This window comes from Kitasatospora humi (genome assembly GCF_020907985.1).
GTDB classification, from domain to species: domain Bacteria; phylum Actinomycetota; class Actinomycetes; order Streptomycetales; family Streptomycetaceae; genus Kitasatospora; species Kitasatospora humi.
In genome coordinates, this window is the sequence record NZ_JAJJPA010000031.1 from 1 (window position 1) to 57,671 (window position 57,671).

Here is a 57,671-nt window from a genome sequence, read left to right on the forward strand (position 1 = left end):
GGCGCGGCGGGGGTCTGGCCGCGCCGACCGGCTGGGAGGAGCCGGCCGCCCCCGACGGCGAACCGCTGCTGGTTGACCTGCCGGAGCCTGCCGGAGTGGTGGCCGCGGTGGGGCTCTTCGACTGGGACCTGGCCGCCGACGCTTTCGGTGCCGACGAGGCGGCCCGGGCCATCCTGCGCCTGCCGCCGGACCGGGAGCCGGCCTGGGCCGCTCTGGCAACCCGGGTGCATCCGGGCGACCTGGCCGCCCTGCGCACCGCCGCGCGGCAGCTCCGGGCGGCACCCGGGCACCAACGTGGGCCGCTGACGCTGCGGCTGCGGCTGACGCCGTGCGAGCCGGACGGACGGGCTGCCGAGGTGCGGCTGTGGGGCCGGCTGGTGGCGGCCGCGCCGGACCACCTGGTCGGCGCGGTGCTCCCGGCGGCCGACTCGGCGGCGGCGGGCGCGGTGGAGCGGGTGCCGCAGGGGGTGTTCGCACTTGATCCGGACGGATGGCTCACCTACCTCAACCGGGCCGCCGAACTGCTGCTCGGCGCCGGGCGGAGCGAGCTGCTGGGCCGTCTGCCGTGGGAGGCGCTGTCGTGGCTGGCCGATCCCGGCTATCCGGACCGCTACCGCGCGGCGATGCTCTCCCAGAGCTCGGTCTCGTTCCTGGCCTGCCGCCCGCCGGAGCACTGGCTGGCCTTCTCGCTCTACCCGGACGCGCACGGGGTGACCGGCACCGTGGTGCCGGCCGGCGCACCGGTCCGCGGTGCCGATCAGGGGCGGCCGGTGGCGGTGCCGGGTCCGCCGCCGGCGGCGCCGAGCGAGCCCGGGGCGATCTACCACCTGATGCAGCTGGCCGGCCTGCTCACCCAGGCGGTCACGGTGCGCGAGGTCTGCGCCACCGTGGCCGAGCAGATCCTGCCGGCCTTCGGCGGGCAGCAGTTGGCGCTCTACGTGGTCCGCGACAACCGGCTGCACCTGGCGCTGCAGACCGGCTATCCGGAGGGCATCCTCGACCGCTTCGAGGGCAGCGAGCTGCGGGCCCGGCTGCCCGGGGTGGACGCCCTGACCAGCGGTTCGCCGATCTTCTTCGAGACGGCCGGGGAGCTGGCCGAGGCCTATCCGGGGGTCCCGCTGGGCGACCGCTCGGCCTCGGCGTTCCTGCCGCTGATCGCCTCCGGACGCCCGGTCGGCAGCTGCGTCCTGGGCTTCCAGGAGGCCCGCCGGTTCACCGTCGAGGAGCGCGGGGTGCTGACCGCGCTGGGCGGACTGATCGCCCAGGCGCTGGAGCGGGCCCGGCTCTACGACACCGAGTTCGCGCTGGCCCGCGGCCTGCAGCACGCGCTGCTGCCGCACCGGCTGCCGCAGCCCGCCGGCTTGGCGCTGGCCACCCGCTATCTGCCCGGCACCAGCGGGATGGATATCGGCGGCGACTGGTACGACGTGCTGACGACCGGCCGGAGCCTCACCCTGGTGATCGGCGACGTCGAGGGGCACAGCGTGGCGGCGGCCGCGACGATGGGCCAGCTGCGCAGTGTGGTTCGGGCCTTCACCAGCAGTTCGGACCGGCCGCAGGACGTGCTGGCGCGCACCAACCAACTGCTGGTGGAGCTGGATCCCGGACTGCTGGCGAGCTGTCTGCTGGTGCGGCTGGCCCCGGGCGCCGAGCAGGCCCTGCTGGTGCGGGCCGGCCACGTGCCGCCGCTGCTGCGCCACCCGGACGGGCGAACCGAGGTGCTGGAGCTGCCGGGCGGGCCGCTGCTCGGGGTGGCCACGCCGGCCGACTACCCGGCCGTCCCGGTGTCGCTGCCGGTCGGCTCGGTGCTCGCCCTGTACACCGACGGCCTGGTGGAGGAGCCCGGCATCGGCGTCGACCCGGGCATCGCCCGGCTCCGGGACACCCTGGCCGAGGCGGACCCGACCGACCTCGAACTGCTGGCCGACCGGCTGCTCTCCGCCGCCCACCGCTCCCCGAACCGGCCGGACGACGTGGCGCTGCTGCTGGCCCGCCGGGAGCCGGACGCCCCGGCCTGACCGGTCGTCAGGCCTGCGGCAGCACCCGGTCCAACCAGTTCGGCAGCCACCAGTTGACCTTGCCGAGCAGCTCCATGATCGCCGGTACCAGCACCATCCGGACCAGGGTGGCGTCCAGGAAGACCGCGACCGCCAGGCCGAGCCCGAACTCCTTGACCGCGATGTCGGGGGTGGCGAGCACCGAGAGGAAGACCGTCACCATGATCGCCGCCGCCGCGGTGATCACCCGCGCGGTCCGGCTGAGACCGCGGGCCACCGCTTCCCGGGTGTCGTGGCCGGCGTCGTACTCCTCGCGGATCCGGGAGACCAGGAAGACCTCGTAGTCGGTGGAGAGGCCGAACAGGATCGGGAAGATGAACAGCGGCACCCAGGCGGTCACCGGTGCCGTGGTCGGGAAGCCGAGGAACCGGTTGAGCCACCCCCACTGCACGATCATCACCAGCACGCCGAACGCGGCGCCCACCGACAGCAGCGTCATCACGGCAGCCTTGATCGCGATCGCCACCGAGCGGACCAGCACCAGCAGCAGGATCAGCGCCAGCCCGATCACCGTCGCGATCAGCCACGGCAGCCGGGCGGCGACCTCGGAGGCGAAGTCGGTGTCCCCGGCGGTCGGCCCGCCGACGTGCACGACCAGGCCGGTGCCGGCGACGGAGGCCGGGATCACCGTGCCGCGCAGCCGGTCCAGCAGCTCGGGCGTCGCCGCGTCCTGGTGGGCGGTGCTGGGATAGGCCACGAACAGTTCCGCCGCACCGTCCGCGCTGCGCTCCGGCGGCTCGACCGCCGCCACCCCGGGGGTGCCCGCCACCGCCCTGACCAGCGGCCCGACGGCGGCCGCCGCCCCCGGGGAGGGCACCTCGGCGACCACCACGAACGGTGCGTTGAAGCCCGGCCCGAAGCCCTCGCTCAGGATCCGGTAGGCGAGGTAGCCACCGGTGCCGTGCGGCTCGGTGCTGTTGTCCTCGAAGCTCAGCCGCATCGACAGGGCGGGAATGGTGAGCAGGATCATGATCGACGCGCCGGCGACCAGACCGGTGACCGGCCGTCGCTGGATCACCCGGGCCCAGCGCTCGGCCATCGGGCTGCGGGATCCGGTCCGGCCCAGGTAGGGCAGCTTGAACCGGTCGATGCCGCGCCCGGCGAAGCCCAGCAGCGCCGGCAGCAGGGTGACGGCAGTGATCATGGTCATCAGCACCGTCACCGAGGCGGCCACCGCGGTGGCGTTCAACAGCCGCTGCTGGACCACGATGAGACCGAGCATGGCGATCACCACGGTGGCGCCCGCGAACAGCACCGAGCGGCCGGCCCGGGCGGTCGCGACCACCACCACCCGCTCCGGCTCGTGGCCGTCGGCCAGCCCCTCCCGGTACCGGGTGACGATGAAGAGGGCGTAGTCGATGCCGACCCCCAGGCCGAGCAGGGTGGCCACCAGCGGGCTGAACGACGGTGCCGGAATGGGATGCCCCAGCAGGAAGATGAGCGCCAGTCCGCTGCCGATGCCGAACAGCGCGGCCAGCATGGTCAGCCCCATCGCCAGCAGCGAGCCGAAGGCGATCAGGATCACCAGCATCGCGGCCAGGCCGCCGATCGCGTCCGAGGAGCCGCCGTACGGGGTCTCCGCGGTGACCACGTCGGCGCCGCCGAGCGCGAAGGTGACGCCCGACCCGCTCGCCGCCTTCGTCTGCGAGATCAGGTGCTTGACCTCGGCGGTGTTCATCGGGTTCTGGTCCGACTGGGCGGTGGCGAAGCCCACCGTGCCGTCCTGCGAGATCTGCCCGGGGCCGGCGTACGGCGAACGGACGGCGGTGATGTGCGGCGCCTGCTCCAGGGTGGTGACCATGGCGTCCACCCGCCGGCGCACCCCGGGGTCGGCCAGCCCGGCCGGGGCTGCCCGGATCGCCAGGACCAGCGAGCTGCCCTGGCGCTCCGGGAAGTGCTGTTTGATCAGGTTCTGCGCGTACGCGGATTCGGAGCGCCCGCCGGTGAAGTCGTTGTCGGGTGGGGCCTTGAAGCGGAAGCCGGCCAGCAGCAGCACCAGCAGCCCGATCACCCAGGCGGTCAGCACCAGCCGGCGCCGCCGGTAGCAGAACCGGCCGAGCCGGGCCAGTCTCCCGCCCGGCCGGGTCGGCTCGCTCGGGTCCATCAGTCGAAGGTCGCGGCCGTCGCCGGGCCGCCCAGCGCATTGCGCTTGGCCGGCGTCTTCAGGGTGGTCATCCGCTGCCAGCCGCCCAGCAGCTCGTAAAGGTAGACGACCTGGATGCCCGCGGCCAGCACCGCCACCTTGGCCTTCGGCCACCGCAGGATCGCCCCCATGTGCGCCATCACGGCCAGGCTGACGTCGCGGTAGGTGCGGATCTCCGCCTTGGCGGTCTCCCGCAGGGTGTCCAGGATCCGCCGCCCGTGGCCGGCCGCAGCCAGCCGCAGCAGCTCCTCGTGGCAGTAGGCGAGGTGGTTGTCCTCGTCGGCGGAGATCATGCGCACCGCGCGGCCGACCTCCGGGTGGTCGCCGAAGATCTTGCAGAGCAGCCGCATCTGCTCTGACGCCCGCTGCTCGGTGACCCGGCTGTGCGCCAGATAGGTGATCACGTCCGCCTCGGTCAGCTGCTCGTCGCGGCGCAGCCTGGCGTGCGCCAGCCCGATGCCCTGGCGCTCCAGGATCATCGTGTAGTCGGTGTCGTCCGGCACCGGGACGGGGGTGAGGCCCCGTTTGTGCATCAGGGCGTTGAAGATCCGCCCGTGCTTGTCCTCGTCGGCGCCGTGCCGGGCGATCTTGGGGGCGAGGTGCTGGTCCGCCACCAGGGCGGCGATCCGGCCGTTCTCCCATCCGCCCTGGTCCTCCCCCTTGGCGGCGATGGAGCAGAACAGTCCGAACGCCTCGTCATTGGCGTGGATCTCCTGGAACAGAGTGCGAGCTGAGAGCATGTCAGCCAGTCAACGCGCGACCCGAGGGAGCGGCAACAGCTCGCCGCCGTTCGGGCGATGCCACCGTCAGGGCTGGTAGGGCAGCTGCGGAACCTCGAAGCAGTTGGTGTCCATGTCCGGCACCTGGGTGACCCAGCCGGGCCCGCCCGCCGCCGTGGTGTCCTGCCAGCGGGCCACGTCCAGGCAGGCGCGGGTCGGGCCGCTGGGGCGCGGGCGGCGCACGAAGTCGGTGGGGATCAGCAGCCCGTGCGCGTCATACGGCTGGGAGCGGTCCATGAAGCGCGTCACACAGGCCCGGGTCAGCGCGCCGCCGCACGAGGCCATCGCGTCGGTCAGCCACTGGGCGGCCGCCCATCCCTCCAACTCCCACGCGGAGAGCAGGGGTTGGCGCTCAGGGTAGAAGCGCTGCATGGCACTGCGGAAGGCCTGGACGGCCGGGTACTGAGTGTCCTCGTAGTTGCGGCTGGACGAGGTCGCCCACAGCACCGCGCGGCAGCCGGGCGCCGACTGGTAGTCGCGCTCCACCGTCTGGGTCCAGTTCTGCACATTGGTCACCTTGGCGGTCAGCTTCACGCCCGCCGTGTCCAGGGCCTGGCAGAGGGCGGTGTTGCCCCGGGTGTCCATGGCGTCGAAGAGCAGCTGGGTGTGGTCGGCCGCCAGCGCCGTGGCCACCGTCTGGAAGGCGGGCAGTGCCACGTCCACGGTCTGGGCCAGCACGTGGTAGCCCTCGGCGGCGAGCCCCTCCTCGATCTGGTGGGCGTAGGAGAGCGACTCCGCCTGGTTGTAGGCGACCACGGCGGCGCGGTCGGCGTTGAGGCGCTGCTTGAAGAACCGGTAGACCTCTGTGGTCTCGTAGAGGGTGCCGTCCCAGCCGACGCTGCGGCCGTCCCGGGGCGCGTTGTTGCCGTAGATCTCGTACAGGTGCGGCCAGCGGTCGTACGCCGTCCCGATCGGCTGCCCGCCGACGTCCGGCACCCCCTTGCCGCTCACGTAGGACGCGCCCGCGTAGTCCAGCGAGCTGCCCGCCGTGAGCGCGAAGACCTGGTCGTGATCGATCAGTTGGTGCACGCAGTCCTCGTTGCCGATCCCGCTGCCGCCGTCGTCGCAGGTGACCACCTGCACCGTGCGCCCGTGCAGCCCACCGGCGGCGTTCAGCGCCTGGAAGAACGCCAGCGCTCCGTACCGCGGCCCGGAGAGCACCTCGGTGCCCAGCGGGCTGGTGAGGGAGGTGATGATCCCGACCTTGACCTGGCCGGCCGTCACCCCGGTGTCGCTGGCCGTGTTGCCGCCGCCGGCCGCGGCCCCGGTGGGGGCGGCGAAGTCCCTGGCGGGCAGCCGGGTGCCGCAGCCGACCAGCAGGAGCAGGGCGGCTGCGGCGAGGGATGCGCGACGGGTCAGCTGCACCCGGGTGCCGCGGTCGCGCCGCTCTGCATGACCAGGCCGCAGAGCGTCGACCGGGAGACCTTCCAGGTGCCGTTCTCCAGCACCGCCTGGCCGGAGGCGTTCGGCACCACGGTCTGGCCCTGGAGCGAGAGGTTGTAGGTGACGTTCGCGGTGGTCGCCGAGGTGAACTGCACATTGGTCACCTGGGCGCTGACCTGGCCCACCCGGGGATCGGTGGCGAAGCTCTGCAGCAGCGGCATCAACTGGTCGCCGTTCTGCAGCAGGGCGGCCTTGGAGCTGAGCGGGGTGGCGGGCGAGAAGAAGCTCTGCCAGTTCTGGGTGACCTGCTGGGTGGCCGCCGCGGCGTCGGCGGGCGCGGTCCCGGTGGGGCTCCCGGAGGGGCTCGGCGAACCCGTGGGACTCGGAGAACCCGTGGGACTGGGTGAGGCCGTGGGGCTGGGCGATGCCGTGGGGCTCGCGGTCGAGGTGCTCTTGGTGCTGCTGGAACAGGAGCTCACCAGCAGCACGGCGCCGAGCACCGCGGCGGTCGCTGAGATCACGAAGTCCTTGCGCATGGGTCTCTCCGCCTGGTGGTGCCGGTTCTCGGTCGTGGTGACAGCGCGTCAACGCTGGACACGGGTAACACTGACCATGAAGGCGGATCGGCGAACCACGCGCAACAGGAGGCAGCGGATGGACGACCCCGGCCCGGGCCCCTCCTCCCCGAGCCGAGCCAGGCCCGGCCGGTCGCCTGCCGAGCGCCTGTTCACCGGGCCGGGCCCCGGCTGGCTGCTCGCCGTGTTCGGCGGTGCCCTGTGCGTCCTCGGCTGGTACGCGGTCTCCGGCGAGTCCGTGACGGCCCGCCAGCTGCCCTATCTGGCGTCGGCCACCGCGCCCGGTGTCGCGCTGCTCACCGGCGGTCTCGTATGGCTGGCCGTCCGCCTCGCCCCCGGGGGCGAGGCCGACCAGCCCGCGGCCGCCGTCGAGTGGCGGGCGCCCGAGGCGGCCGGAGAGCCCAGTGTGCTCGGCGGCGGCCTGGTCGCGGTGCCGGGCGGCACCCTCTGCCACCGGCCCGGCTGCCCCCTGGTGGCCGGCAAGGAGCAGGCCTCGCCGGTCGACGCCGCCGCGGTGCGGCGCCGCGGCCTCGCCCCGTGCCCGGTGTGCGAGCCCGACATCCTCCCCTCCGCCGGAACTTCCCCCTGATGGCCGCACCCGGACTGGCGATCGACTTCGCGCTCGCGGGCGTGGCCGTCGGGAGCGCGGCGGCGCTCAGCGGGGTCGGGCTGGTGGTCTGCTACCGGCTGACCGGAGTGCTCAATCTGGCGCAGGGCGGGATCGCCGTGTTCACCGCGTACCTGCTGCGCGAGCTCGCCGTGGTGCGCGGCTGGCCGCTCTGGTTGGCGGCGGCCGTCTGCCTGCTGCTGGTCGCGCCCGGGCTCGGGGTGCTGCTGCAGTTCGGCGTCTTCGGGCCGCTCCGGCGGCGGGCGGCCGGGGTCGGCGAGCTGGTGGTGGCGTCCGTGGGGGTGCTGGTGCTGCTGATCGGGCTGGTGGCGGCCATGTGGGGCACGGCGCCGCTGGCCGACGTGCCGTCGCTGGTACCGGTGCGCACCTTCACGCTCCCGGGTGGGCGGCTGCTGCGCCTGGACACGGTGGCCCAGCTGGGTGCGGTGCTGGTGGTGGCCTGCGCGGTGTGGGCGGTGGGCCGGTTCACCCGGTTCGGGGTGCGCAGCCGGGCGGTCGCGGACGACCCGGCGCTGGCCGAGCTGGCGGGGGTGAACGCCGAGGCGGTCGGCGCGGTCGGCTGGGCGTTCGGGGCGCTGACGGCCGGTCTGGTCGGGGTGCTGCTGGCTCCGTTGGTGCTGCTCGACCCCTACGGTCTGCCCCTGTTGGTACTGGAGACCCTGGCGGTGGCGGTGGCCGCCCGGTTCCACAGCCTGCCGGTGGCGGTGGCCGCCGGGCTGGCGCTGGGCATCGTGCAGGCGGAGCTGGCCTGGCTGCACCCGTCCGGCACGCTGATGCCGGTGGTGGACGCCGGCCAGTCCAACCTGTTCGCGGTGGCCCTGCTGGTGGCCGCCCTGGTGCCGTGGGGGGAGGCGGAGCAGGGGCTGGTCGGCGGCGGGGCGCTGCTGGCCGGGCCGGCGGCTCCGCGCCACCGGGACGGGTGGGCGCCGCTGCTGTGCGCGGTGGTGCTGCTCACCCCGCTGGCGCTGCGCGGTGGCGGGGTGCGGGCGCTGCTGACCGTGCCGGGGATCGCGCTGGTGCTGCTCTCGGTGGTGCTGGTCACCGGCAGCGGTGGACTGGTCTCGCTGGCCCAGGGCGCGTTCGCCGGGCTGGGCGCGCTGGGAACCGCGCAGCTCGTCTCCGGGCAGGTGCCGGGCGGTGCCGCACTGGTGGTGGCCGTGCTCGGGCTGGCCGCCGCCGGGGTGCTGGTCGGCTGGCCGGTGGTGCACCGCCGGGGCCTGGTGCTGGCCATGGTGACCTTCGCGCTGGCTGTCGGGCTGAGCCGCTTCGTCTTCCAACAGCCGTACGCCACCGCGGGATTGACAGGTGCCCGGCCCTCGTTCCTGCACAGCGACCGGGCGCTGTACGCGGCCGAGCTGGCGGTGCTGGCGGCGGGCGCGCTGCTGGTGGCGGCCGTGCGCCGGGGGCGGCTGGGCCGGGCCCTGCTGGCCACCCGCGACCACGAGGCGGGCGCCTGGGCGGCAGGGGTGGCGGTGCCGCGGCTCAAGCTGCTGGTCTTCGTGCTCGGCGCCGCGCTGGCCGGGGCCGGCGGGGTGCTGCTGGCGATGGCGGGCGGCGCGTTCGACCCGGCGACGTTCGACCCGGTACAGGGTCTGGTCTGGTTCGCGACGGTGGTGGTGACCGGGGTGGACAGCGCCGCCGGCGCGGTGCTGGCCCCGTTCGTGCTGGTCGCGCTGGACTCCGCCACGGTGCCCGGCATGTCGGCCGTGGTGGTCGGGGCGCTGGCCACCGCAACCGGGCACCTGCCCGGCGGGCTCACCGGATGGGCGCGCAGCCGACTGGGGGCCTGGTCGTGACCGCCTTGCGTGCCCGGTCCCTGACCCGCCGGCTCGGCGGGGTCGCCGTGGTGAACGGTGTCGACCTGGACCTGACGCCGGGACAGGTCACCGCGCTGGTCGGGCCCAACGGTGCGGGCAAGAGCGTGCTGCTGGACTGCCTCAGCGGGGTGGCCCGGCCCGATGGCGGCCGGATCCTGCTCGGTGCGCGGGAGGTCACCCGGGCGCCCTGCCACTGGCGGGCCAGGCTCGGGCTGGCCCGGACCTTCCAGCAGGTGGCCGTCTTCCAAGGGCTGACCGTGGCGCAGAACGTACTCGTCGGGGCGGAGCAGCACGGTGCCTCGGGGCCCCTCGGGCGGGCCCGGGTGGCGGGTGTGCTGCGGCTGCTCGGGCTGGCCGAGTTGGCCGCGCACCCGGTCGCCGGGCTGCCGCTCGGGGTGCTGCGGCTGGTGGAGCTGGGGCGGGCGCTGGCCGGCGGACCCCGGGTGCTGCTGGTGGACGAGGTTTCGGTTGGCCTGGATGCCACCCAGGTCGCTTGGGTGGCGCAGGTGTTGGCGATGGCGGCGGGCGAGGGCACCGCGGTGCTGCTGGTCGAGCACGACCTGGCCCTGGTGGCCCGGCTCGCGGACCGCGCATATGTGCTGGACACCGGCCGGGTGGTCGCGGCGGGCACGATCGCCGAGGTGCTGGCCGACGAACGGGTGCGGAGGCTCTGGTGACCACGCCGCTGCGGCTCGCGCTCCGCGGTGTCACCGTGCGCCGGGGGCCGGTGGTGCGCCTCGCCGGAGTGGACATCCGCTGCCCGGCCGACCGGCTCGGCTTCCTGATCGGTCGCAACGGCTCCGGCCGCACCGCGGTGCTGGAGGCATTGGCCGGGCTGGTGCCGCACCACGACGGCACGGTGCTGCTCGACGGACGCGACATCGGCTCGCTGGCCCCGCACCGGCGGGCCGCCCTCGGCGTGGTGCTGGTGCCGGCCCGCCGCGCGGTCTTCCCGACCCTCACGGTGGCCGAGACCCTGGCACTGGCCGGTCGTCCACCGCAGCCGATCCTCGACGTCTTCCCGGAGTTGGCCCCACTGCTGCCGCGCCGGGCCACCGCACTTTCCGGCGGCCAGCAGCAACTGCTGGCCCTGGCCCGGGCGTTGCTCACCGAACCCGTCGTGCTGCTGCTGGACGAGCCGGACCGCGGCCTGGCCCCCTCCGTCACTGCCCGACTACATGAGCAACTCGCCGGGCGCACTGCCTTGTTGACTGCCCGAACGCTGCCCTCCTGGGCACCGTCGAGCGCGCTGGTCCATGTGCTGGAGCGCGGCCGAGTCGTCTGGCACGGCGAGGCGGGCGAACTGCGGGCGGCCTCGCGGTTCTGAGTGCGCCGAGCGTCCCTGACGCCTGATCAGGTGCCTGCTCAGGGAGAACCCTGATCTTGAAGGTGGGGTCCGATCAGGGCGGATCCCCGATGGCCGGGGCACCGCCGGTCGGCAGACTCTTCGACGAGCCGGAACGCAACCGGCCCCGAACCGCCGACCCGGAGAGAACTCGCCGTGAAGAGCCCTGCCACCCGTACTCGTTGGACCACCGCAGCAGCAGCCGCCGCCCTCACCGCCGCGCTCGCCGTCGGCACGATCACGCCGGCGATCGCCGCGACCACCGCCGGCGCACCAGCGGCCGCCGGTGCCGTCGCCGCCGGGTCCAGCACCACCGTGCCACCGCTGGACCCGGCGGCGATCCGGCAGGCCCTGGCGGACCGCCCGGCGGCGGACGTCTCCGGCGGATTCGTCCAGGTCACCGGCAGCGCCGGGAAGTTCACCGGCACCTCGGGCCAGGGGATCAACCCGGACGGCCGGTTCCGGATCGGCTCGATCTCCAAGGTGTTCACCGCGACCGTGGTACTGCAGTTGGCCGCCGAGGGCAGGGTCGACCTGAACGGCACCGTGCAGCAGTACCTGCCCGGCGTGCTGCCGGCCGGCTTCCCGCCGATCGAGGTGGGTCAACTGCTCAACCACACCAGCGGGTTGCCCGGCGGCTCGGTCGGCTGGGGCAACGGGGGCACCGACTGGTTCGCCGACCACCGGTTCGACAGCTGGACGCCGCAGCAGATCGTCGCCGGGATGGCCGGCGAGCAGATGAGCTTCCAGCCCGGCACCGCGCAGCAGTACAACGGCATGAACACCTTCGTGGCCGGGATGGTCATCGAGAAGGTCACCGGCCACAGCTACGCCCAGGAGGTGCGCCGGCGCATCATCCAGCCGCTCGGCCTGCGCGACACCTCCGTCCCCAAGGCCGACGACCCGCGCCTGCCGGACGCCGCGGCCCACCCGTACCTGACCGTCCAGGACCCGAACGGCGGCTCGCACCAGGTGGACGTGACCGAACAGAGCCCGTGGCCGTGGGCGGAGGGCGGCCTGATCTCCAGCGCCCCCGACCTGTCCCACTTCTTCGACGCGCTCTTCCGCGGGCGCCTGCTCCCGCCCGCCCAGCAGCAGCTGCTCTTCACCGTTCCGGACGTTCCCGACCACCAGAGCAGCCACTGCAACACCGGCCCCACCGCCGGCCGCGCCTGCATGAGCATGGGCCTGGAGCGCGCCGAGCTGAACGGCCTGGTGGTCTGGGGCAAGACCGGCTCCCGCCCCGGTTGGACCAGCGGCGTCTTCGCCACCCGCGACCTCTCCCGCACCGTGGTCTACTCGGTCAACCCGACGGGCCTCGACGGTGCCGAGACGCCGTACTGGTACGGGATCGCGACGGCTGCGTTCGGCATCGGCCAGCAGAAGCCCTGACGTTCGCGCACTGACCCGGGTGGTTGGCGCGGTCGAGTTCACCCCCGCCAGACCCGCGCCAGTGGGTGGTGCGGGCCACGGGGGCGCCCCCTCGAACGCGTCGATCACAGGCAGGGACTGCCCTGGCCGGCGCTGCGGCCGGAAACGATCGCAGGGTCGACGGTGGTCGATCGTCCGGCGAGGGAGCGATGATGAGGCTGTGACCGCTAGTTCTCGCGCCCAGTCCTTCGAGGTAGCCGCGGCTCAGTACGCGCTGAGTCGGCCTTCCTATCCAGCCGAGCTCTTCGACTCCATCGAGGAGTTGGCAGGCCGTCGTTTGGCGGGTGCCCGGGTCGCCGACATCGGCGCGGGTACCGGAATCGCCAGCGTGCTACTGCGGGAGCGGGGTGCGGATGTGATCGCTGTGGAGCCGGGTGAGGCCATGGCCGGCGAGTTCCGCCTGGCGCTCCCGGGCCTGCCGATCGTGAGGGGTGACGGTAATGCGCTGCCCTTGGCGTCAGCTTCCTGTGACCTCATCACGTATGCGCAGTCCTGGCAGTGGACCGATCCCGGCCGGTCTGTCCCGGAGGCGTTGCGTGTCCTGGGTGCGGGTGGTGCGTTGGCGATCTGGTGGAACACCACGGCCTTCGACGTGCCGTGGATCCGCGAGCAGCACGGGCGCATCGCGCGCCACTGCGGGGTGAAGCCGAGGTCTGCGGTGCGCCCTTCGGACAGCGACGCCATCCGGTTGGCGGGGCTGACGGGGCTGCGGGTTCTGCGCCGGAAGCTGCGCTGGAGCCGCACCGTCTCGCTGGACGTGCATCTCGCCAACATCGGCAGCCGTTCGGCCTTCCTCGTCCTTGAGGAGGCCGCCCGTCGTGCGTTCTTCGTCGATGAGCGTGAGCGGCTGAGCAGGCTCTTTCCGGGCGAGGAGGTGGAAGAGAGCTACGTGGTAGATCTCCTGGTGGCGCTCCGCCCCTGACGTTGTGCGGCTACGGTGCGGGGCGGTGCGGTCATGCTGCCGACGCGAGTGGTCGGCCGCCCCCGCGAAAGCCTTCCTCGCTGCGGATGCGGCCCCGCTCCCGGCGCCGGGCAGCCAGGACATCGGGATGGGTGATCCGGGCGGTCGGGTGTTGCCCCGACCGACCGGTTCGGGCACCGTGCCGACCCGCTGAACGTTGCTGGTCGGAGCCTTAGCGCTGCGGCGTCGCCAACTGCCGCAGGTGGTCGGTGATGGCGGCGTTGAGCGGGGCGGTCAGGGCGGCGCGGGTGTGATCGGCGAGGGTGGTCAGGACGGCACCCCTGGGGTGGCGGGTGAGGGAGACGGCGAGTGGGTGGGAGGGGCCGAGGGGCGGCAGGAGGGCGGCGGCGGCGAGGCGGGCGGTGCCGAGGGTGGCGCACGGGCCGGATGCGGACGGGAGGCTGGTGCAGAGGAGGGAGGAGTAGCGGGGGGACTCGACGTAGCGGCCGGCCGCGGCGCCGAAGGCGGTGTGGCGGCGGGCCCGGGATGCGACCAATTGGGCCTGCAGGGAGGCGCGCTGACGTAGGTCGGTGCGGCGGATCCGGTGGTCCAGGGCGGCCAGGCGCAATCGCGGGTCGGGGTGGGCGGGGAGCGGTAGGCGCACGGTGGCGTAGTGGTTGCCGAGCAGGGTGCTCTGGTCGGCGGTGCGGACGTCGACCGGGACCATGGCGCAGGCGGCTGAGCCGGACAGGCCCAGCTCCCGGAGGGCGCCCGCGACAGCGGCGAGGAGCACGGCGGTGTTCGAACTCCTCGGACCGTCGAGCGCGTTGCGTGCGGCGGCCAGCAACTCGCCGGGCAACCGGGTGAAGGTGAGGTCGCGGCCCGCACCGAGCTGACCGTGGAACGGGAGGGGCCGGGACTTGGGCAGCAGGTCGTCCAGGGCCCAGGCCAGCTTGCGGGCGAGTGAGGCCGGCGGGAGCAGGGAGGGCGGGGAGACCGGCGACCGCGGTCGGCGTTCAGGGGCTGGGTCCAGCAGTGCGGTCAGCATGATGCTGAGCGATTGCCCGTCCAGCAGCGCGTGGTGGGCCCGCAGCAGCACGGCGAACCCGTCGGCGTCCGGGAGCAGGTGCAGTTGCCATGGTGGCTGCCCGGCGGGCAGCGGCTCGCTGAGCAGGGGGCCCAGCTCGCCGGAGGCGGTGACGTGCCGATCGCCTTCGAATGCCGGATCCTCATGCCAGTGCGGCCAGTTGCCGGCTTCGATGAACGGTACCGCGCGCAACCGCCGGAACCCGCCGAGCCGTTGGAGCACCCGTGTCCGCAACTGCGCCAGGGCAGGCGGCGGACCGTCGAACCAGGCCGCGTAACCGACCGTCGTGCAGGCCGCGCCGCTGCTCTGCTGCCGGTGGAACCACGCGTCCAGTGGCGGCATCGGCTCCGCCTCGGCCGCACGGGTGCCGTCGGCCGGCTCAACCCAGGCGGGCGATGGCGTCCGCGACACTGCCGGCTCCGTCCTCCCGTTGCAGTGCTCGCGCGAGGCTCGCCGCCCTGTGCCGCGGTCCTCCGCGCCGGGTCGCCGCCAGCAGTGCTTCGGCCAACCGGATCTCGGTCAACTCGCGGTAGGAGATGACCTGTTCACTGACGCCAAGCTCCACCAGCCGTGCCGCCCACCAGGGTTGGTCGGTCATCACCGGCACTGGCACGGCCGGCACCCCGGCGCGCAGGCCGGCGGCCGTGGTGCCCGCGCCGGCGTGGTGGACCACGGCGGCGGTGCGCGGCATCAACCAGCCGTGCGGGACGGCGTCGACGGTGATGATGTCGTCGTCGATCACGTCCAGGCCGACCCAGCCGGACTGGACGATGCCCCGCAAGCCGGCCCGACGCAGGGCGCCGGCGGCCAGCCTGCTCAGTTGCTCCGGGTCGCCCGGCATCATGCTGCCGAAGCCGACCAGCACGGGTGGCGGGCCGGCCGCCAGGAAGTCGGCCAGCAGGGTGGGTGGTTGCCACCGGGGGCACTCGTGCGGCCACCAGTAGCCCGCCACCCGCAGTCCGGACCGCCAGTCCGTGGGCCGTGGCAGCACCGTGGGACTGTAGCCGTGCCAGATCGGCCAGTTGTCGCGTTCCCGGAGCGCCCGCATCCGGCGGCTGCCGACCGGCGGGAGCCCGAGCCGGCGGTGGACCGCGCGGACGGCGGCGTCGTAGAGGGAGTCGAACGCCGCGTTCGCGATCCGCGCCCGCGGCACATTGGCGCGGCCGGGTGCTCGCCAGGCCATCGAGCAGGGCGCGAACCACCGGCTGGGCACGTCCGGTTGCAGGAACGCGCCGAGCGTGGGGATCCGGTGGTGGCGGGCCGCCACCGAGCCGATCGGAGCCGCGAGGGTCGACAGCAGGATCAGGTCCGCCTTGGGGTCGACGGCGGCGAGGATCCCGTCGACGAGGTCGAGCGCGGCCTGTGCGCCCGCGCCCCGGAGCTCACGCAGCGCCCGCAAGCCGCTGCCCCGCCGGCTGTGCGCGCCGAGCAGTGCCTCGAACGGATCCGCTCCGATCGGCCGGATGCGCAGCCCGCAGCAGGACACCAGGCTCTCGAACCGGGCGTGGGTGGCCAGTTCGACGTCATGGCCGTCGGCCAGCAGTCGGTGGGCCAGGCCGGTGTAGGGGGCCACCGAGCCGGTGGTGCCCACCGTGACGATCTGGATCCTCATCCGGTCAGACCAGCACCAGCGGGCAGACGCGCTCGACGGTCCGGCAGTAGTCGACCTCGCCCAGCGCCTCGCCGAGCAGGAACCGCCGGAACAGATCGGCGAGTTCAACCGGCCGTTCGACCGGGAGCATGTGGTCGGCTTCCGCCACCACGGCGAAGAAGCTGTCGGGGCAGACCTGCGCGAGGGCGCGGCAGCGCTCGGGTGTGGTGAAGTTGTCGTGTTCGCCGGCCACCGCGAGCAGGGGCGTCGGCGGCGGCTGCCGCAGGTCGAGCTCCTGGTGCCGGAGGAGGCGCCGGCTGTTGGCGATGAACTGCTCCTTCTCGTGGGGCGTCAGGTTCAGCAGCCGACGTCGCAGGAAGCGCCGGACACGGGCGCCGGCGGCCACCGAGGTGAGCGTCTCGGGGTTGGTCAGCAGGTCGAGCGCCATCTCGGCGAACTCGTCCATCTCCCCTGCCGCCAGATGGTCCAGGCTGCGGCGGATCGGAGCGCAGGCCTGCTCCGGAATCCGCATCATGGTGCCGACCAGCGCCATCTTGGCCACCCGCTCGGGTTGCCGCTGCGCGAGCCGGAAGACGACCGCGCTGCCGTAGGAGCCGCCGAGCAGGTTCACCTCGGGCACTTCGAGGTCGTCGAGGAGTTGACCGAGGGAGTCCGAGAGGAAGTCGGTGCCGTACCACTCGGGGAGGACGGGGCTGGTCCCCCATCCGGGCAGGTCGACGGCGAGCACATCGGCGAAGGTCAGGAGCTCGCGCTCCAGTCGGCCCCAGCCCTCCTTGGTCTGGAGCGCGCCACCCACCAGCACCAAGGGTGCGGTCCGCGCCGAGGCAGCGCGGACGTACCGCGACTCATAGGAATGCCCGTGCCATTGGTGCCGCGTCACCACGACCTCGTGCCGCCCGTCGGCCTGCCCGGCAGCGGCGGGTGCTGTCACTGACCTCATGAACCTTCCCGACTTCAGGATTGACCTCATCATGGCAGCTTCGGAAGGTCATGCTCCGCTGAAAATCGGCGTGTTGCACCGGCATGGAAATAATTTCCACGAACACCACCGGGCCGACCAGAGATATTCAAACGGCCGATAGTCCGATGGACCGATGAGCTTTTGTCGGACAATACGAGAATCGGGCGAAGTGCTGAGGAATCCTGGCTCGGGGACGGGCCGGGTCCTGGCTGGGACGACTGCTACAGGATCTGCCAGCGGAGCCCGTAGTCGCCGCGCCGCAGCCCGTCAACCCGCCGGCTCACCTCCTCCTGGGTGAACGAGCCGGTCACCGCCCGTTTGGCATTGGTGGTGATCATCCGCAGCTCGCGCAGGTCCCGCAGGACCGGGTAGCCGTCCCAACGGGTGACGTTGAAGCCGTAGGCCCTGGCGAACGCCTCGTGGTGGGCGCGCCCGTAGCCGAAGCGGCGGCAGTGGATCTCGATGGTCACCAGGTCCAGCTCGGGCGGCCCGTAGCAGATGGTGTCCCAGTCGCACAGGACGGCCCGACCGCCGTCGTGGAGGGCGTTGCGGTGCTGCGGGTCGCCCTGCAGCAGCCCGGGCGGGAGCACGAACTCCAGGTCGGTGAGCTGCTTCTCGAGGTGCGTGAGCCGGCGGGCGAGGAACTCCACGTCCCCGGCGGGCAGCACGGTGATCACGTCGAGGGAACGCCGGATGGCGGCGACCGTGTCGAGCTCGGGGATCCGGAAGGGCGGGTGCGGGAGACGGTGGAGCGTGCGCAGCGGGGCCGCGAGTTGTTCCGCGCGGACGGGGTGGGCGGGCTGCGGCAGGTGCCTCCAGAAGGTCGTCGGCTGGCCGTCGATCACGACCGGTTGACGCACCGGATGGAGCGGCACGGTCGGAAAGTCCAATCCGGCCAGCCACTCGACCAGTTGGACGGTCCGTCCGGCCTGGGTCGGGCAGGCCCCGCGTCGTGCGATCTTGACCACCACCGGGGCGGTGCGCAGTCGGAAGACCGCGTTGGTGTGACCGCGTAGCAGAGTTGCGCCCGTTGGGTCGAGGTCGGCACGGCGACAGGCGGCGTCGAGGATGCGATGGACGTCGAGCTCGGCGAAACCGCCCACCAGGGGCGGTGCGCTCAACGAGGCGAGTGCGCTCATGGGGGTAAGGCTGGCCGATGAGCCACTCCACTGTCACCTCGTACCGGCCGGCAACATCAGGATCTCGCCCAACTCCCGCACCACCCGAACAGATCGGAACTGTAGTGGAACCATCTCGATCACGTCGTTGGCCCGCGACCCGAGGATGTCCGTCCGGTGTGCGGCGGGGACCTGGAGGTACGTGTGGCCGGCGAGTTCGCAAGCCTCGGCCAGACTCCGCTCCTGCGCCAGGCAGATCGCCTCCTCCAGGCGCAGCAGCGCCGGGTCGATGCCGGCCTGGCCCGGGTAGAGGCGCAGCGCCTGCTGCTGGGCGGCGCGCGCCTGGGCCGCCGCGCCGAGGTAGGTGTAGGTGCCGCTCAGGTAGAGGTAGAGGCGGCGCTCGGGGAAGGCCCAGGCGTCGTCCACCGGCCCGTTCCGGCAGCGCTCGAAGAGGTCCTGCGCCTGGCGGATCGCCGCCCGCGCCTCGTCCGCGCTGCCCCGGCGGGCCAGGGCCCGGGCCTCGGCGGCCGCCGCCAGCACGCCGGTCGCGGTCGGCCGGTTGCGATTGAGCAGCCGGGCCTGCCTGGCCAGGTCGACGGCGCTGTCCAGCGGACCGTAGTAGTAGGGCAGCATGGCCGCCTGGGCGCGCACGCGGGCGCGCAACTCCCAGTTGCCGGAGTCATCGGCCGCGGTGCGCGCCGTGCCGTACCACCGTTGCGCCTGTTGCACCCGTCCGAGTTTCATCAAGGCGTCCGCGACCAGGGTGGCGACCAGCGCCGTCATCTCCGACAGGCGCACCTGCACGCCCGCCGGCTGCCGCTCCTCGGCGAGCGCCCTGATCTCCTCCAGATCACTCAGCAGTTGGGCGAGCATCTCGGTGGGCGGTGTGAACACATAGGCCTGGCGCAGGCCGAGCAGGCGTTCGTCCAGCACCTCCAGCTGGGTCGCGCTGACCGTGGTGAGCGCCAGGGTGCGCTCGACCGAGCGCCGGACGGCGTCCACCACCACCTCGATCGCATCACCCGTCGGTGGCGGCACGGCCGTGACGAGCGGCGGAGCGGGTGGCGGGCAGCGGTCGAGTGCCGCCGGTGCGACCGCGGCACCCTCGGACCGGTAGTCACCGATCAGGCCCAGTCCGACCGGATCCGTGGCGTAGAGTCGGCAGAGCAGGTCGACCGTGCGGGCGCGGGGTTGGCGCGAGGACGTCTCCCAGGCCCGCAGCTGCTCCTCGTTGGTGCCGGGCGCGGAGCGGCCGGCCGCCCGGCAGAGCACGCGCAGCTCGCTGATCGCCTCGGTCAGCGTCCACCCCCGGCCCAGCCGGTGCGCGCGCAGTCGGCTGGTGCCGCAGCACGCGGCGATCGCTTCGACGATCCGTTCGACGCCCCACTCCTCGGCAACCGCACGACGGCGGATCTCCCGGGAGCAGGACAGGCTGTGTACCAACCCGCCTTCACCACCTTGTGTGACCGAATGACTCTCCAGAGTAGTGAAGTGCCCTGAGGGATCATGCCAAATCCCGGGAAAATCGCGGATTTTGACGTCTTACCAGGAGAACACCCAACTTCGCGGCGAAACCCCCAATATCTTGCGGTTGCCGAGCGGGCCGCGCTCCGGCCAACCTTGCCGAATCCGCAGCGGACCCTGCCCGGGTCAACTGGTACGCCCCTGGGAGGACCGCGATGCCCATGGTGAAGTTCACGACCGCCGCTACCAGCTCGGAAGTCCGCGCGATCCGCGCGAGATTGGCCACCGCTCTGCGCGCGGTCGGCGTGCCGCTCTCCGACGACGAGGACTTCACGCTGCGCCTGCTGGTCTCCGAGGTGGCGACCAACGGCGTGCTGCACGGCGCCGGTGGCGGGAATCCGGCCCAGCGGCTCACCGTCGAGGCCGACGTGCACCACGACACCCGGCGCCTGCGGGTCTCGGTCAGCGACCCCGGCCTCGGCCGCCCGGTGCTCGGGCCGTTCGACACCGACGACGAGCACGGCCGCGGCATGCAGCTGGTCGCGGAACTCGCCGCGGCCCACGGGTGCGAGCCCGACCCGCAGGGGGGTGGCAAACGCGTCTGGTTCGAGCTGCCGTTGCAGGGGCTCGACCACGCCGCCGCCCGCCAGGGCGCACAGACGACCCCGCACCGGTGGTCCGCGACGGAGACCCTGGCGCCGCTGGCCCTGCACTCCTGACGTCCCTGACGTCCCTGGCGCCCCGGTACCCCGGCACCCCATTCGCGAAAGAATCCTCCGGTCGGCTGTCACATCCGGTCGCCGCGGTCCGTCGAGGCAGTGAAGGCAACGACAACCGCGACGAGCGAAGGAACCCACCGTGACGATCGAGACCGCCACCACCGAGACCACCGTCCGCACCGAGACCACCGGCCGCACCGGGACCGCCTCGCGCCTGCCCAACCCGGCCAAGCTCGTTCCCGAACTGGGCGTGGCGGGCGGCGCGTTGTCCAAGGCCGTCGGCAACGGTTCGGTGCCGCAGAGCACCGTCGACCTGATCCAGCTGCGGGCCGGCCAGATCGTCGGCAACACCTACCTGACCGCGCTGCACACCAAGAGCCTGCGCGCGGCCGGGGAGTCGCAGGAGCGCATCGACGCGGTGGCTACCTGGCAGGACGCCCCTTGTTTCACCGACGGCGAGGCCGTGGCGCTGGCCCTGGTGGATGCCGTGCTCCAGCCCGCCACTCACGGCGAGCGGGTCCCCGACGCGCTCTTCGCCCGCGCCGCCGAGCACTACGACGAGAAGGCCCTGGTCACCCTCGCCCTCGCGATCGGCCAGGTCAACTTCTTCATCCCGCTCGCCCTGATCGGCAAGCCCCTCCCGGGCGTCAAGCCCTCGCAGCAGTGGACCTGAGCAGCCCGCCCGGCGGTTGCCCGTTGAGCGACCGCGAGCTCAACGGGCGACCGGTCAGCCGGCGGTGGCGCGCGTCAGCCGCAGTGTGACCAGCTCGAACGGGCGCAGGGTCAGCTCGATCCCGTCGGCATCCAACGGCAGTTGGTGCTGCGGGCGTTCCAGTAGGTCGCAACCGTCCGCCCGGGCAACGGGGAAGGACGTCCGCAGCCGTGCCCGCGACCGGGCGCCGTGCGCCTCGTAGAGCCGCACCACGAGATCGCCGCTCTGGTCGTCGGCCAGCTTCACCGCGCTCACCACCACCGCGTCCTGGTCGAGCGCGACCAGCGGCTCCACCGCGCCGGTTCCGGTGACCCGCCGCTCCGGCAGGTTGATGCGGTAGCCCTCGCGCACCGCGTCCGCGATGGTGGCGCCGGGCAGCAGGGCGTGGTGGAAGACGTGCCGCCCCTGGTCGGTGTGCGGGTCGGGGAAGCGCGGTGCGCGCAGCAGGGAGGCGCGCACCGTGGTCGTGGTGCCCCGGTCGTCGGCGCGCACGGTACGGGTCACGTCATGGCCGTAGGTGGAGGCGGTGACCAGGGCCACGCCCCAGTCCGGTTCGGTGAGATGGACGAAGCGGTGGTTGCAGGCCTCGAACTTCGCGGCTTCCCAGCTGGTGTTGGTGTGGGTGGGTCGGTGCAGATGGCCGAACTGGGTCTCGGCCGCGTAGCGGTCGGTGTGCAGGTCGAGGGGGAAGGCGAGCTTGAGGAACTTCTCGGTCTCGCGCCAGTCCACTTCGGTGTCCAGGTCCAGCCGCTTGGCTCCGGCGGGCAGCGTGAGGGTCTGCAGCACCGTGGATGTGCCGAACGAGCGGCGCACTGCCACGCTGACCGCCTGCGGTCCGTCTGCGGTCAGCACCACCGAGTCGGCGTCGGTGAGGTCGGTGCCGGTGTTGCGGTAGAACTGGTCGACGTCCCAGGCGTCCCACATGTTGGGGAAGTCGGGATGGAGTTGCAGCAGGTTGGCGGCGCTCCCCGGGGCCACGGTCTCCCGTTCGGCCGCCAGGTCGTAGAGCGAGACCACCAGGCCGCGGGCGTCCACCACGACGCGCAGCAGGCCGTTGGCGAGGGTGAAGCCACCATGGGGTGACGGTTCGGCGGTGCAACGCCCCACGGCCGGCCGGGCCGTGGCGGCTCCGCCGGCCGCGACACCGCCGCGCTCGTGCGGGGCCGCATTGAAGACGACGGTTCCTGACGTGACGTCAACTACAAGTGCCCGCTGGGCGGTTGCGATCAGCGCTTCGAGCTCGTCGGCCAACCGGGCATAGGTCGCCTCCGCCTCCCGGTGCACCCAGGCGATCGAGGAGCCCGGCAGGATGTCATGGAACTGGTGCAGCAGCACGGTCTTCCAGATCCGGTCCAACTGCTCGTAGGGATAGGGGAGTCCGCACCGCAGCGCGGCCGTGGCCGCCCACAGCTCCGCCTCCCGCAGCAGGTTCTCGCTGCGCCGGTTGCCCTGCTTGGTGCGGGCCTGGCTGGTGAGGGTGGCCCGGTGCAGTTCGAGGTAGAGCTCGCCGACCCAGACCGGAGGCTCGGGGTACTCCTCCTGAGCCCTGGCGAAGAACTCGGCGGGCCGCTCCCAGTGCACGGTGGCCGAGCCCTCCAGGTCGCGCAGCCGGGCCGCCTTGCCGATCATCTCGCGGGTGGTGCCGCCACCGCCGTCGCCCCACCCGGTCGGGGCGAGCGACCGCGAGGCCCGTCCCTTCTCCTTGAAGTTGCGGGCGGCGTGGGCGATTTCGCTGCCCTTCATGGAGCAGTTGTAGGTGTCGACCGGTGGGAAGTGGGTGAAGATCCGGGTGCCGTCGATGCCCTCCCACCAGAAGGTGTGGTGCGGGAAGGCGTTGATCTGGCTCCAGGAGATCTTCTGGGTGAGCAGCCACTTGCTGCCTGCGGCCTTGATGATCTGCGGCAGGCCGGCGGTGAAGCCGAAGGTGTCGGGCAGCCAGGCCTCCTCGTTCTCCACGCCGAACTCGTCGAGGAAGAACCGCTTGCCGTGGACGAACTGCCGGGCCATCGCCTCCGCGCCTGGCATGTTGGTGTCGGACTCCACCCACATGCCGCCGGCGGGTACGAACCGCCCCTCGGCGACGGCCTTCTTGACCTCGGCGTAGACCTCGGGGCGGTGTTCCTTGATCCAGGCGTACTGCTGGGCCTGGGACATGGTGTACACGAACTCGGGGTGGTCGGCGATCAGCGCGGTCATGTTGGCGCAGGTCCGGGCCACCTTGCGGACGGTCTCACGGAGCGGCCAGAGCCAGGCGGAGTCGATGTGTGCGTGGCCGACGGCGCTGATCCGGTGGGCGGAGGGCACGGCGGGGGCGGCCAGCACTCCGGCCAGCTCGGCGCGGGCGGCGGCGGCCGTGCCGTTGACGTCCTGCAGGTCGACCGCGTCGAGGGCGCGTTCGACGGCGCGGAGCAGCTCCCAGCGGCGGGCTCCGTCGGCAGGCAGCTCGGCCATCAGCTCGCCGAGCACCTCCAGGTCGAGTGCCAGCTCGTACACCACCGGGTCGAACACCGCCAGGTCCATCCGGGTGATCTTGTACTGCGGGGTGCTGCCTGCGGTCGCCCTGTCGCCGAGGTCGGTGGGGAGGAACGGGTGGTAATCGAGGATCACCGGGTTGCCGGCCGCCTCGATGTGCAGTTCGACCGGTTCACCGCCGGCTGCCGGGTCGGCGATCCGCACCCACTGGTTGCGCGGGTTGAGGCCCTTCACCGGACTGCCGTCCGAGCGGTACACCAGGCCCTCGCACTGGAAGCCGGGCATGTTCTCGTCGAAGCCGAGGTCGAGCAGCGCCTCGACGGTGCGGCCGGCCCAGGCGGCGGGCACGGTGCCGCTGACGGTGAGCCAGCTGGTGCTCCAGGGCGCGCCCCACGCCTGGCCTACGGCGATCGGGGCGCGCGGGGCGGCCAGGCCCTCCGCGACCGGGACGGGTTCGCCGGGAGCGGTCCAGATGCCGACCTGGAGCGGCACCGACTCGGGGTGGATGGCGGGGCGGATCCGCTCGTCCAGCACCCGCTTGAGGCGGGCCTCGACCAGGGAGCGGTCATCGTGCATGGGCTGGACTCCGAATCCGTGGCTGGGTGAGGGGTGACTGGATGTCGAGCGGCGTGAGCGGGCGTCAGCCGTGGGCGGGCGTCAGCCGTGGGCGGGCGTCAGCCGTGAGCGGTGTCGACGGTGATCAGCTCGGTGATACCCCGTGCGGCGAGGTAGTCGCGGTCCGACGCGCGGTCGGCCAGCACCACGGCAGGTCGCCCACCGGCAGCGGCCAGCTCCATGAAGGCCTCGAAGAAGGCGCCACCAGGGGCGCTGACAGAGCGCTTGCTCACCTCCACCGGCAGGTCGAGCACCAGGGCGACGGCACGCGGTCGCGGCCGGGGCGGCTCGGCCCGCGCCGCCGCCACCAGCTCGGCCAACGCGCGGCCGGCCGGCTTGACCTGCCCGTCGTTGGTGAACAGGCCCAGGCCGTACTCCAGCTCCGGGAAGTCGGCCAGCGCCCGGTCCACGTCGTGCGAGCACCACCAGGTCACACCCCACAGGTCGGGGCAGTCCAGCACCGCCGCCATGGTGGCCCCGGTGAAGCGGCCGGCGTCCTCGGGGGCGATGTGCGGCGCGGGCGCGCCGACCTCCTGCAGCCAGACCGGCCGGTGCGGGTCGACGGCCCAGGCCTTGGCCAGCTCGACCAGGTAGGCGGCGTGCTGGGCGGTGGCCGTGGCGTGCGGGCCGTAACGCTGCGCGGTGCCGTTGAAGACCCAGGAGTGCACGGCGGTCACCGCGCCGATCGTGGCGGCGTGCGCGGGTGTGAAGGGATGGTCGTCCTGGTACCAGGCGGCGTCGTAGGCGGCGTGCAGGTGCAGGCGGCCCGGCGCCCCCGATTCGCAGGCGGCCAGTAGTCGGCGCAGCCAGTCGGCGGCCTGGCCGGGGGTGATCCGGTCCGGGTCCGGGTGCGGCTCGCCGGAGAACTGGTTGAACTCGTTGCCGACGGTCAGGCCGAGGAAGTTGGGCCGGTCGGCCAGTGCCGCGCCGAGGGCCCGCAGATAGGCGGCCTGGCCGTCGACCACCGCCGGGTCGGTGAAGAGGCTGCGCCGGTGCCAGGTTCGGGTCCACGCGGGCAGGAAGTCGAAACTGGAGAGGTGGCCCTGCAGCCCGTCCACCGCGACCGCCAGCCCCAGCTCGCCCGCCGCGTCGACCAGCTCGCCCAGCTGTTCCAGCGCACGCGGCCGGATCAGGGTGCGGTTGGGCTGGAAGAGCGGCCAGAGCGGGAAGACCCGCAGATGGTCCAGCCCGAGCCCGGCGATCCCGTCCAGGTCGGCGCGCACCGAGTCCAGGTCGAAGTCGAGCCAGTTGTGGAACCAGCCCCGGCTGGGCGTGTAGTTGACGCCGAACCGGACCTGGCGATCCGTAGTGATGCCGCCCGTTGTCAACCTTTCACCGCCCCTTCGCCGACACCCCGGAAGAAGAACCGCTGCAACGCCGTGAACAGCACCAGCACCGGTATCAGCGCGATCATGGTTCCGGCCGCCATGGTGCGCGGGTCGGCCGAGAAGACGCTGTGCAGATAGGACAGGCCGACCGTCAGGGTGAGCTTGTCCGGGCTCTGCAACACCAGCAGCGGCCACAGGAAGTCGTCCCAGGCGCCGATGAAGGTGAGGATCGCGATCACGCTCAGCGTGCCCTTGACGCTCGGCAGCCCCAGGTACCGCAGCCGCTGCCAGACGTTGGCGCCGTCCAGCACCGCCGCGTCCTCCAGCTCGACCGGTATCGCCAGGAAGGCGTTGCGCATCAGCAGCACGTTCAGCGCGCCGATCATCGAGGGCAGCGCCACGCCGACCAGCGAGTCGGAGAAGCCCAGCCGGGCGACCGTCTGGTACTGCGAGATCACCGTGACTTCGCCCGGCAGCACCAGCGTGGCCAGGAACAGCCCGAGCACCAGGCGCCGGCCGCGGAACTCCAGCCGGGCCAGCGCATAGCCGGCGGCGGTGGCGCCGGCCAGGTTGCCGCCCACGCAGAACACCGCCACGATCAGCGAGTTGAGCGCGAACCTGGCGATCGGCACGGTCCGTGACACCTGGTCGTAGGCGGCCGTGGTGGGATGCGCGGGGAGCAGCCGCGGAGTGGCGGTGTAGACGTCCTCGGCCGCGCTCTTCAGCGAGGTGGACAGCTCCCAGAGCATGGGCCCCACGGTGATCGCCAGCACCACCAGCAGGGTGAGGTAGCGGGCCGTCAGCCCGAGGGGCGTGACGGCGTCGAACACCGGCGACCTGCGCCGCCCGGCTTCTCGCGGCATCAGTCCTCCCTCCGGTTCCAGCGGGCCAGCAGCAGCAGCGGTCCGACGGTGAGGAGGAACAGCAGGACGCTCAACGCGGAGGCGTAGCCGAGCCGGCCGTCGGCGCCGGAGGCCGCCTGCTGGATCAGCATCACCAACGACACGTCCTGGCCGCCGATCCCGCCGGTGCGCCCGCCGAGCACGTAGAGCTCGGCGAACACCCGCATGGCGTTGACCGCGACCAGCATCGCCACCAGCGCCATGGTGCCGCGCACCCCGGGCACGGTGACCGACCGGAACCGGCGGACCGCGCCCGCGCCGTCCACCGCGGCCGCCTCGTGCAGTTCCCGGCGCACGTTCCCGAGCGCGGACAGGTAGAGCACCATGTAGTAGCCCAGGCCCTTCCACACCGTCAGCGCGATCGCACTGAACAGCAGCAGCCAGCGGTCAGTGAGGAAGGGCAGTGCCGAGTGGATCAGACCGGCTTGCCGGGCAAGGCCGTTGACCAGGCCGCGGTCGTCCAGCAGCCACTGCCAGATCATCGCCACCACCACCGCGGAGGCGATCACCGGGAAGTAGAAGACGGTCCGGAAGAAGCCCATGAACGGCAGGGTGCGCTGCACCAGCAGGGCGAGCAGCAGTGGCAGGATGGTCAGCAGCGGCACGCAGACCGCCATGAACACCAGGGTGTTGAGGATGGCGTCGCGCAGGTGCGGATCCTGCCACATCAGCGAGTAGTTGCGCAGCCCGATGAAGGAGCCACCGCTGAGCGTGTGCACATTGGTGAACGACAGCACCGAGGTGTTGAGCGCGGGCCACAGGCTGAAGACCGCGAGCCAGAGCAGCGCCGGCGCTGTCAGCAGCCATGGGGTGTACGGGCGGTGGGATCTCATCGGGTGACCTTCCAGGGCTACTGGGCGAGCAGTCGGTCGGCCTGGTCGACGGCGTTTTCCAACGCCTGCCTGGAGCTCTCCTTTCCGGTCATGGCGAGCGCGATCTGCTGGTTGAGCGCGGTGTTCATGGCGTCGGTCCACTGCGGCGGGGTGAAGTTCACCGCCTTCTGCATGTCCTGGTAGGCGTAGACCGCGGCGTCGCCCTGCGCAGTGCCGTCGCTCTTGCTGTAGGCCGGATCACTGGCGGCGGCCGCGGTGCCGGGCAGGTAGCCGGGGGCCAGCTTGATGAAGGCCACCTGGTTGGCGTTGTCGGTGACGAACTGCGCGAAGGCCAGGGCCAGCGGCAGGTTCTTGCTCCTGGCGGCGACCGAGACGCCCTGGACGTAGAGCGGAGCGGTGTCCAGCGCGGGCGAGGGCACGATCTGCGGGGCCAGGCTGGGATCGGACTGCTGGACGCTCTGGATGTAGTTCCCGCCGGCCGTGGTCCACGCGACCTGCTGTTTGACGAACAGCGCCGAGTTGCCCTCGTAGGTGCTGGTGAGCACGTTCGACGGCAGGTAGCCGGCCTTGTAGGCGGCGGTGTACTCGTCCAGCATCGCGGCGGCGCCGTCGGTGTTGAAGGTGAACTTCTTGCCGTCCGGAGTCATCAGCCGAGTGCCGGAGTTGACGATGTCGCTGAGGCCCGGCGGGCGGCTCATCAGGTAGTCCTTGCCGCCCGACCTGTCGTGCATCACCTTGGCCGCGGCCACCAGTTCGCCGAAGGTCCTGGGCGGCTTGCTCGGGTCGAGGCCGTCGCGCTGCATCATGGCCTTGTTCCAGAACGACACGTCGGTGCCGAGGTACCAGGGCAGGCCGTAGGTCGCCGACCCCAAGTCGGGGTAGGTGTAGGCCTTCAGGCCGCTGCCCACGTAGTCCTGGTTGAGGGTCGGCACGTTGCGGCCCAGGTCGAGCAGGCCGCCGGCCTTGGCCACGCCGTGCGCGATGTCGGGCGGCAGGTTGACCACGTCGGGCAGCGAGCCGCCGGTCACCTGGCTGGTCACCTTGTCGGCGTAGCCGTCGCCGGGCTGGTCGGCCCAGTTGACCGTGGTGCCGGGGTGCTGGTTCTCGAAGTCCTTGATCAGGGCGGTGAAGTACGGCGTGAACTTGTCGTTCTTCAGCGACCAGGTCTGGAAGGTGATCTCGCCCTTGAGGGGGCTGTCGGTGGCGACCGTCTGCTTGGCCGCGTCGCCCGATCCGCCGCCGACTCCGCAGCCGGCGAGGGCGGCGAGAGCGGTGGCGAGGGCCAGTAACGTGCGGATTCTGGGCATGGGTGGTCTCCGCTCCTGCACGGCTGGACGAGGGTGGGTCGGGAGCGCTCCGCGAAGCTCGCACCGATTTGCTAAACCGGTACAGCGATGCGGTGGACTATGCTCGCCGCTGGAACGGGTGTCAAGGGAGGGCGCACCACATGGGCAGACCCACGATCGCCGACATCGCCCGCCAGGCGGGCGTCTCCAAGGGCGCGGTGTCGTTCGCGCTGAACGGCCGGCCGGGGGTGAGCGAGCAGACCAGGGAGCGGATCCTGCGGGTCGCCCAGGAGATGAACTGGCGCCCGCACAGCGCGGCGCGGGCGCTGGGCGGGGCCCGGGCCGGAGCCGTGGGCCTGGTGCTGGCCCGCCCGGCCCGCACCGTCGGGGTGGAGCCGTTCTTCGCGCAGTTGCTCTCCGGGCTGCAGGCCGAACTCTCGGCCTGCTCCACGGCGCTCCAGCTGCTGGTGGTGGAGGACACCGCCGCCGAGATCGAGGTCTACCGGCGCTGGTCCTCGGAGCACCGGGTGGACGGCTTCGTCCTGGTCGACCTGCAGGTGCACGACCCGCGGATCGCGGTGCTGGAGGAGCTGGGGACGCCCACCGTGGTGCTGGGTGGCCCGCGCCGGCAGGGCAGCCTGCCCACCGTCTGGGCCGACGACCGGGCGGCGATGCTGTCGATCGTCGAGTACCTGGCCGCGCTCGGCCACCGCCGGATCGCCCACCTGGCCGGGCTGCCGGCCTTCCTGCACACCCAGCGGCGGATCCGGGCGCTGCGGGACGCGGCTCGCCGGCTGGAACTGGTCGAGGCGTACTCGGTGCCCACCGACTTCAGCGACGCGGAGGGCGCGGCGGCCACCCGGGCGCTGCTGGCCCGCCGGGAGCGGCCCACGGCGATCGTCTACGACAGCGACGTGATGGCGGTGGCGGGTCTGGGCGTGGCCGCCGAGATGGGGGTGGCCGTGCCCGGCGAGCTGTCGCTGGTCTCCTTCGACGACTCGGTGCTGGCCCGGATCGTCCATCCCCCGCTGACCGCGCTGACCAGGGACACCTTCGCGCTGGGCGAGTTGGTCGCGCGCACCCTGCTGGCCGCGGTCGAGGACCCGCTCGGCCGACTCGAGGTGAAGACCGCGACGCCCCGGCTGACCGTCCGGGAGAGCACCGCGGTCCCGCGCCGGTGACCAACTCCCGGACCGGCCGCATTCTTTGACGTTCCGATCCGCAATTCTCACTGCTGCACGGGCATTGACTCCCAAAGCTAAAGCGTTTTAGCGTCCCCTGGCGAAGCGGGTGCCGATCGGCGTCCGCTCCCCCAGCACGGAGGTCCCCCATGCCCCGGCTCCGCGGCTCCGTCCCACTCACCGCCGGTGTGCTGGCCCTGGCCGCCATCGCCGCCACCCCGGCCGGCGCCCGTCCCGCACCGCCCGACCACTCGCGGCCCGCCACCCCGGCCCACCACGTGGTCGCCTACTACCAGACGCAGTACGACAACGGCGGCTACGTCTCCCCGCTCCCGCTGCGCGGCGCCGCCACCGACGTCGACGTGGCCGCCTTCCACCTCAACGCGGGCTCCACCATCACCCTCAACGACGACCCGCCGTCCGCCGCCAAGTACAACCGGATGTGGCAGGACCTGGCCGCCCTGCAGCAGAGCGGCCTGAAGGTCGAGGCGATGCTCGGCGGCGCCGCCCGAGGCAGCTACGCCGACCTGCACGACAGCTTCGCCACCTACTACCCGCAGCTGCGGGACACCCTGCGCGCGCACCACTTCAACGGCGTCGACCTGGACATCGAGGAGACCTTCTCGCTCGCCGACACCGAACACCTGATCAAGCAGCTGCACGCCGACTTCGGCAGCGGCTTCATCGTCAACCTGGCACCCGTCGCCAGCGACCTTTCGGGCTCCTCCGAGTTCTCCGGCGGTTTCGACTACTCCCGGCTGGACCGGGACATGGGCAGCCGGATCTCCTGGTACAACGCCCAGTTCTACTGCGGTTGGGGCGATCTGAGCAGCACCGGCGACTACGAGGCGGTGGTGGCCAACGGCTTCGCCCCGTCCAGGGTGGTGGCCGGCGCGGTGACCAACTCGGCCAACTGCGACGGCTACGTCGACCCGGCCACCCTCGACTCGACGCTGACCGCCCTGACGGGCGAGTACCCCGGTTTCGGCGGGGTCGCCGGATGGGAGTACTTCAACGCCGTGCCGGTGGGCGGCAGCGGACCGGCCTCCTGGTACGCCGCGGCGAGCGGCGCCATGAACTGACGTAACGTCAGTCCACGAAGAGAGGAGCACCGCCCGTGGTCAGAATCACCGCCGTGGAGTCCACCGACCTGTTCGTGGGCACGCAAGCGGACCCGCGCCAGGTACTGCGGGTGGGGTTGACCGGCCGCCGGTCGACCACCGTCACCGTCAGCGGCCCCGGCGTACGCGGCGAGGCGGTCGGCACGGGCACCGTCGAGGTGCCGCTGGAGATCACCGGCGCCGCCCCGGGCACCGAGCTTCCGGTCACCGTCACCGCCCGGCGCTCCCGGGCCGAGGCCACCGTGCTGGTCGCCGAGCCGGGGTGGACCATGTTCCTGGTCTCCCACTTCCACTACGACCCGGTCTGGTGGAACACCCAGGCCGCCTACACCTCCCCGTGGGAGCTGCTCTCCGGCGACGCCACCACCCGGCCGCTCTGGGAGCGCAACGGCTTCGCCCTGGTCGACGCCCACCTGGCGCTCGCCCTGCGCGATCCGGACTACAGGTTCGTGCTGGCCGAGGTCGACTACCTCAAGCCCTACTTCGACCAGCATCCGCACCGCCGCGCCGACCTGCGCCGACTGCTCGCCGAGGGCCGGGTGGAGCTGGTCGGCGGCACCTACAACGAGCCCAACACCAACCTCACCGGCTCCGAGACCACCATCCGCAACCTGGTCCACGGCATCGGCTACCAGCGGGACATCCTCGGCGGCGACCCCCGGACCGCCTGGCAGCTGGACGTGTTCGGCCACGACCCGCAGTTCCCGGGCCTGCTGGCCGCCGCCGGGCTGACCGCCAGCGCCTGGGCCCGCGGCCCGTTCCACCAGTGGGGACCGATCCAGAAGAACTTCCGCGTGGCCAAGGACGACGCCCGGGTGATGCAGTTCCCCAGCGAGTTCGACTGGCTCTCCCCCTCGGGCGACGGGGTGCTCACCCACTACATGCCGCACCACTACTCGGCCGGTTGGTGGATGGACTCCTCCCCCGACCTGGCCACCGCCGAACAGGCCGTCCACCAGCTCTACCAGAAGCTGAAGCCGGTCGGCGCCACCCGGAACCTGCTGCTGCCGGTGGGCACCGACTACACCCCGCCCAACAAGTGGGTCACCGAGATCCACCGCTCCTGGGCGGCCAAGTACGTCTGGCCGCGGTTCGTCTGCGGCACCCCGCGCGACTTCCTGACCGCCGTCCGGGCCGAACTCCGGGCCTCCGGGCGCCGCCCCAGCCCGATCAGCCGGGACATGAACCCGGTCTACACCGGCAAGGACGTCTCCTACATCGACACCAAGCAGGCCCAGCGAGCGGGCGAGGTGGCGGCGCTGGACGCCGAGAAGCTGGCCACCCTGGCGACGCTGCAGAACCTGGGCCGGTACCCGCACGCCGCCCTGGACAAGGTCTGGCGGCACCTGGCCTACGGCGCCCACCACGACGCGATCACCGGCTCCGAGTCGGACCAGGTCTACCTGGACCTGCTCGGCGGCTGGCGGGAGGCGTACGACCTGGCCACCGAGGTCCGCGACCGCTCGCTGGACGCGCTGGTGGGCCGGATCGACACCAGCGGGCACGGGCCGGCCGTGGTGGTGGCGAACACGCTCTCCTTCGACCGCTCCGGGCCGGTCTCGCTCCGGCTCCCCCACGGCCTGACGGACGCCCGAGTCGTCGATGACCACGGCGAGCCGGTGCCCTGCGCGGTGGCCGACGGGGTGCTGCACTTCACCGCCGACCGGGTGCCGTCGCTGGGCTGGCGCACCTGGCGGCTGACTGACGGTATGTCAGATCCGCTCTGGCAGCGGGCCGAAGGTCTGACGGTGACCAACCACCGCTACCGGGTCACCGCCGACCCGGCCCGGGGCGGCGCGCTCTCCAGCGTGTACGACCTGCGGTGCGGACGGGAGGTGCTGCGCGGCGGCCAGGTCGGCAACGAACTGCGGGTCTACCAGGAGTACCCGCAGCACCCCGACTTCGGCGAGGGCCCCTGGCACCTGCTGCCCAAGGGGCCGGGCACCGGCTCCGCGGAGCACGCCGCCACGGTGCACCGGGAGACCGGGCCGCTGGGGGAACGCCTGGTCGCCACCGGTCAGGTGGCGGGCATCGGCTACGAGCAGACCGTCACCCTGTGGCACGGCGCCGACCGGGTGGACTGCCGCACCCGGATCCTCGACCACGCGGCCGCCGACCGCCTGGTCCGGGTGCGCTTCCCGGCCGATCTGCCCGGCGCCCTGCCGATCAGCGAGGTGGCCGACGCCGTGGTCGGGCGCGGTTTCGCGCTGCCTGACGTCGATGTCGCCGAGGCACCCTGGACGCTGGACAACCCGGCCAACACCTGGTTCGGCCTGGGCGCGACGGCACGCGTGCGGCTGTTCTCGCCCGACGGCGGCGAGCTCGGTGAACGCGCCCTGGGTGTGGCGGAGTTGGTGGTCCCCACGCTCGACGAGGCGGCCGACGCCCGGGACTTGGTGGTGGCGCTGGCCCGGGTCGGCGTCACCGCGACCACCGCGAGCGCCGACTGGTCGCGCTACGGCTGGCTGGACGTCGACTCCAACCTGCCGGACTTCCGCATCCTGCTCGGCAGTCCGGAGCGCAACCCGGCCGTCCGCGACCTGCTGACGCGGGTCGGCGAGCCGTACGCGGCACTGCTGGCCGAGCACGGTCGCGTGTGGATTCCGGCCGAGCGGCCGCTGCGGGAGGTCTGGCAGCCCAACGCCGACCTGCGCGACCTGCGGGCGCTGCCGGCGCTGGTGGCCCTGGACGGCAGCGCGCTCGCCGATGACCTGGCTGATGCCGCCGTCTCGGCCGTCTGCCCCGAACGGCTGGACGGGAGCGAGCGGTTGACCGACCACACGGTCGCGCTGCTCAGCCACGGCCTGCCCGGGTTCGCCGTCGACCCGACCGGCGCGCTGCACCTGTCCCTGATGCGCTCCTGCACCGGCTGGCCGTCCGGCGTCTGGCTGGACCCGCCGCGGCGCACCGCTCCGGATGGCAGTGCCTTCCAACTACAGCACTGGACACATGAGTTCAGCTATGCCCTGGTCTCCGGTGACGGCGACTGGCGGTCCCTGGAACTGCCCGCGCAGGGTCAGGAGTTCAACCATCCCCTGTACTCGCGAGTGGCCCCCGCGCAGTCCGGGCCGCTGCCCGCCGAGCTGTCCTGGCTGCGGGTCGAACCTGCCCGCGCGGTACGGCTGGGCGCGCTCAAGCCGTACGGCAACCCGATCGCGCACGGCTCGGGACGGTCCGCCGACGCCACGGACAGGGTGACGCTCCGCCTGCTGGAGTCCACCGGGCTCGGCAGCACCGCCCGTCTCGGGGGTGCTCTCGCGCTGCGCGGGCTGCACACGGCCGATCTGCTGGAGCGTCCGGGAGCGGCGGCGGCCGACGGCACGATCGAGCTGACGGGCGCACGGATCGCCACAGTGGTGGGAGTGGCGACCGCGGCGGGGCCCATGGACGCCCTCGAGGTGCTCGGGCCGGTCGCCGAGCGCGCCCAGCCGGTGCACGCCCGCTACTGGCTGCACAACCGGGGCCCGGCGCCGCTCGGCTACCTCCCCGTCTCGGTCGGCGTCGCCCCCGGGCTGCGCCACACCAACGGTGAACCGGTGGAGCTGACCGCCGTGCTCTCCTCCCAGCTGCGCGACACCGAGGTGACGGGCGCCCTCGACGTGCTGGTGCCGGACCGCTGGCAGGTGTCCGTCCGCCGCCGCCCCTACCGTCTGGACGTCGACGGCCACCTGCGGCTGCCGATCACCGTCACCCCGGCCCACCGTGCGGAGCCCGGCCTGTACTTCGTGGCCGTGCGCACCGAGCACGACGGTCAGCTGATCGAGGACGTCGCCACGGTCGCGGTCGGCAAGGTGCCGGACGGCCAACTCCCGGTGGCCGGGAAGCCGATGGACGAGGGACGGCAGACCCAGGGCACCAAGGCCGGCAAGGCCCGGGACACCGGGCTGTCCGTCGACGTCACCTCGACCAGCGTTCGGGCCGCGCCCGGTGGCACCACGGCGATCGAGCTGCGACTGGCCAACCGCACCCGCGGTGAGATCCGCGGTGAAGTGCAACTGGTGTCGCCCTGGGGCAGTTGGGAGCTGATCGCCGAACCGGTGCGGGGCTTCACGGTCGCGCCCGGGGAGCTGGCCGCGGTCGCCTTCGAGGTGGCCGTGCCCGCCGATGCCAGGCCGGGTCACTGCTGGGCGGTGGCCAAGGTGATGTGGTTCGGCCGCTGCCAGTACGCGCCGACCGTCGAGCTGCGGGTGGTGGCGCCGTGACGCACACCCGTGAACCGCTGCTCGGCCTGCTGGACGGCCGCCCGCTGCCGCGCACCGAACTGGACGTCCGGCTCGCCGCCATGCGCGCCGGCCCGCGCTCCTCGGCACTCCCCGCCCCGGGCAGCCGGCAGGACCGCCAGCTCACCCGCTGGGTGGCCCAGGTGCTGCTGACCCAGGAGCTGTGCGCCGCCGAGGCCGCCGCCCGGGGCCTGGACTGCGCGGCCGCGCCACCGGTGCGTCTGGAGCAGCGGGCCGCCGTGGAGCTGGGCTCGATCACGGCGGCCGCCTTCGAGGGCAGCGCCGCCGTCCGGGCGGTCTATGCGGCGGTCACGGCGGACGTCGAGGTCACCGATCGGCCGCCGGCTGCCGACCCACCGCCGCCCGAGTGGCAACTGAGCACCCCGGACGGCGACTTCACCGCCGACCCGGCCACCCTCCCCAGCGCCCTGGCCGACGCCCTGCGCGTAGCCGGCCCTAACTGCCCGGTGACGGCGGGTGGCTGGACCGCCACCCTGCTCGGCCCCGCGCCCGCCGAGCCCGCCACCGACCCGTCGACCGAACTCCTGGACTGCGCCCGCCGGACCGCCTTCGTCTGCTGGCTCGACCAGGCCCGCGCCGACCGCCTCACCCTCGTGCCCGGCCTGGAGCACCCGGGCGACCCTGGCCAGCCCGACTACGACCACCGGCACTGAGACGCCGCCGACCCGTCCGGCGGCCCGGACGGGGTTCTGGCCCACCGCCCGGTCGCCGCGGCGGCCGGGCGGCGTTGTCGCGTCAGCCCTCGGCCCGGCGCGTCAGCCCTCGGCCCGGCGCGGCAGCTTCCAGCCGGGGCGGGGAAAGTGGCAGGTGTAGCCGTTGGGGAACTTCTGCAGGTAGTCCTGGTGCTCCGGCTCGGCCTCCCAGAAGTCGCCGGCGGGGCTGACCTCGGTGACGACCTTGCCCGGCCACAGGCCCGAGGCGTCGACGTCGGCGATGGTGTCCTCCGCCGTCCTCTTCTGCTCGTCGGATGTGTAGAAGATGGCGGAGCGGTAGCTGGTGCCGATGTCGTTGCCCTGCCGGTTCCTGGTGCTGGGGTCGTGGATCTGGAAGAAGAACTCCAGCAGCGCCCGGTAGTCCGTCCGGGCCGGGTCGTACCGGACTTCGATGGCCTCGGCGTGGCCGTCGTGGTTGCGGTAGGTGGCGTTGGGCACGTCGCCGCCCGTGTAGCCCACCCGGGTGGACACCACACCGGGCTGCCGGCGGAAGAGCTCCTCCATGCCCCAGAAACAGCCGCCGGCGAGGATCGCCTTCTCGATGGCCATGGTCTCTTCCCTTCCGGTGGACTGCCTCGGTACGACCCTACAGGGCGGGCCGCACCGGAGGGCAGCCCCGGGGCCTCGGCTCAGCCGGCGGCGGCCGTCTGGTGGGCCGCCGGGTCGGACGCGCCCCCGCCGCCGCCCAGGGCCTGGAGGATCTCCTCCACGCTCTGCTTCGCGTCGCCGAAGAGCATGCTGCTGTTCTCCCGGAAGAACAGCGGGTTCTGGACTCCCGCGTAGCCGGAGGCCATCGAGCGCTTGAAGACGACGACGTGCTCCGCCTCCCAGACCCGCAGCACCGGCATGCCGGCGATCGGGCTGGCCGGGTCCTCGGTGGCGGCGGGGTTGACGGTGTCGTTGGCCCCGATGACGAGCACCACCGACGTGCCGGCGAAGTCGTCGTTGATCTCGTCCATCTCCAGGACGATGTCGTAGGGCACCTTCGCCTCGGCCAGCAGCACGTTCATGTGCCCGGGCAGCCGGCCGGCGACCGGGTGGACGCCGAAGCGGACCTCGACGCCGCGTCCGCGCAGCCGCCGGGTGAGCTCCGCGACCGGGTGCTGGGCCTGCGCCACCGCCATGCCGTAGCCCGGGGTGATCACCACCGACCTGGCCCGGGCGAGCAGTTCGGCCACCTCCCCGGCGCGGACCTCGCGGTGCTCGCCCTGCTCCTCGTCCCCGCTCGACGGGGCTTCGATGCCGAAGCCGCCCGCGATGACCGAGAGGAAGGAGCGGTTCATCGCCTTGCACATGATGTACGACAGGTAGGCACCCGAGGAGCCGACCAGCGCGCCGGTGACGATCAGCAGGTTGTTGTCGAGCAGGAATCCGGCGGCCGCCGCCGCCCAACCGGAGTAACTGTTGAGCATGGAGACGACCACGGGCATGTCACCGCCGCCGATCGAGGCGACCAGGTGCCAGCCCAACGCGAGCGCGAGCACCGTGACCGCGGTCATCAGGGCGAGGTCCGGGCTGACGGTGAACCAGACCGTCAGCACCGCGAACGCGCCGAGCGCACCGAGGTTGAGTGCGTTCTTGCCGGGCAGCGTCAGCGGGCGCGAGGCGATCCGGCCGGACAGCTTGAGGAAGGCGACGATGGACCCGGTGAAGGTGACCGCGCCGATGAAGATCCCGATGAACACCTCGGCGTGGTGGATGCCCAGCAGGTCTGTGCCGATCCGGGTCTGCGCCGAACCGTGCGACTCGACCTCCAGGTAGCTGTTCCAGCCGACCAGCACCGCGGCCAGGCCGACGAAACTGTGCAGTACGGCAATGAGTTCGGGCATCTGGGTCATCTCGACCCGCCGCGCCCGCCACAGGCCGATCGCGCCGCCCAGCGCCATCGCGACGACGATCAGGGCGACCGCTCCGGCCGTGATGCTCTGCGCCGCCAGCACCACGGTGGCGACCAGCGCGAGGGCCATGCCGGCGATGCCGTAGCCGACGCCGGCGCGGGAGGTGCGGTGCTGGGACAGCCCGGCCAGGCTGAGGATGAACAGCAGGGCGGCCACCAGGTCGGCGGCGTGCGAAGCTGTGATCGAAGTCATCGGGGCTCAGCGCCTTTCGGGGACGTCGAGAACATCGACAGCATGCGGCGGGTGACGGCGAAGCCGCCGAAGATGTTCACGCTCGTCAGCAGGATCGCCGCGCAGGACAGCACGGTCACGACCACGCTCTCGTGCCCGATCTGCAGCAGGGCGCCGATCACCACGATCCCCGAGATCGCGTTGGTCACCGACATCAGCGGAGTGTGCAGGGCGTGGTGGACCTTGCCGATGACGTAGTGGCCGATCACCACGGCGAGCGCGAACACCGTGAAGTTCTCCGCGAGTTGGGCCGGGGCGAAGCCGACGACGGCGAACATCGCGGCCAGGCCCGCGCCGATCAGGCCGAACCGGGCGGCCGGGGAGAGCCGGGACGGTTTCGGCGCCACGACCGGTGGCGCGGTGGCGGGTGGCGCGGCGGGGGCGGCCGACACGGCCACCGGCGGTGGCGGCCAGGTGACCTCCCCGGCCCGCACCACGGTCACCGCGCGCTGGACCACGTCGTCGAAGTCGAGGACCAGCCGGCCGTCCCTGCCCGGTGTCAGCAGTTTCAGCAGGTTCACCAGGTTGGTGCCGAACAGCTGCGAGGCCTGGGCGGGCAGCCGGGCGGCGAGGTCGGTGTAGCCGATGATGGTGACGCCGTTGTCGGTGACCACCGCTCGTCCCGGTACGGTGCCCTCGACGTTGCCGCCCTGGCCCGCCGCCATGTCGACGATCACGCTGCCGGGCTTCATCACCGCCACGTCCTCGGCGGTGAGCAGGCGCGGGGCGGGGCGGCCGGGGATCAGCGCGGTGGTGACGACGATGTCCACGTCCCCGGCCTGCTCGTGGTAGAGCTCGGCGGCCGCCCGGTCGTAGTCGGCCGTGGTGGCCTTGGCGTAGCCGTCGGCACTGGCCTCCTGCGCGATGTCGACGGCCAGGTACTCGCCGCCCAATGACCGTACCTGGTCGGCCACTTCGGGCCGCGGATCGGTCGCGCGGACGATCGCGCCCAGGCTGGAGGCGGCGCCGATGGCGGCGAGCCCGGCCACACCGGCGCCGGCCACCAGGACCTTCGCCGGGGGAACCTTGCCCGCGGCCGTCACCTGGCCGGTGAAGAAGCGCCCGAACACGTGGGCCGCCTCGATCACCGCCCGGTAGCCGGCGATGTTCGCCATCGAGCTGAGCACGTCCATCGACTGCGCCCGCGAGATCCGCGGCACCGCGTCCAACGCCAGGGCCGTGAGCGGGCGGGCCGCCAGCGCCTCCAGGAGTTCGGGCCGCTGTGCCGGGGCGAGCAGGCCGACCACGGTCGCGCCGTCGCTCAGCCGGGCGATCTCCCCGGCCGACGGCGCGTTGACCTTCAGGACGGTGTCGGCCGCCCAGGCGTCGCCGATGGTCGCGCCCGCCTCGACGTAGGCCGCGTCGGTGAAGCCGGAGGCCGAGCCGGCGTCGGACTCGACGACGACCTCGTAGCCGAGGGCGAGCAGCCCGCGCACGGTCGACGGGGTGGCCGCGACCCGGGTCTCACCCGGGGCGGACTCGGCGACCACGCCGATGCGCTGCGGGGATTTGTGGTGTGCAGAGCCGTGTGCAGACATCTCTCGTGGCTCACTCTCGTCGCAGGAGCTGTTGACAGGAATCCGCGATCGGGGAGAGAGCTCCCCTTGGCCGCAGGAACCTACACGTCCGGGCGCGGCGGGCGCAGGGGTCTGAACCGTGACGTGTTTCACCTCGACGCGGGCCGGCTCGGCGGGTTTGAGCCTCCTTTGCTGACGTTCCGTCAGCTCAGTTCACCACGGTGGGCCCGGTGGGGCCGGGTCGGCTCACCGCGCCGGCCGTGAGCAGCTCGATCAACGTGCCGGCCTGGTGGGGCCGGGTCGGCTCACCGCGCCGGCCGTGAGCAGCTCGATCAACGTGCCGGCCCGGTGGGGCCGGGTCGGCTCATCGCGCCGGCCGTGAGCAGCTCGATCAACGTGCGCACCCCGAAGCCGGTGCCGCCCGCGACCCATTCGCCGTCGTCCGCGTCGCACAGGGCCGTGCCCTGGATGTCCAGGTGCGCCCAGGGCAGGCCGGGCGGGATGAACTCGCGCAGGAAAAGGCCGGCGAGCAGCGCGGTGCCGTGCCGGGTGCCGAGCGTGTAGTTGACCAGGTCAGCGACCTTGGAGCGGAGCTGCGGCCGGTAGGCGTCCGGCAGCGGGAGCGGCCAGAGCGGCTCGCCGGCCCGGGTGGCGGCGGCTCGCAGGCGGTCCAGCAGGGGCTCGTCGGTGCCCATCAGCGCGCCGATCCGACGGCCGAGCGCGATGGCGGCCGCGTCCGTCAGGGTGGCCAGGTCGATGATCGCATCGGGTGCGCTCTCGGCGGCCAGGACCAGGGCGTCGGCCATGATCAGCCGCCCTTCGGCGTCCGCGTGGCAGACCTCCACCGTGGTGCCGTCACGCACCACCAGCACGTCGCCGATCCGAATCGGATCGCCGTTCGGCATGTTCTCGGTCAGCGGCAGCCAGGCGTCGACCGCCACTTCGCAGCCCAGTGCGCCGAGCGCCGACATCGCGCCCAGGACGGCCGCCGCACCCGCCATGTCGGCCTTCATCCCCGCCAGGTGCGCATTGGGCTTCAGCGAGAGCCCGCCGGCGTCGAAGGTGACGCCCTTGCCGACCAGGGCGATCCGCCGGCTCCACCGGTCCGGCCGGTAGCCGAGCCGCACCAGCCGCGGCTCCACCAGCGAACCGCGGCTGACCCCCAGCAGCCCGCCCAGCTTCTCGGCGGCGATCCGCTCCGCGTCCCAGACCTCGCAGCTGAGGCCGGCCCGCCCGGCAACGACGGTCGCCCGCTCGGCGAAGGCCTGCGGGGTCAGTGCCTCACCGGGTTCGTTGACCAGGTCGCGGGCCAGCAGGACCGCCTCGCCCACCCGGCGGCCCTCGGTCACGGCGCGCCGCGCCCCGGCGCTGTCCGGGGTGAGCAGGTCGATCCACTGGTGGAGCGGGGTCTCGGTGGTGCCGCGGGACCGGCTGCTGCGGTACCGGTCGAACTGGTAGCCGCCGAGGAGGTAGCCCTCCACCAGCTGCCGGAGATGGTCTCCGGGTGGCTGGACCGCCAGGCGTCGGTACGGTCGGACGGCCCGGGCCAGCACGGCCGCGGCCGTCCTGACGGCCGCGGAGCCCGCGGGTCCGGCCTCCCGCGGCCCCACCCCGAGCAGCACCGTCACCGGGTCGCCGGGCAGCTGCAGCACCTGCCCGACCTCGCCGGCGAAGCCCGTCGCCGACAGGTACGCCGCCGACAGCCCCTGCGCCGGCTCGCCCGCCCACACCGGCCGCACCACGGCCTCGACGTCGTCCGCCGGCTCCCTCCGCAGGCCCCAACCGACCGTCACGGCTGCCGCCCCGCGCGCCGCTCGGCCCCCCATGCCTCCAGCTCCGCCAGGTAGCCGCGGGCCAGTTCGCCCATCCCGCCGGCATCGCCGACCTCCGCCCACCCGCGCGCGGCCGAGATCGCGAACGGGTCCAGCCGGAGTGCCTGCAGGTAGCAGTCCTCGGCGAGCACCGGCGCATCCGCCCGGCGCAGGCACTCGGCCGCGGACGCGTACCCGAGCGCGGTGGAGACCGGGCCGAGCCGGGCGGTGCGCAGGTAGCTGTCCGCCGCCTCGCGGGGCCGCCCGCGCCGCAGCAGGCTCTCCGCGACCTCGATGTGCGTCTTGGGCTCGTAGGGGTCGAGCTCCAGCGCCTCGGCGACCAGCCGGTCGCCCTGCTCGTCCTCGCCGAAGGCGTAGCACTCCTTGGAGCGGCTCTCCACGCAGGCCCGCAGGTTCTCGCGCTTCAGGAACTCCTGGTAGGGCCCCTCGGCCGGCACCCGCCGGGCCGACTCCTCCGCCCGGTCCATGTCGTCGGCCAGCCATGCCCGGTCCTTGCGCAGGAACGGCACGAAGCTGACGCTGCGGTAGAACCGGCTCTCCATCATCGTCTTCTCGAACGGCGAGTAGCCGGGATCGGCCAGCAGCTCGGCCAGCGCGGCGGCCCCGATCTGCCGCCACCGCTCGGCCTGCGCGACCGACTTGGTCTCGCGGGCGTGGAACACCACCGCGAACACGGCGATCACGAACCGCAGCTGGGTGGGGCAGGCGGGATGGTCGGCGATCGCGAAGGAGGTCTCCGGGGCGGCCACGCCCGTCCCCACAGCGGCCACGTAGCGGACCACGTCACGCCAGTGGTGCAGGCGCAGTTCGGCCGCGGTGCGCAGCTGGTCGGCCGGGCGGGCCGGGATCAACTCCAGGACCAGCCGGGCGAATCCGATCCGGTAGAGCACCACCCCGACCTGGTGCTGCTGTTCGGTGCCCAGCTGCTCGAAGTCGGCGACCCAGTCGCACAGTTGCTCCCAGCGCGGGGTGCGCAGGTGTTCCGGCAGGTCGGCCGGGTGGGCCACGGCGAACTCGGTGAGGCCGGACTCGCGGATCAGGTTGCCCCGGAAGGCCGGTGGCATCAGCCGCTGCCAGTTCACCTCGGGGCGCTCGCCGCGCTCGGCGAACTCGTAGGCCAGCGTCGGCAGTTTGGCATAGAGGCCGGGCGACTCGGAGTCGCCGAGGTTGAAGTAGGCGGCGTACATCCGGTAGTGCCAGTTGTTGGCGTACGGCCGCTGTGGGTCGCGGGTGGCCGTGCGCTCCACCAGTTCGGCGAGGGCCTGGTCGCCGTCCTGCCGGCAGGCTGCCAGCAGGGCGTCCCGGGTGGCGCGGGCCCGCGGCGCGGCGCGGAACGCCCGTTCGTCCAGCACCCGGGCGAACTCCCGGTGGCCGAGGGTGCGGGCGCAGGCGGCGGCCCGCAGCAGGGCGAAGGCGGTGCCGAACGGGCCGAGTCGGGCGGCGTGCAGGTAGCCGGCGAGCGCGGCCTCGTGCTCGCCCACCCGCTCATGGGCCTGCGCGGCCTGCATCCGGATCTTGACGTCCCACGGGTCGAGCGCCAACCCCTCGGCGAGGGCTTCCTGTTCGGCCGGCCCGTCGGCGAGCCGGACCGCGATCTCCAGCGAGCGGTCGAGCAGCCGGCGGCGGGTCTCCAGCAGGACCAGCTCGTCGTCCTGGTCCGGCGCGGTCAGCCCGGCCACCTCCTGCCGGACGGTGGCCAGCAGTGCCCGGGCACCGGCGAAGTCCTGGTGCCGCTCGGCGGCCATCACCTCGCGCAGCGCCAACCGGGCGGTCAGCACGGTGTGTTCGAAGGTGGTGAGCTCGCCCTCGATCTCCTTCAGCAGACCGCGGGCCCGGTCGAGCAGCAGCGGCGCGGCCGAGTCGTCACCGGCGTGCCTGGCCAGCAGGTAGCCCCAGCCGGCCAGCGCCTGGACGTGGGCGACGGTGGGCGACGGCCGGTCCACCAGCGGACGGTAGGCGGCCGCGGTCCGCTCGGAGAGCCCCTCGGCGGCGAACAGCGCCACCGCCCGGGCCGCCTGCAGGCCCGCCGCCACCGGGTCCTGGCAGTCGGCCGGGTCGAGGTCGGCCGGCAGCACGTCCTCGAAGACGGCCGCGGGCAGGCAGGCGGCGACCAGCCAGTGCGCCAGGCCCGCCCGGTCCACCAGGTCCAGCTCGGTGTGCCGCCGGTGGGCCGCGGCCATCCGCCGCCAGGCGGGGGAGGCCAGTTCCTCGGGCAGGTCGGTCGGCCGGGCGGCCCGGTACGCCGCCAGCCGGGACTCCTCCACCAGCAGCCGCCGGTAGCTCGCGGGCATGGTCATGCCGAATCGCAGCGCGGTGGGAGCACGCCGCTCGAAACGCCGGGCGGCCAGTACCGGAGAACGCGCCTGAATGACCGTCGCCGGCGACTCGGCGCCGTCGAAATACGGTCGGTGCACCTCGAAGGTGAGCCAGCTGGGCGCGTTCACCCCGACTATTCCGCGACTGAATTCCCACCGGTTCACGTGCTGTTCCACCCGCCCTTCGGACCGCCCTTCGAAAATGGCCGGCATGCCCTGCGGCCGGGGACCGGGGGCAGGGCATGCCGGTGAATCGCCGAGATCAGGCGGCGTCGTCGACCAGGCAGGTCCAGCAGTCCGCGGCACCGGTGGTGATCTCGACCTCGTCCGCCAGGGACTCCCAGCTCTCGTAAGCCATTTCGCAACCCCTTTCAGCCAGCTAGCCGGTTCTCGGAAGTGAACCGGCGATCGGTTGAGAGAAATTCTCGAGGCGGTTGCACAGGGCCGTCAAGACGTCTGCACACCCAATCCCGACAGAAATACCTCGACTTCTTCATCGGTCGTCCAGAAATGCGGGGAAACCCGGACCAACCCATCCGGAACCGATACCTGGATTCCCGCCGAGGCCAACTCCCCGGCGATGCGTGCACCCGTCTTCTCCGGGCTGCTGAAGCTGACGATCCCGGAGTGCCCCCCGCGCCGGTCGGGAATCGCCAGGTGGTGTCCCAGGGCGCTGATCCCGGCCCGCAGCCGGTCGCCCAGGGCGAGCACCCGGTCGGCGACCGCGCCGATCCCGACCGCCTCCAGCTCGGCCAGCGCCTCGGCCAGACCGACCATCCCGAGCAGGTCGTACATCCCGCCCTCGACCCGGGCGGCGGTGGCCCGCTGCGGCCGGTCGTAGCGCAGCCCGCCCGGGTGGCCCCGGGTCACCTCGGCCGCCTCCTCGTAGCCGAACCAGCCGCTGGGAACCGTGCGCAGCGACTCCAGCCGGGCGGCCCGGCAGAAGAACACCCCGGTGCCCGGCGGGCCGCCCAGCCACTTGTGCGCGCCCGCCGCCAGGAAGTCCACCGGTGTCCGGGCCAGCGAGAGCGGCAGCACGCCCAGGCTCTGCACCGCGTCCACGCAGACCAGTGCCCCCGCCTCGGCGGCCAGTTCGCAGATCCGGTCCAGGTCGCAGCGGAAACCGGTGGCGAAGTTGACGTGGCTGACGGCGATCAACCGGGTACCCGGGAGCACCGCCGCGGCGACGTCCGCCATCCGGTAGCCGCCCTGGCGCATCGGCACCCAGGACAGTTCGACGCCGCGCCGCCGCAGCCGCTGCCAGGGCCGGACGTTCGCCGGGAAGTCTCGGTCGAACAGCACCACCCGGTCCCCCGGGCGCCAGTCCAGGCCGTCCGCGACCAGGTGGATGCCGGTGGAGGTGTTGGGCACCAGCGCGATCTCCTCCGGCGTGCAGTCGAGCAGCCGGGCGAAGGACCGCCGCGACGCGGTGCGTGCCCCGAAGACGCGGCCGACCTCGGTGCTGCCGTGCGGCAGCACCTCCTCCAGGGCCGTCCGCATCGCGGCGACGGCCCCCGGGCGGAGCCGGCCCAGCCCCGCGTGGTCGAGGTAGGCGCGCGGGCCGGCGGGCTCACCCGTCATCGGGCCGTTCCCTTCGCGATCTCCGCCACCGGGGCCGGCCCCGGTCCGGCGGAACGGATCGACCGGGCCGCGCCGACCGCCATCCAGCCGGCCACCAGCAGCGGCAGGCCGTGCAGCAGCAGCACCCACGGCGCGAGCCGGTCCGGTCGCAGCACGAGGCTGGTGACGAGCAGTCCGGCCATGAAGCCCGCGTTCACCGCCATCTGCGACAGCCCGAACGCCCTTCCGCGCCGCTCGTCGGGCAGCCGCTGCAGCGACTGCTTGTAGGTGATCTCGCTCAGCGAGTCGCCCAGCCCGGCCAGCCCGGCCGCCAGCAGCCGCGGCCACCAACCGTCCAGCCAGAAGACGCCGATGAAGCCCAGTGACATCACCATGGTGGCCAGGCAGTACACCAGGGCGCCCGCCCGCTCCAGCAGCCGCCGCGCCAGCGGCCGCAGCACGAAGCTGCCCAGCAGCAGCCCGGCCGCCCAACTGCCCCACACCACGCCGGAGACCACCGCCGGCTCGGTCGGCCGCAGCAGCGTGCCCAGCATCGGCAGCCCCACGTGCTGGGACGAACTGCCGAAGGCGTCCAGCACCCGCAGCACCACCAGACCCGCCAGCCCCGCGCCCACCAGCACCGGCCAGGCCCCGGCGCGCTCCCGCTCCCGCGCCCCGGACGCCCGCCCGCCCGGCTCCCGCATGCGCAGCCGGAGCACCAGCAGCACCAGTGCGGAGAGCAGGTAGCTGCTCGCGTCCAGCCCGAAGACCCCGCGGTAGCCGATGGCCGGAGCCAGCACGGCGGCCAGCCCCATCCCGAGCATGAAGGCGACCCCCTTGAGGCCGGCGAGCGCACTGTTCACGGCCTGGGTGCGTGCCCCGGCCAGCACCGGGGTCGCGGCGGACATCGTCGCCTCGAACACCGAGCGTCCGGCGCCCACCAGCACCACCGCCGGGTACAGCCACCAGCGCTGCACGGCGGCGGGCAGCACGGCCAGTAGCGCCAGCATCAGCGCCCGCACGAGGTCCGCGCCGATCATCACCCGCCGCCGGTCCCAGCGGTCCCCGTACCGGTGCCCGAGCCGCCCGCCGCCGATCGCGCCCGCGTACAGGGCCACGCTCACCAACCCGGTGGCCACCCCCGAGCGGGTCCGCTCCCAGATGAAGACCGAGAGGCAGATGAAGTCGAGGGCGTAGCCGATGTCCGACACCGTCTTGGCGGTGAGGAAGACCGCCAGCTGCCGCGGACCCGCCGGCGCCGCTCCCTCCGCCACCCTCGCACCGGTCACCATGGCGCCCATGACGTGCCCGCCCCCCGCCTGTCGGATCCCGTGATGATCCCGCACCGCCGACAGGACGAACAAGAGTCCGACACAGGGGAATTCCGGTCGCCACCCGCCCCCAGAGCCTCGGGGCCCCCGAAGAACTACCTCGCACCCTCCCGGGGCAGGTAGGGCTCCAGGGCGTGCGCCAGGTTGGGCAGCGGCATGCTCTGCAGCCAGATCTGCCCCGGTCCGGTGAGCGCGACCAGGTGGTAGCCGTCGCCCCCGAAGATCTTGTTGGCGATGCCGGGCACCCGGGTGATGCCGAACTGCACCTGCTCCTCGAACATTCCGACATGTCCGGGGTGGACCAGCATGGTCTGCCCGGGGCCCAGGGTGTACTGGCTGAGCTCGCCGGAGAGCTCGATCCAGGCCCGCCCCTGGCCCTCGAGGCGCTGCAGCACGAAGCCGTCGCCACCCCACAGCCCGCCGCGGAAGGACTGCTGCAGGGCAATGGTCGGCGTGATGCCCGGGGTGCCGCAGATCCACCCGTGCCGGTGCACCAAGACTCCGCGCCCGGGCGCCACGTCCACCGGGACGATGTGCCCGGGCACCTTGGCCGCGAACGCCACCAGCCCGGCACTGCCCTCCGCCTGGTAGCGCGTCAGGAACAGTCCACCGCCGCCGACCGCCCGCATCAACGTCCCCATCAGCCCGCCACCGCGCGGCCCGCCGGTGCTGGTGGTCTGCGACATCTGCACGTTGGCGGTCATCCACGACAGCTCGCCGTGCGCCGAGACCACCTGCTCCCCCGGGCCGAGCTGGATCTCCAGCACCGGCATGGTGGTGCCCTTGACGTCCGCCTGCATCCCGTCCCCCCTTGCTGCCGGCCCGGCGCCGGCCTGCGCTTCCGCGGCCTTTCCGCTGCCGTCATTCTGCCCGGGTCCGCACCGGTGCAGCCGCTTGCGACAAGACCGGTACAGAGTGCGGAAGCCACGGTGACCTGACGGGCGGTCGCCCTGGTCGTCGAGGTGGACTGAGCAGACGCTGCAGCGCGAACTCCGCCCGGTTCGCGGCGGGCGAGGCAACGGCTGCGTCAAGCGGGGCTACCGGAGCAACGGCTGTTCGCCCCCGCGCCGCGCCCACTCGCCCCGAGCCGGCGGTCCCGCCGGCAGCCTAGGCCTCCGGCTCCAGCGCCGTCCGGATCGCCGCAGCCACCCGCTCCGCCGTGGCCTCGTCCGGGTAGCGGGTGCGCGGCCAGAAGAAGCCGCGCAGCCCGTCCTTGGGGTTGCGCGGCACCACGTGGACGTGCAGGTGCGGCACCGACTGGCTGATCCGGTTGTTCATCGCGACGAACGACCCCCGGGCCCCGGTGCCGCGCTCCACCGCCCCGGTCAGCCGCCGCACCCGCTCGAAGAACGGCCCGACCAGCTCGGTCGGCAACTCGGGCAGGGTCGGCACATGGGCGATCGGGACCACCAGCAGGTGGCCCTGGAAGAGCGGCCGGTGGTCCAGGAAGGCCAGCGCCACCTCGTCGCGGAAGACCCGCTGGACCGCCGCCCCGGGATCGGCCAGCAGTGCGCAGAAGGCGCAGTCACCAGGCTTCATGAGGCTCCGTCGGTCGGTCCGTACCGCAGCTCGCAGTACACCGCCCAGATCACCGAGACCACCGGAACGGCGATCACTGCCCCGATCACCCCGGCCAGGATGCCGCCGCCGATCACCGAGAGCGCCACGGCCACCGGGTGGATCCGCACCGCCCAGCTCATCACCACCGGATGCAGCAGGTGGCCCTCGATCTGCCCGATGATCACGATCATCCCGAGCACGATCAGGGCGGTGAGCGGGCCGCGCGTGGCCAGCGCCACCACGGCGGCGATCACCATCGCGATCGGCGAGCCGACCAGCGGGATCAGGGTGGCGAAGAACTCCAGCACCACCAACGGCAGCACCAGCGGCACCTGCAACGCCGCCAGTCCGATGCCCACCAGCACCGCGTTGCTGCCCGCCACGATGAAGATGCCCCGGGTGTAGCCGGCGAAGGTGCGCCAGGCGGTCCGCCCGCCCCGGTCCCAGGTGTCCCGGGCCCCGGACGGCAGCTGCCGCAGCAGCCAGCGCCACATCCGATCACCCGAGTGGATGAAGAAGACGGCGCAGAAGAGGGCGAGCGCCGCGCCCGTCGCCACCTCCACCACGCGCCCCGCCTGGTTGACCGCGGTGTTGATCAGCGCGGATCGGTGGCTGGACAGATAGTCACCGAGCTTGTCCTGCAGCTCCCCGGCGGTCTGCGGGCGGACGTGGAACGGCGCACCCTCCACCCAGCGTTCGATCCGCCCGATGCCCCCGCGGAACTCGTTGACCAGGGTGTGCCACCGCTCCGCGACCGCCGCTCCGATTCCCGCCAGGAGGCCCGCGATGAGCAGCAGGGCGCCCAGGATGCTGGCGGCGACCGCGAGTGAGCGCGGCATCCGACGGCCCAGCAGGTCGGCCGCCGGGCGCAGCACCGAGGTGATCACCAGGGCGACGAAGACGGCGATCACCGGCAGCACCAGCCGGCCGAGCACCTGGACCACCAGGTAGACGGCCACTGCCACGACCAGCAGCCGCCAGGTGTATCCGGCGAACCGTTGCAGGCCGGGCGAGACCTGGCGGACCGGCCGACGCCGCCGCGGTCCCCCGACCTTCGGCGTCACCGGTCGCCCCTGCTCACTGGCTCCATGATTCCCAGTCTGCGGGCCGGGGGTGCGCGGACGATCTCCGGCACGCCGAGGCAGCGGCGACGGGCGCGCGCCCACGGCCCCGGCCCTCCGGTCGAAGCCCGTCCGCCCTCTTGACGGGCCACGCTCAGCCGGAGACCCTAAGGAGCCATCAGGTTAGGAAGCTTTACTAATCAGAGCTCAGGAGCCTGCATGCGCCCCCACGGCAAGCGAATCCGCCTGCTCGCCTCGACGGTGGTGTCAGCCCTGCTGACCCTGCCGCTCACCGCCCTGGCCGCCGCTCCGGCCCAGGCGGCCGCCGTCAGCCATCCGTTCCCCAGCCACACCACCTACAAGGTCGGCGTGCTGCCGTCCACCTCCCAGGCCGGCCGGGATGCCGCCGTCCAGAAGCAGTACGACTCCTGGAAGGCGAACTACCTGGTCCACGGTTGCGCCTCCAACGAGTACTACGTCTCCACCAAGGGCGACGGCGACGCCACCAACAACGGCCCGGTCTCCGAGGGCCAGGGCTACGGCATGAACATCGTGCCCCTGATGGCCGGCTACGACGCCAACGCCCAGACCGAGTTCAACGGCCTCTGGCAACTGGTCAAGGACCACAAGGACCAGTGGGGTCTGATGGAGTGGCAGCTCGACGGCAAGAGCTGCACGTACTACTCCTCGGGCACCCCCGACGCGGCCACCGACGGCGACCTGGACATCGGCTACGGCCTGATCCTGGCCGACGCCCAGTGGGGTGGCTACAGCACCGACGCCAAGGCCTGGCTGGCGAGCGTGTACGCCCATGACGTGGCCCCGGACGGCCACCTCAAGTGCGAGGACGACGGGCCGGACACCGACACCCGCCCCAGCGACCACATGCTGGACCACCTGCGGGCCTTCGCGGCCTACGACACCGCGCACGACTGGAACAAGGTGATCACCCGCACCGAGGCCCTGATCAACGAGTTCACCACCGCGTACTCCCCCAGCGCGGGCCTGCTTTCCGACTTCGTGGTCAACGCCGGCACCACCAGCCCGCAACCGGCCCCCGCCAACTACCAGGAGGACCAGCCGGACAACATCGTCGGCTACAACTCGATCCGGGTCCCCTGGCACCTGGGCACCGACGCGCTGCTCTACGGCGGCGCCACCGCGCTGGCCACCGCCAAGAAGGAGGAGGCCTGCGCCAAGCAGGAGTCCGGCGGCAATCCGCAGAAGGTCTACCCGCACACCAAGCTCAACTGCACGCCGTACACCACCGGCGACCAGGCGGAGGAGGCCGGTGACGCGGTCGGCCCGGCGGCGATGGCGGCCGGCGACCAGGCCTGGACCGACACCCTCTGGAAGTACCTGGCCACCAACCCGTTCGGTGACGGCTACTACGGCGAGACCATCAAGACGCTGGTCTACCTGGTGATGGCCGGTGACTACTGGTCGCCCATCGCCGCCGGGAGCCCCGGCGGCGGCTGCACGGGCACCCAGCTAGTGGCTGACCCGGGCTTCGAGAGCGGCGGCAACAACGCGCCCTGGACGGCGACTTCGTCGCTCGGCTTCAACCCGATCACCGCCGCGACCAGCGCCGAACCGGCCCACTCCGGCAGTTGGATCGCCTGGTTCGACGGCAACAGCACCGCCGACACCGACACCATCGCGCAGACCGTCACCATCCCGAGCGGCTGTACCGCCAGCCTCGGCTACTGGCTCCACACCGACACCACCGAGAACACCAGCACGGCCAAGCCCGACACCTTCAAGGTCCAACTCCTCAACAGCGCGGGCACGGTGCTGACCACCCTCGCCTCCTACTCCAACCTCGACCACAACAGCGGCTACACCCAGCACACGGTGGACGTCTCCGCCTACGCCGGCCAGACCGTCACGGTCAAGTTCACCGGCACCGAGACCGACGCCAACGGCGGCACCACCGACTTCGTCGTCGACGACACCTCCCTCACCACCAAGTGATCCCACCCTCCGACGGCTCCCGGTCCCAGGCCGGGAGCCGTCCCCCGTTCAGGCAGTCAGGAGCTCCCATGGCAGCTCGCGGCAGGAAACTGACCACCGCCGCCTTCACCCTCGGGCTGGCGCTACTCGGCCTGCACCCACCCGGCGGCACGGCCGGCGCGGCAGCCGAGCCGGCCCCGCCGGCGGCCGTCCGCCCGCACCTCCCCGACCCGCCGACCGGTTCCTCGGCCGTGGTCAACCTCGGCGCGGGCAACGGCTGGAAGGTGCAGAGCAGCGCCACCGCCACCCAGTCGGGCAGCCGGATATCCACCCCGGGATTCGCCACCACCGGCTGGCTCAACGTCGCCAACGACGGCGGCGGCGCCCCCGGCACCGAGATCAACGCGCTGCTGCAGAACGGCGGCTGCCCCGACGTCTTCTACTCGACCACCATGCAGGGCTGCTACGGCCGGCTGACCGCGGTCGGCCCGGAGACCCTGGCCCGGTTCAAGGCGCCCTGGTGGTACCGCACGGACTTCACCTCCCCGCCCACCGGGCAGGACGCCCGGCTGGTGCTGAACGGCGTGGTGGGCGCGGCCGACGTCTGGGTGAACGGCACCCGGGTGGCCGACGCCGCGACCGCCACCGGCGCGTACGCGCAGCACGTCTTCGACATCACCGGTCTGCTGCGCGGCGGCGGCAACTCGCTCGCCATCGAGCTGCATCCGAACGATCCGACCAGCATGCTCAGCGTCGACAACGTCGACTGGACCCAGATCCCGCCCGACAACAACACCGGCATCCAGTTCCCGGTGCAACTGGAGACGGGTGGCCCGCTGGTCGACGGGAACGCCCATGTGGTGCAGAACACCGCGGCCGACCTGAGCAGTTCGGCACTGACGGTGAAGGCCGACATCACCAACACGTCGGCCGCCACCCAGAGCGGCACCGTCACGGCCACCGTCACGGCACCCGACGGCGGTCACCCCGTGACGGTCACCCAGGACGTCTCGGTACCGGCCCGCACCACCCGGACGGTGACCCTGCCGGTGGTCACGATCGCCAAGCCGCAGATCTGGTGGCCCTACCAGCTGGGCGGCCAGCCGCTCTACCGGCTCGCCACCGCGGTCTCCCGGAGCGGGGTGGTTCTCAACTCCACCAGCTCCACCTTCGGCATCCGCACCGTGGATTCGGCACTGATCGGCCCGTCGGCCGGCGCGCCCGGCGGTGTGCGGCAGTTCACGGTGAACGGCACCCCGCTGGTGATCCGCGGCGGCGGCTGGGACCCGGACCTCTTCCTGCGCTACGACCCCGCCGACACCGCCCGGCAGATCGGCCTGCTGAAGTCGCTGGGTGTCAACACCGTACGGCTGGAAGGGCACTTCATGCCCGCCGACTGGTTCCAGCAGATGGACGCGGCCGGGATCCTGGTCAACGCCGGCTACCAGTGCTGCGACTTCTGGGAGAACACCGGCTACACCGGCGCCCAGCAGTCGCTCTACCAGCTGACCGCGCAGACCCTCGGCCAGGAACTGCGCAACCACCCCTCGGTGTTCAGCTTCCAGTGGAGCGACAACGCACCCACCGCGACCCAGGAGACGCTGGCGCTGAACGGATTCAAGGCGGCCGACTTCGACGTGCCGTTCGTCTCCTCCGCCGAGTACAACAGCAGTCCGGAACTGGGCACTTCGGGCGAGAAGGAGGGACCGTACGACTGGGTGCCGCCGAGCTACTGGTACGACACCTCGCACTACAGCACCAGCGACCCCACCCAGACCAACGCGGGCGGCTCCTGGGGCTTCGACAGCGAGCAGAGCTCGGGGGACTCCATCCCGACGCTCGACTCGATCAACCGCTTCCTCTCCCCGGCCGAGCAGACCGCCCTCTGGAAGGCGCCGGCGGACAACCAGTACCACGACAACTACGAGGGCACCGGCCACACCGGCTACGCCTTCGGCACCAACTTCAACCTGGATGCCGCCATCACCAACCGCTACGGCGCTGCGACCAGTCTCGCCCAGTACGTCGAGGAGGCCCAGCTGCAGAACTACGAGTCCACCCGGGCCCAGTTCGAGGCCTTCATCGACCACTCGACCGACTCCGCCGCCCCGGCCACCGGCACCATCTACTGGCAGCTGAACAAGGGGTGGCCGACCATGCTCTGGTCGCTCTACAACAACGACGGCGATCAGGCCGGCGCCTACTTCGGCGCCCAGCAGGCCAATCGCCCGCTGCACGCCCTCTACGCCCTGGACACCGGCACGGTGACCGTCGACAACCTCGGCGGCGCCACCCAGTCCGGTCTGACCGTCGAGGCCAAGGTGTACGACACTGCGGGCAAGCTGCTGGACGACCGCAACTCGGCTTCCCTGGCGCTGGCTTCGCAGCAGGTGGTCACCAATGTGCTGAAACCGGCCGTGCCGACGGCCGCGGGCACCGTGTACTTCGTCGAGCTGCTGCTCCATCGGGACGGCGCCGTGCTGGACCGCAACGTCTACTGGAACTCGACCACCCCGGACGTCGTCAACTGGTCCAAGACGCTGGGCCAACCGCAGGCCGTGATGAAGTCCTACGCCGACCTCAAGGCGCTGCGGAACCTGCCGGCCGCCACCGTCTCGGCGACCGCGGAGGTCACCGACCGGCCAGGGCCGGGCGGGGCGGACCGGCTGCTCACCGTGACGGTGACCAACACCTCGACCACCCCGGCGGTGGGGTTCTTCCTCCGCGCGGATCTGCGCCGGGGCACCGCGGCCGGAGACGAGCTGCCCGGCGACAACCAGGTGCGCTCGGCGGTCTGGGGCGACAATGACACCACCCTTTGGCCGGGCGAGTCGCAGACGCTGACGGCGAGCTTCTCCTCGGCCGACCTGCAGGGCGCGACCCCGGTGGTCAGCGTCTTCGGTGCCAATGCCGCCAAGACGGACGTGGTGGCCCGCTCCACTGCCGGGTGACGGCGCGGCCGACGGCTCCCGGATGCGCCCGGGAGCCGTCGGACCGGACATACTTGTCCTCTACGTGGAGGCAGGCCGCGTCCGCTCACGTGATCTTGGAATCGGGCGGACGTCGCGGCGACCCGGCGGCGCGAGGAGGTGGCGGGTGGACCCGGCGGATCCGGACCGGCACGTCGCCGACGGGCTGCTCGCCGCGGCCGCCGCCGATCTGGGCCTCGACGGCGCGGAGCTGCTGGCCGCGGTGGTCGACCAGGCACCGACCGGGCTCGCGCTGCTGGACCGCCGACTCCGCTGGTGCCACCTCAACCCGGCCCTCGCCCAGCTGACCGGCCACCCCGCTGAACAGCTGCTCGGCAGCGCGGTGCGCGGCCGGGCCGCCGAGACCCTGCAGCGGGTGCTCTCCGACGGCCGCTCCCGCACGGTGGCGGCACACGCCCTGCTGCCACCGCCCCGCTCCTGGCGGCGGCCGCTGGCCGTGGTGGCCCGGCGCCTGGAGCTGCACGGGCGGGCCCTCGGTGTGGTGCTGGCGGTGACCACCGCCGACCTGACCCCGGAGCGGCAGGACCTGGAGCACGCCCGGACCCGGCTGACCCTGTTGGACGCGGCCGCCGAGCGGATCGGCACCACCCTGGACATCGGCACCACCTGCACCGAGCTGGCCGAGTTCACCGTCCCCCTGTTGGCCGACCTCGCCACCATCGACGCGCTGCCCCCGGAGACCACGGTGCGCGAAAGCGGGAGCGGAAGCGCGGGTGCGAGCGTTGGCAGCGTGCCCCGGTTGCTCCGCACGGCGATGGCCCAGGCACCGCAGCTGCGCGGCGTGCCCACCCAGCTGGCCCGGCCGGGCGAATCGGTTCGCTACCGGCCCGGCTCGGCCGCGGCCCGCTGCCTGACCACCGGCAAGCCGGTGGCCGCCAACCGGCTCACCGCAGAGGAGCTGGCCGCCGCCGCCCCCGATCCCGCGACCCACGCCGCCTACCGGGCGCTCGGCGTGGACTCGCTGCTCGAAGTGCCGCTGACCGCACGCGGCCAGCTGATCGGCATGCTCTCGCTGGCCCGCACCGCCGGCACCCCGGCCGGGTTCTCCGACGACGACGTGGTGCTGGTCGAGGACCTGGCCGGGCGGGCGGCCCTGAGCATCGACAACGCCCGCCGCTACACCCGCTCCCAAGGCATCGCGCTGGAGCTGCAACGGGCGCTGCTCGCCGAGCCCGGCAGTCCGCACCCCAACCTGGAGCTGGCCTCCCGCTACCTGCCGTCCGGCACCAGCTCGGTGGTGGGCGGCGACTGGTACGAGTCGGTGCGGCTGCCGTTCGGGCGGACGCTGCTGGTGATGGGCGACGTGATGGGGCACGGCGTGGAGGCGGCCGTGGACATGAGCAACTACCGCTCGATGCTGCGCTACGTCGCCTCGACCGACCTGCCGCCGCACCGCATCCTGCGCCAGCTGGACGCGCTGGTCTCGGAGAACGAGTCGGCCCGCCCGGCCACCTGCCTGCTGGCCCTGGCCGACCCGGCCCGGCGGCGCTGGACGCTCTCCAGTGCCGGCCACCTGCCGCCCGCACTGCTCGGCGAGGGCCGGCCGATCGAGCTGCTGGAGGTGCCCACCGGGCCGCCGCTCGGCACCGGCCTGGGCGGCTACGAGCAGACCACCCGGGAGCTGCGGCCCGGCCAGGTGTTGCTGCTCTACACCGACGGGCTGGTGGAGCGGCGCGGCGAGGACATCGACACCTCGCTGGCCCGGCTGGCCGCACTGCGGCTGCCGGTCGCGGGCGACCTGGACGAGCTGCTCGACGCCGCCCTGCACGGCCTCACCCCGCAGGCCGCCGAGGACGACATCGCGCTGCTCGCCGCTCGCGCCCGCCGTCGCCCCTGATCACGGCGATCAGCCCAGCCCGTGTCCGGCCGCCTGCCAGGACCGCTTGACCTCCCGTCAGGTCAACTGCGATCTTGACGGCTGGCACCACCGCCTTCCCAACCGCCACCGACCGGAGGATCACTGCCATGTCCATCACGGGGGACCGCAACGGGCGCCGGGCCCTGCTCACCGGAGCCGTCGCCGGGCTCGCCGGCACCGCCGCACTCGCCGCGGGCTCCGCGCCGGCATCGGCCGCCACCGCCGACGCGCTCGACTGGTACAGCGTCAAGGACTACGCGGCGGTCGGCGACGGCGTCACCGACGACACCGCCGCCATCCAGAGCGCGATCAACGCGGCCCAGGCGGCGGGCGGCGGCACCGTCTACTTCCCGGCCGGGACGTACCTGGTCACCCCGGGCAGCACCGGCCCGGCGCTCGCCGTCACCGGCAACGGCATCAGACTGACGGGCGCGAGCAGCAAGTCCGCGCTGCTGGTGAAGCGCGGCAACGGCCTACTGCTGCGGATGTCCGGCCAGAACGACCCGAGCGGCGCCAAGCACGTGAGGTACTGCTCGATCGAGAGCCTGGGATTCAACGGCAACGGCAGGACCGGCCCGCTGCTGGAGCTGTACTACAACGACAACTCCTACTTCCGCGACGTCTTCATGACGAGCAACAACGATCTCTGCATCGACGCCGTGGAGTTCTGGGACTCGCGGTTCTACAACCTGGTGATCGAGTCCAGCACCGGCACCCCGGACAGCTCCGGTCAGCCCAACATCTGGCTGCGCAATTCCTCCTCGGCCACCGCGGGGAGCTGGGGGTTCAGTCAGGACAACGTCAACCAGATCCACTTCATCGGCTGCCGACTGGAGAACTTCGGCACCGGCGCGCTCTGGATCACCCAGGGCACCTACGCCTACAACAACCCCAACGGGATCTACCTCACCGACTGCAAGTTCGAGACCTCGGCCATGCAGGGCGGTCCGCACCTGAAGGTGGACGCCTCCTGCCGGAGCGTGTACGCCACCAACATCTACTGCTACGCGGGCGGTTTCGCCGCCAACTACGCCACCCCCCAGAACATCATCGCCTGGGCACCGAGTCACAGCGCCCTGGAGAACGTGCTGATCGCCAACGGCTCCACCGCGACCGTCAACTCCGGCGTCGACCTGTATTCGGGCTCCGGCTCAACAGCGGTTCTGCGCAACGTCGTCGGGCAGTACACCAGCCAGCCGACCGGTACCCACATCTACTACGAGCGCGCCAGCACCGGCGACTTCCGGGTGGAGAACAGCTACGGCACCAAGGGCGGCCAGGCGAGCGGCAGCGTGCCCACCACCAACCAGGCCAACCCGCCGCTGCGGCTGGTGGCCGGGCCGGTAAGCGACGCCTCGTTCCCCCATCCGCCGCTGGACGGGACCATGGCGGTGGACACCTTGGACAACCGGCTGTACGTGCGGGTCGGCGGCGTCTGGCGCTGGTCGGCCCTCAGCTCCTGACATCTGACCCGGCGTCACCTAACTCAGCACACCGCCCAGCACCGCGGCCACCATCCGGCGCACCGCCTCGTCGTCCGGGAGTGGCGCGGTGCGGTCGGCGAACAGCAGGTGGCCCGCCCCGATCAGAGTGGGAGCGAGGGCGGCGAGATCGGCGTCGGCCGCGATCCGGCCGCGGTCGCGTTCGGCCGCCAGGTAGTCGGCGACCATGGCGGTGGCCTCCGCCAGCAGCGGCACTCCGCCGGTCCGGCCGGACTGCCGCAGCCGGGCGCGCAGCTCATCGCGGAAGGTGATCAGCGCGACCACGGCCACCGCGACCGACTGGAACACCGCCGTCAGCGCCTCGGCGAGGTTGTCGATGACGGCACCCGTACCGGCGGCCTCGGCCAACTCGGCGGCCTGACCGTCCAGTCGGGCGATCCGGTCGCGCACCAGCTCGGCCAGGAAGGCGTCGAAGTCCGCGAAGTGCCGGTGCAGCACGCCCTTGGCGCAGCCGGCCTCCTCGGTGACGGCGCGACTGGTGAGCGCGCTCGGCCCGTCCCTCAGCAGGATGCGCTCGGCGGCGTCGAACAGTTGCTCGCGAACGTCGCGGATGGCCACACCGGTCGGCATCGGACTCCTCTGCGGCTTGGGTGTTGACGAGTGGGCATGCGCCCACTCATAGTGGGCGCATGCCCACTC

The 57,671-nt window shown here is 72.6% G+C and carries 43 protein-coding genes (1 of these 43 running past the window's edge); 18 read left to right on the forward strand and 25 right to left on the reverse strand.

Annotated elements, in window-relative coordinates; translation table 11 throughout:
• Positions 1-2,018, forward strand: a 2,018-nt coding sequence (locus LN042_RS24980; RefSeq protein WP_230053588.1) for a SpoIIE family protein phosphatase, incomplete at its 5' end; no start/stop codon positions are given.
• A 7-nt stretch (positions 2,019-2,025) separates the two neighbouring features.
• Here the strand turns inward: LN042_RS24980 and LN042_RS24985 are convergent.
• The 4 genes from LN042_RS24985 to LN042_RS25000 form a co-directional block, all read right to left on the reverse strand.
• The gene (locus LN042_RS24985; protein WP_230053589.1) at positions 2,026-4,161 is read right to left on the reverse strand and encodes an MMPL family transporter; all 2,136 of its coding nucleotides are present in this window, start codon (positions 4,159-4,161) and stop codon (positions 2,026-2,028) included.
• Positions 4,161-4,940, reverse strand: coding sequence for a ferritin-like domain-containing protein (locus LN042_RS24990; protein WP_230053590.1), 780 nt, complete (start codon positions 4,938-4,940; stop codon positions 4,161-4,163). Before LN042_RS24990 ends, LN042_RS24985 begins: the two co-directional genes overlap by 1 nt.
• A 66-nt stretch (positions 4,941-5,006) precedes the next feature.
• Positions 5,007-6,344, reverse strand: coding sequence for an ABC transporter substrate-binding protein (locus LN042_RS24995; RefSeq protein ID WP_308191864.1), 1,338 nt, complete (start codon positions 6,342-6,344; stop codon positions 5,007-5,009).
• Complete coding sequence (locus LN042_RS25000) at positions 6,335-6,898, reverse strand: MTB12 C-terminal domain-containing protein (protein WP_230053591.1); 564 nt, start codon at positions 6,896-6,898, stop codon at positions 6,335-6,337. Before LN042_RS25000 ends, LN042_RS24995 begins: the two co-directional genes overlap by 10 nt.
• Before the next feature lie 118 nt (positions 6,899-7,016).
• On the opposite strand from LN042_RS25000, the gene LN042_RS25005 reads away from it, so the two are divergent.
• The 6 genes from LN042_RS25005 (at position 7,017) to LN042_RS25025 (ending at position 13,080) form a co-directional block, all read left to right on the forward strand.
• Positions 7,017-7,526 (forward strand): hypothetical protein, encoded by a 510-nt coding sequence (locus LN042_RS25005; RefSeq protein WP_230053592.1) that lies wholly within the window; start codon positions 7,017-7,019, stop codon positions 7,524-7,526.
• Positions 7,526-9,361, forward strand: coding sequence for an ABC transporter permease subunit (locus tag LN042_RS25010; protein ID WP_308191865.1), 1,836 nt, complete (start codon positions 7,526-7,528; stop codon positions 9,359-9,361). Before LN042_RS25005 ends, LN042_RS25010 begins: the two co-directional genes overlap by 1 nt.
• On the forward strand, positions 9,358-10,059 hold the full coding sequence (locus LN042_RS37805) for an ABC transporter ATP-binding protein (protein ID WP_308191866.1): 702 nt from the start codon (positions 9,358-9,360) through the stop codon (positions 10,057-10,059). Before LN042_RS25010 ends, LN042_RS37805 begins: the two co-directional genes overlap by 4 nt.
• Positions 10,056-10,709: an ATP-binding cassette domain-containing protein gene (locus LN042_RS25015; RefSeq protein ID WP_230053593.1), complete on the forward strand. Its 654-nt coding sequence runs from the start codon at positions 10,056-10,058 to the stop codon at positions 10,707-10,709. The genes LN042_RS37805 and LN042_RS25015 overlap by 4 nt, the downstream gene beginning before the upstream one ends.
• Before the next feature lie 174 nt (positions 10,710-10,883).
• Entirely contained in the window at positions 10,884-12,119 is a 1,236-nt protein-coding gene (locus LN042_RS25020; protein WP_230053594.1) for a serine hydrolase domain-containing protein, read from the forward strand.
• A gap of 199 nt (positions 12,120-12,318) precedes the next feature.
• Entirely contained in the window at positions 12,319-13,080 is a 762-nt protein-coding gene (locus LN042_RS25025) for a class I SAM-dependent methyltransferase (protein WP_230053595.1), read from the forward strand.
• 211 nt (positions 13,081-13,291) lie between these two features.
• Here the strand turns inward: LN042_RS25025 and LN042_RS25035 are convergent, their stop codons facing one another.
• From LN042_RS25035 to LN042_RS25055, 5 genes are all read right to left on the reverse strand, one after another.
• A complete protein-coding gene (locus LN042_RS25035) occupies positions 13,292-14,557 on the reverse strand; it encodes a wax ester/triacylglycerol synthase domain-containing protein (RefSeq protein WP_230053596.1) in 1,266 nt (421 codons plus the stop codon).
• Entirely contained in the window at positions 14,526-15,758 is a 1,233-nt protein-coding gene (locus LN042_RS25040; protein ID WP_230053597.1) for a glycosyltransferase, read from the reverse strand. Before LN042_RS25040 ends, LN042_RS25035 begins: the two co-directional genes overlap by 32 nt.
• A 4-nt stretch (positions 15,759-15,762) precedes the next feature.
• A complete protein-coding gene (locus tag LN042_RS25045; RefSeq protein WP_230053598.1) occupies positions 15,763-16,689 on the reverse strand; it encodes an alpha/beta fold hydrolase in 927 nt (308 codons plus the stop codon).
• Between the two features lie 251 nt (positions 16,690-16,940).
• Positions 16,941-17,858, reverse strand: a complete 918-nt coding sequence (locus LN042_RS25050; protein WP_230053599.1) for a phosphotransferase family protein — start codon at positions 17,856-17,858, stop codon at positions 16,941-16,943.
• Positions 17,859-17,891: 33 nt separating this feature from the next.
• Positions 17,892-19,280: an NsdA family TPR-like regulatory protein gene (locus LN042_RS25055; RefSeq protein ID WP_230053600.1), complete on the reverse strand. Its 1,389-nt coding sequence runs from the start codon at positions 19,278-19,280 to the stop codon at positions 17,892-17,894.
• 242 nt (positions 19,281-19,522) lie between these two features.
• Here LN042_RS25055 and LN042_RS25060 point away from each other — a divergent pair, with 242 nt between their 5' ends.
• Positions 19,523-20,020, forward strand: a complete 498-nt coding sequence (locus tag LN042_RS25060) for an ATP-binding protein (RefSeq protein ID WP_230053601.1) — start codon at positions 19,523-19,525, stop codon at positions 20,018-20,020.
• A gap of 139 nt (positions 20,021-20,159) precedes the next feature.
• Positions 20,160-20,693, forward strand: coding sequence for a carboxymuconolactone decarboxylase family protein (locus LN042_RS25065; protein ID WP_372495813.1), 534 nt, complete (start codon positions 20,160-20,162; stop codon positions 20,691-20,693).
• Positions 20,694-20,747: 54 nt separating this feature from the next.
• On the opposite strand, the gene LN042_RS25070 is transcribed toward LN042_RS25065, so the two are convergent.
• From LN042_RS25070 to LN042_RS25090, 5 genes are all read right to left on the reverse strand, one after another.
• Positions 20,748-23,780, reverse strand: coding sequence for an alpha-mannosidase (locus tag LN042_RS25070; protein ID WP_230053602.1), 3,033 nt, complete (start codon positions 23,778-23,780; stop codon positions 20,748-20,750).
• Positions 23,781-23,878: 98 nt separating this feature from the next.
• Positions 23,879-25,147, reverse strand: coding sequence for a glycoside hydrolase 5 family protein (locus LN042_RS25075; protein WP_230053603.1), 1,269 nt, complete (start codon positions 25,145-25,147; stop codon positions 23,879-23,881).
• Positions 25,144-26,010 (reverse strand): carbohydrate ABC transporter permease, encoded by an 867-nt coding sequence (locus LN042_RS25080; RefSeq protein ID WP_230053604.1) that lies wholly within the window; start codon positions 26,008-26,010, stop codon positions 25,144-25,146. The genes LN042_RS25075 and LN042_RS25080 overlap by 4 nt, the downstream gene beginning before the upstream one ends.
• Complete coding sequence (locus LN042_RS25085; RefSeq protein WP_230053605.1) at positions 26,010-26,882, reverse strand: carbohydrate ABC transporter permease; 873 nt, start codon at positions 26,880-26,882, stop codon at positions 26,010-26,012. Before LN042_RS25085 ends, LN042_RS25080 begins: the two co-directional genes overlap by 1 nt.
• Positions 26,883-26,899: 17 nt before the next feature.
• Positions 26,900-28,189: an extracellular solute-binding protein gene (locus tag LN042_RS25090; protein ID WP_230053606.1), complete on the reverse strand. Its 1,290-nt coding sequence runs from the start codon at positions 28,187-28,189 to the stop codon at positions 26,900-26,902.
• A 140-nt stretch (positions 28,190-28,329) separates the two neighbouring features.
• On the opposite strand from LN042_RS25090, the gene LN042_RS25095 reads away from it, so the two are divergent.
• The 4 genes from LN042_RS25095 to LN042_RS25110 all read left to right on the forward strand — a co-directional run bounded on the left by LN042_RS25095 (position 28,330) and on the right by LN042_RS25110 (position 35,364).
• Positions 28,330-29,349, forward strand: a complete 1,020-nt coding sequence (locus LN042_RS25095; protein ID WP_230053607.1) for a LacI family DNA-binding transcriptional regulator — start codon at positions 28,330-28,332, stop codon at positions 29,347-29,349.
• 149 nt (positions 29,350-29,498) lie between these two features.
• Positions 29,499-30,431 (forward strand): glycoside hydrolase family 18 protein, encoded by a 933-nt coding sequence (locus LN042_RS25100; protein WP_230053608.1) that lies wholly within the window; start codon positions 29,499-29,501, stop codon positions 30,429-30,431.
• Between the two features lie 35 nt (positions 30,432-30,466).
• On the forward strand, positions 30,467-34,672 hold the full coding sequence (locus LN042_RS25105) for a glycoside hydrolase family 38 N-terminal domain-containing protein (RefSeq protein ID WP_230053609.1): 4,206 nt from the start codon (positions 30,467-30,469) through the stop codon (positions 34,670-34,672).
• Positions 34,669-35,364: a DUF7158 domain-containing protein gene (locus LN042_RS25110; protein ID WP_230053610.1), complete on the forward strand. Its 696-nt coding sequence runs from the start codon at positions 34,669-34,671 to the stop codon at positions 35,362-35,364. The genes LN042_RS25105 and LN042_RS25110 overlap by 4 nt, the downstream gene beginning before the upstream one ends.
• A 102-nt stretch (positions 35,365-35,466) precedes the next feature.
• On the opposite strand, the gene msrA is transcribed toward LN042_RS25110, so the two are convergent.
• The 10 genes from msrA to LN042_RS25160 all read right to left on the reverse strand — a co-directional run bounded on the left by msrA (position 35,467) and on the right by LN042_RS25160 (position 48,732).
• Positions 35,467-35,973 carry a peptide-methionine (S)-S-oxide reductase MsrA gene (msrA, locus tag LN042_RS25115; RefSeq protein WP_230053611.1) on the reverse strand — a complete coding sequence of 169 codons (507 nt, stop codon included), beginning with the start codon at positions 35,971-35,973 and terminating at the stop codon, positions 35,467-35,469.
• 80 nt (positions 35,974-36,053) lie between these two features.
• Positions 36,054-37,514, reverse strand: coding sequence for a Re/Si-specific NAD(P)(+) transhydrogenase subunit beta (pntB, locus tag LN042_RS25120; protein ID WP_230053612.1), 1,461 nt, complete (start codon positions 37,512-37,514; stop codon positions 36,054-36,056).
• Complete coding sequence (locus LN042_RS25125; protein WP_230053613.1) at positions 37,511-39,091, reverse strand: Re/Si-specific NAD(P)(+) transhydrogenase subunit alpha; 1,581 nt, start codon at positions 39,089-39,091, stop codon at positions 37,511-37,513. The genes pntB and LN042_RS25125 overlap by 4 nt, the downstream gene beginning before the upstream one ends.
• 311 nt (positions 39,092-39,402) lie before the next feature.
• Positions 39,403-40,896 (reverse strand): leucyl aminopeptidase, encoded by a 1,494-nt coding sequence (locus LN042_RS25130; RefSeq protein WP_230053614.1) that lies wholly within the window; start codon positions 40,894-40,896, stop codon positions 39,403-39,405.
• A complete protein-coding gene (locus tag LN042_RS25135) occupies positions 40,860-43,346 on the reverse strand; it encodes a tetratricopeptide repeat protein (RefSeq protein WP_230053615.1) in 2,487 nt (828 codons plus the stop codon). Before LN042_RS25135 ends, LN042_RS25130 begins: the two co-directional genes overlap by 37 nt.
• 318 nt (positions 43,347-43,664) lie before the next feature.
• A complete protein-coding gene (locus LN042_RS25140) occupies positions 43,665-44,798 on the reverse strand; it encodes an aminotransferase class V-fold PLP-dependent enzyme (protein WP_230053616.1) in 1,134 nt (377 codons plus the stop codon).
• The gene (locus tag LN042_RS25145; protein ID WP_230053617.1) at positions 44,795-46,078 is read right to left on the reverse strand and encodes an MFS transporter; all 1,284 of its coding nucleotides are present in this window, start codon (positions 46,076-46,078) and stop codon (positions 44,795-44,797) included. Before LN042_RS25145 ends, LN042_RS25140 begins: the two co-directional genes overlap by 4 nt.
• 125 nt (positions 46,079-46,203) lie before the next feature.
• A complete protein-coding gene (locus LN042_RS25150) occupies positions 46,204-46,908 on the reverse strand; it encodes an AIM24 family protein (RefSeq protein WP_230053618.1) in 705 nt (234 codons plus the stop codon).
• 307 nt (positions 46,909-47,215) lie between these two features.
• On the reverse strand, positions 47,216-47,647 hold the full coding sequence (locus LN042_RS25155; RefSeq protein WP_230053619.1) for an HIT family protein: 432 nt from the start codon (positions 47,645-47,647) through the stop codon (positions 47,216-47,218).
• On the reverse strand, positions 47,644-48,732 hold the full coding sequence (locus LN042_RS25160) for an AI-2E family transporter (protein WP_230053620.1): 1,089 nt from the start codon (positions 48,730-48,732) through the stop codon (positions 47,644-47,646). Before LN042_RS25160 ends, LN042_RS25155 begins: the two co-directional genes overlap by 4 nt.
• Positions 48,733-48,948: 216 nt before the next feature.
• Between LN042_RS25160 and LN042_RS25165 the strand changes: the two genes are divergently transcribed.
• From LN042_RS25165 to LN042_RS25180, 4 genes are all read left to right on the forward strand, one after another.
• Complete coding sequence (locus LN042_RS25165; protein WP_230053621.1) at positions 48,949-50,703, forward strand: glycosyl hydrolase family 8; 1,755 nt, start codon at positions 48,949-48,951, stop codon at positions 50,701-50,703.
• 68 nt (positions 50,704-50,771) lie between these two features.
• A complete protein-coding gene (locus tag LN042_RS25170) occupies positions 50,772-53,633 on the forward strand; it encodes a glycosyl hydrolase 2 galactose-binding domain-containing protein (protein ID WP_230053622.1) in 2,862 nt (953 codons plus the stop codon).
• A gap of 145 nt (positions 53,634-53,778) precedes the next feature.
• Positions 53,779-55,509 carry a SpoIIE family protein phosphatase gene (locus tag LN042_RS25175; protein ID WP_230053623.1) on the forward strand — a complete coding sequence of 577 codons (1,731 nt, stop codon included), beginning with the start codon at positions 53,779-53,781 and terminating at the stop codon, positions 55,507-55,509.
• Positions 55,510-55,637: 128 nt separating this feature from the next.
• The gene (locus tag LN042_RS25180) at positions 55,638-56,993 is read left to right on the forward strand and encodes a glycosyl hydrolase family 28-related protein (RefSeq protein WP_283843899.1); all 1,356 of its coding nucleotides are present in this window, start codon (positions 55,638-55,640) and stop codon (positions 56,991-56,993) included.
• Between the two features lie 18 nt (positions 56,994-57,011).
• Here LN042_RS25180 and LN042_RS25185 read toward each other — a convergent pair whose 3' ends face one another.
• The gene (locus LN042_RS25185; RefSeq protein WP_230053624.1) at positions 57,012-57,602 is read right to left on the reverse strand and encodes a TetR/AcrR family transcriptional regulator; all 591 of its coding nucleotides are present in this window, start codon (positions 57,600-57,602) and stop codon (positions 57,012-57,014) included.
• A gap of 59 nt (positions 57,603-57,661) precedes the next feature.
• Here LN042_RS25185 and LN042_RS25190 point away from each other — a divergent pair, with 59 nt between their 5' ends.
• Positions 57,662-57,671: the start of a class I SAM-dependent methyltransferase gene (locus LN042_RS25190; protein WP_230053625.1), read on the forward strand. 788 nt of this gene lie beyond the right edge of the window; the window shows 10 of its 798 coding nt (coding positions 1-10); it begins with the start codon at positions 57,662-57,664; its stop codon lies off the right edge, out of view.

Excerpts from the sequence above, each read along its gene's own strand:
- LN042_RS24985 (WP_230053589.1), bottom strand. The coding sequence starts at position 4,161 with ATGGACCCGAGCGAGCCGACCCGGCCGGGCGGGAGACTGGCCCGGCTC.
- LN042_RS24990 (WP_230053590.1), bottom strand. The coding sequence starts at position 4,940 with ATGCTCTCAGCTCGCACTCTGTTCCAGGAGATCCACGCCAATGACGAG.
- LN042_RS25000 (WP_230053591.1), bottom strand. The coding sequence starts at position 6,898 with ATGCGCAAGGACTTCGTGATCTCAGCGACCGCCGCGGTGCTCGGCGCC.
- LN042_RS25005 (WP_230053592.1), top strand. The coding sequence starts at position 7,017 with ATGGACGACCCCGGCCCGGGCCCCTCCTCCCCGAGCCGAGCCAGGCCC.
- LN042_RS25010 (WP_308191865.1), top strand. The coding sequence starts at position 7,526 with ATGGCCGCACCCGGACTGGCGATCGACTTCGCGCTCGCGGGCGTGGCC.
- LN042_RS25040 (WP_230053597.1), bottom strand. The coding sequence starts at position 15,758 with ATGAGGATCCAGATCGTCACGGTGGGCACCACCGGCTCGGTGGCCCCC.
- LN042_RS25050 (WP_230053599.1), bottom strand. The coding sequence starts at position 17,858 with ATGAGCGCACTCGCCTCGTTGAGCGCACCGCCCCTGGTGGGCGGTTTC.
- LN042_RS25060 (WP_230053601.1), top strand. The coding sequence starts at position 19,523 with ATGGTGAAGTTCACGACCGCCGCTACCAGCTCGGAAGTCCGCGCGATC.
- LN042_RS25070 (WP_230053602.1), bottom strand. The coding sequence starts at position 23,780 with ATGCACGATGACCGCTCCCTGGTCGAGGCCCGCCTCAAGCGGGTGCTG.
- LN042_RS25080 (WP_230053604.1), bottom strand. The coding sequence starts at position 26,010 with ATGCCGCGAGAAGCCGGGCGGCGCAGGTCGCCGGTGTTCGACGCCGTC.
- LN042_RS25085 (WP_230053605.1), bottom strand. The coding sequence starts at position 26,882 with ATGAGATCCCACCGCCCGTACACCCCATGGCTGCTGACAGCGCCGGCG.
- LN042_RS25090 (WP_230053606.1), bottom strand. The coding sequence starts at position 28,189 with ATGCCCAGAATCCGCACGTTACTGGCCCTCGCCACCGCTCTCGCCGCC.
- LN042_RS25095 (WP_230053607.1), top strand. The coding sequence starts at position 28,330 with ATGGGCAGACCCACGATCGCCGACATCGCCCGCCAGGCGGGCGTCTCC.
- LN042_RS25100 (WP_230053608.1), top strand. The coding sequence starts at position 29,499 with ATGCCCCGGCTCCGCGGCTCCGTCCCACTCACCGCCGGTGTGCTGGCC.
- msrA (WP_230053611.1), bottom strand. The coding sequence starts at position 35,973 with ATGGCCATCGAGAAGGCGATCCTCGCCGGCGGCTGTTTCTGGGGCATG.
- pntB (WP_230053612.1), bottom strand. The coding sequence starts at position 37,514 with ATGACTTCGATCACAGCTTCGCACGCCGCCGACCTGGTGGCCGCCCTG.
- LN042_RS25125 (WP_230053613.1), bottom strand. The coding sequence starts at position 39,091 with ATGTCTGCACACGGCTCTGCACACCACAAATCCCCGCAGCGCATCGGC.
- LN042_RS25130 (WP_230053614.1), bottom strand. The coding sequence starts at position 40,896 with ATGGGGGGCCGAGCGGCGCGCGGGGCGGCAGCCGTGACGGTCGGTTGG.
- LN042_RS25140 (WP_230053616.1), bottom strand. The coding sequence starts at position 44,798 with ATGACGGGTGAGCCCGCCGGCCCGCGCGCCTACCTCGACCACGCGGGG.
- LN042_RS25145 (WP_230053617.1), bottom strand. The coding sequence starts at position 46,078 with ATGGGCGCCATGGTGACCGGTGCGAGGGTGGCGGAGGGAGCGGCGCCG.
- LN042_RS25150 (WP_230053618.1), bottom strand. The coding sequence starts at position 46,908 with ATGCAGGCGGACGTCAAGGGCACCACCATGCCGGTGCTGGAGATCCAG.
- LN042_RS25155 (WP_230053619.1), bottom strand. The coding sequence starts at position 47,647 with ATGAAGCCTGGTGACTGCGCCTTCTGCGCACTGCTGGCCGATCCCGGG.
- LN042_RS25165 (WP_230053621.1), top strand. The coding sequence starts at position 48,949 with ATGCGCCCCCACGGCAAGCGAATCCGCCTGCTCGCCTCGACGGTGGTG.
- LN042_RS25170 (WP_230053622.1), top strand. The coding sequence starts at position 50,772 with ATGGCAGCTCGCGGCAGGAAACTGACCACCGCCGCCTTCACCCTCGGG.
- LN042_RS25180 (WP_283843899.1), top strand. The coding sequence starts at position 55,638 with ATGTCCATCACGGGGGACCGCAACGGGCGCCGGGCCCTGCTCACCGGA.
- LN042_RS25185 (WP_230053624.1), bottom strand. The coding sequence starts at position 57,602 with ATGCCGACCGGTGTGGCCATCCGCGACGTTCGCGAGCAACTGTTCGAC.